Annotated in this window: 54 protein-coding genes (1 of these 54 running past the window's edge); 52 read left to right on the forward strand and 2 right to left on the reverse strand. The window is 42.6% G+C overall.

What is annotated here, in order from left to right; genetic code table 11:
• The 48 genes from flgM to argH form a co-directional block, all read left to right on the forward strand.
• A partial coding sequence (gene flgM / locus BN1234_RS14895) for a flagellar biosynthesis anti-sigma factor FlgM (protein WP_054957457.1) occupies positions 1-197 on the forward strand: 197 nt, incomplete at its 5' end.
• 11 nt (positions 198-208) lie between these two features.
• Entirely contained in the window at positions 209-712 is a 504-nt protein-coding gene (locus BN1234_RS14900) for a flagellar protein FlgN (RefSeq protein WP_054957458.1), read from the forward strand.
• A gap of 16 nt (positions 713-728) precedes the next feature.
• The gene (gene flgK / locus BN1234_RS14905; protein ID WP_054957459.1) at positions 729-2,321 is read left to right on the forward strand and encodes a flagellar hook-associated protein FlgK; all 1,593 of its coding nucleotides are present in this window, start codon (positions 729-731) and stop codon (positions 2,319-2,321) included.
• Between the two features lie 20 nt (positions 2,322-2,341).
• Positions 2,342-3,256 carry a flagellar hook-associated protein FlgL gene (gene flgL, locus BN1234_RS14910; RefSeq protein ID WP_054957460.1) on the forward strand — a complete coding sequence of 305 codons (915 nt, stop codon included), beginning with the start codon at positions 2,342-2,344 and terminating at the stop codon, positions 3,254-3,256.
• An 18-nt stretch (positions 3,257-3,274) separates the two neighbouring features.
• Positions 3,275-3,838, forward strand: coding sequence for a DUF6470 family protein (locus BN1234_RS14915; RefSeq protein WP_054957461.1), 564 nt, complete (start codon positions 3,275-3,277; stop codon positions 3,836-3,838).
• 88 nt (positions 3,839-3,926) lie between these two features.
• On the forward strand, positions 3,927-4,388 hold the full coding sequence (gene fliW / locus BN1234_RS14920) for a flagellar assembly protein FliW (RefSeq protein ID WP_054957462.1): 462 nt from the start codon (positions 3,927-3,929) through the stop codon (positions 4,386-4,388).
• A gap of 1 nt (position 4,389) precedes the next feature.
• Positions 4,390-4,629 (forward strand): carbon storage regulator CsrA, encoded by a 240-nt coding sequence (gene csrA, locus BN1234_RS14925; RefSeq protein ID WP_054957463.1) that lies wholly within the window; start codon positions 4,390-4,392, stop codon positions 4,627-4,629.
• Between the two features lie 142 nt (positions 4,630-4,771).
• The gene (gene hag / locus BN1234_RS14930; protein ID WP_054957464.1) at positions 4,772-5,587 is read left to right on the forward strand and encodes a flagellin Hag; all 816 of its coding nucleotides are present in this window, start codon (positions 4,772-4,774) and stop codon (positions 5,585-5,587) included.
• Positions 5,588-5,806: 219 nt separating this feature from the next.
• Positions 5,807-8,938, forward strand: coding sequence for a glycosyltransferase (locus BN1234_RS14935; protein ID WP_054957465.1), 3,132 nt, complete (start codon positions 5,807-5,809; stop codon positions 8,936-8,938).
• Complete coding sequence (locus tag BN1234_RS14940; protein WP_054957466.1) at positions 8,914-9,984, forward strand: pyridoxal phosphate-dependent aminotransferase; 1,071 nt, start codon at positions 8,914-8,916, stop codon at positions 9,982-9,984. Before BN1234_RS14935 ends, BN1234_RS14940 begins: the two co-directional genes overlap by 25 nt.
• An 18-nt stretch (positions 9,985-10,002) precedes the next feature.
• Entirely contained in the window at positions 10,003-10,698 is a 696-nt protein-coding gene (locus BN1234_RS14945; RefSeq protein WP_054957467.1) for a phosphocholine cytidylyltransferase family protein, read from the forward strand.
• Complete coding sequence (locus BN1234_RS14950) at positions 10,661-11,557, forward strand: LicD family protein (protein WP_082423228.1); 897 nt, start codon at positions 10,661-10,663, stop codon at positions 11,555-11,557. The genes BN1234_RS14945 and BN1234_RS14950 overlap by 38 nt, the downstream gene beginning before the upstream one ends.
• Before the next feature lie 20 nt (positions 11,558-11,577).
• Positions 11,578-12,372 (forward strand): class I SAM-dependent methyltransferase, encoded by a 795-nt coding sequence (locus BN1234_RS14955; RefSeq protein ID WP_054957469.1) that lies wholly within the window; start codon positions 11,578-11,580, stop codon positions 12,370-12,372.
• Between the two features lie 52 nt (positions 12,373-12,424).
• On the forward strand, positions 12,425-13,213 hold the full coding sequence (locus BN1234_RS14960; protein WP_054957470.1) for a GNAT family N-acetyltransferase: 789 nt from the start codon (positions 12,425-12,427) through the stop codon (positions 13,211-13,213).
• A gap of 146 nt (positions 13,214-13,359) precedes the next feature.
• Positions 13,360-13,752, forward strand: coding sequence for a flagellar protein FlaG (locus tag BN1234_RS14965; protein WP_054957471.1), 393 nt, complete (start codon positions 13,360-13,362; stop codon positions 13,750-13,752).
• Between the two features lie 16 nt (positions 13,753-13,768).
• Positions 13,769-15,250, forward strand: coding sequence for a flagellar filament capping protein FliD (fliD, locus tag BN1234_RS14970; RefSeq protein ID WP_245640191.1), 1,482 nt, complete (start codon positions 13,769-13,771; stop codon positions 15,248-15,250).
• A 19-nt stretch (positions 15,251-15,269) separates the two neighbouring features.
• A complete protein-coding gene (gene fliS, locus BN1234_RS14975) occupies positions 15,270-15,668 on the forward strand; it encodes a flagellar export chaperone FliS (RefSeq protein WP_054957472.1) in 399 nt (132 codons plus the stop codon).
• Positions 15,652-15,996 carry a hypothetical protein gene (locus BN1234_RS14980; protein ID WP_054957473.1) on the forward strand — a complete coding sequence of 115 codons (345 nt, stop codon included), beginning with the start codon at positions 15,652-15,654 and terminating at the stop codon, positions 15,994-15,996. Before fliS ends, BN1234_RS14980 begins: the two co-directional genes overlap by 17 nt.
• A gap of 414 nt (positions 15,997-16,410) precedes the next feature.
• Positions 16,411-16,815, forward strand: a complete 405-nt coding sequence (locus BN1234_RS23100) for a VanZ family protein (protein WP_054957474.1) — start codon at positions 16,411-16,413, stop codon at positions 16,813-16,815.
• A gap of 256 nt (positions 16,816-17,071) precedes the next feature.
• Positions 17,072-17,866 carry a tyrosine-protein phosphatase gene (locus BN1234_RS14990; RefSeq protein WP_054957475.1) on the forward strand — a complete coding sequence of 265 codons (795 nt, stop codon included), beginning with the start codon at positions 17,072-17,074 and terminating at the stop codon, positions 17,864-17,866.
• A gap of 96 nt (positions 17,867-17,962) precedes the next feature.
• Complete coding sequence (locus tag BN1234_RS14995) at positions 17,963-20,026, forward strand: S-layer homology domain-containing protein (RefSeq protein WP_054957476.1); 2,064 nt, start codon at positions 17,963-17,965, stop codon at positions 20,024-20,026.
• Between the two features lie 136 nt (positions 20,027-20,162).
• Positions 20,163-20,927, forward strand: coding sequence for a YveK family protein (locus BN1234_RS15000; RefSeq protein ID WP_054957477.1), 765 nt, complete (start codon positions 20,163-20,165; stop codon positions 20,925-20,927).
• On the forward strand, positions 20,908-21,594 hold the full coding sequence (locus tag BN1234_RS15005; RefSeq protein WP_054957478.1) for a CpsD/CapB family tyrosine-protein kinase: 687 nt from the start codon (positions 20,908-20,910) through the stop codon (positions 21,592-21,594). Before BN1234_RS15000 ends, BN1234_RS15005 begins: the two co-directional genes overlap by 20 nt.
• 66 nt (positions 21,595-21,660) lie before the next feature.
• Entirely contained in the window at positions 21,661-23,484 is a 1,824-nt protein-coding gene (locus BN1234_RS15010; RefSeq protein ID WP_054957479.1) for a polysaccharide biosynthesis protein, read from the forward strand.
• A gap of 51 nt (positions 23,485-23,535) precedes the next feature.
• On the forward strand, positions 23,536-24,459 hold the full coding sequence (locus tag BN1234_RS15015; RefSeq protein ID WP_054957480.1) for a stalk domain-containing protein: 924 nt from the start codon (positions 23,536-23,538) through the stop codon (positions 24,457-24,459).
• Between the two features lie 122 nt (positions 24,460-24,581).
• On the forward strand, positions 24,582-25,712 hold the full coding sequence (locus BN1234_RS15020) for a DegT/DnrJ/EryC1/StrS family aminotransferase (protein ID WP_370734048.1): 1,131 nt from the start codon (positions 24,582-24,584) through the stop codon (positions 25,710-25,712).
• On the forward strand, positions 25,712-26,353 hold the full coding sequence (locus tag BN1234_RS15025; RefSeq protein ID WP_054957481.1) for a sugar transferase: 642 nt from the start codon (positions 25,712-25,714) through the stop codon (positions 26,351-26,353). The genes BN1234_RS15020 and BN1234_RS15025 overlap by 1 nt, the downstream gene beginning before the upstream one ends.
• Positions 26,350-26,973, forward strand: a complete 624-nt coding sequence (locus tag BN1234_RS15030) for an acetyltransferase (RefSeq protein WP_054957482.1) — start codon at positions 26,350-26,352, stop codon at positions 26,971-26,973. Before BN1234_RS15025 ends, BN1234_RS15030 begins: the two co-directional genes overlap by 4 nt.
• Positions 26,970-28,262 carry a glycosyltransferase family 4 protein gene (locus BN1234_RS15035; RefSeq protein ID WP_054957483.1) on the forward strand — a complete coding sequence of 431 codons (1,293 nt, stop codon included), beginning with the start codon at positions 26,970-26,972 and terminating at the stop codon, positions 28,260-28,262. Before BN1234_RS15030 ends, BN1234_RS15035 begins: the two co-directional genes overlap by 4 nt.
• Positions 28,237-29,556, forward strand: a complete 1,320-nt coding sequence (locus BN1234_RS15040) for a nucleotide sugar dehydrogenase (RefSeq protein ID WP_054957484.1) — start codon at positions 28,237-28,239, stop codon at positions 29,554-29,556. The genes BN1234_RS15035 and BN1234_RS15040 overlap by 26 nt, the downstream gene beginning before the upstream one ends.
• A 20-nt stretch (positions 29,557-29,576) precedes the next feature.
• The gene (locus tag BN1234_RS15045) at positions 29,577-30,704 is read left to right on the forward strand and encodes a glycosyltransferase family 4 protein (protein WP_054957485.1); all 1,128 of its coding nucleotides are present in this window, start codon (positions 29,577-29,579) and stop codon (positions 30,702-30,704) included.
• Positions 30,705-30,818: 114 nt separating this feature from the next.
• On the forward strand, positions 30,819-32,015 hold the full coding sequence (locus BN1234_RS15050; protein WP_054957486.1) for an O-antigen ligase family protein: 1,197 nt from the start codon (positions 30,819-30,821) through the stop codon (positions 32,013-32,015).
• Positions 32,016-32,108: 93 nt separating this feature from the next.
• Positions 32,109-33,326: an MATE family efflux transporter gene (locus BN1234_RS15055; protein ID WP_054957487.1), complete on the forward strand. Its 1,218-nt coding sequence runs from the start codon at positions 32,109-32,111 to the stop codon at positions 33,324-33,326.
• Between the two features lie 174 nt (positions 33,327-33,500).
• On the forward strand, positions 33,501-34,289 hold the full coding sequence (locus BN1234_RS15060) for a hypothetical protein (RefSeq protein ID WP_054957488.1): 789 nt from the start codon (positions 33,501-33,503) through the stop codon (positions 34,287-34,289).
• A 112-nt stretch (positions 34,290-34,401) separates the two neighbouring features.
• The gene (locus tag BN1234_RS15065; protein WP_054957489.1) at positions 34,402-34,815 is read left to right on the forward strand and encodes a hypothetical protein; all 414 of its coding nucleotides are present in this window, start codon (positions 34,402-34,404) and stop codon (positions 34,813-34,815) included.
• Positions 34,816-35,045: 230 nt separating this feature from the next.
• Positions 35,046-35,243 (forward strand): cold shock domain-containing protein, encoded by a 198-nt coding sequence (locus BN1234_RS15070; RefSeq protein ID WP_009594275.1) that lies wholly within the window; start codon positions 35,046-35,048, stop codon positions 35,241-35,243.
• A gap of 265 nt (positions 35,244-35,508) precedes the next feature.
• On the forward strand, positions 35,509-36,066 hold the full coding sequence (gene hpf / locus BN1234_RS15075) for a ribosome hibernation-promoting factor, HPF/YfiA family (RefSeq protein ID WP_054957490.1): 558 nt from the start codon (positions 35,509-35,511) through the stop codon (positions 36,064-36,066).
• A 325-nt stretch (positions 36,067-36,391) separates the two neighbouring features.
• Entirely contained in the window at positions 36,392-38,899 is a 2,508-nt protein-coding gene (secA, locus tag BN1234_RS15080) for a preprotein translocase subunit SecA (RefSeq protein WP_054957491.1), read from the forward strand.
• A gap of 333 nt (positions 38,900-39,232) precedes the next feature.
• Positions 39,233-40,343 (forward strand): peptide chain release factor 2 gene (gene prfB, locus BN1234_RS15085; RefSeq protein ID WP_156337230.1). Its coding sequence is split into 2 segments (ribosomal slippage): positions 39,233-39,304 and positions 39,306-40,343, totalling 1,110 coding nucleotides; the frame shifts between segments, so codons are not numbered across the junction.
• 23 nt (positions 40,344-40,366) lie between these two features.
• Complete coding sequence (locus tag BN1234_RS15090; protein WP_054957493.1) at positions 40,367-41,251, forward strand: YitT family protein; 885 nt, start codon at positions 40,367-40,369, stop codon at positions 41,249-41,251.
• A 162-nt stretch (positions 41,252-41,413) separates the two neighbouring features.
• On the forward strand, positions 41,414-41,983 hold the full coding sequence (locus BN1234_RS15095) for a GNAT family N-acetyltransferase (RefSeq protein ID WP_054957494.1): 570 nt from the start codon (positions 41,414-41,416) through the stop codon (positions 41,981-41,983).
• A gap of 350 nt (positions 41,984-42,333) precedes the next feature.
• Positions 42,334-43,389 carry an N-acetyl-gamma-glutamyl-phosphate reductase gene (gene argC / locus BN1234_RS15100; RefSeq protein WP_054957495.1) on the forward strand — a complete coding sequence of 352 codons (1,056 nt, stop codon included), beginning with the start codon at positions 42,334-42,336 and terminating at the stop codon, positions 43,387-43,389.
• A gap of 15 nt (positions 43,390-43,404) precedes the next feature.
• On the forward strand, positions 43,405-44,631 hold the full coding sequence (gene argJ / locus BN1234_RS15105; protein ID WP_054957496.1) for a bifunctional glutamate N-acetyltransferase/amino-acid acetyltransferase ArgJ: 1,227 nt from the start codon (positions 43,405-43,407) through the stop codon (positions 44,629-44,631).
• A 59-nt stretch (positions 44,632-44,690) separates the two neighbouring features.
• Entirely contained in the window at positions 44,691-45,509 is an 819-nt protein-coding gene (argB, locus tag BN1234_RS15110; RefSeq protein WP_054957518.1) for an acetylglutamate kinase, read from the forward strand.
• A 102-nt stretch (positions 45,510-45,611) separates the two neighbouring features.
• Positions 45,612-46,844 carry an acetylornithine transaminase gene (argD, locus tag BN1234_RS15115; RefSeq protein ID WP_054957497.1) on the forward strand — a complete coding sequence of 411 codons (1,233 nt, stop codon included), beginning with the start codon at positions 45,612-45,614 and terminating at the stop codon, positions 46,842-46,844.
• Between the two features lie 68 nt (positions 46,845-46,912).
• On the forward strand, positions 46,913-47,869 hold the full coding sequence (argF, locus tag BN1234_RS15120; RefSeq protein ID WP_054957498.1) for an ornithine carbamoyltransferase: 957 nt from the start codon (positions 46,913-46,915) through the stop codon (positions 47,867-47,869).
• A gap of 243 nt (positions 47,870-48,112) precedes the next feature.
• A complete protein-coding gene (locus BN1234_RS15125; protein ID WP_054957499.1) occupies positions 48,113-49,348 on the forward strand; it encodes an argininosuccinate synthase in 1,236 nt (411 codons plus the stop codon).
• Between the two features lie 142 nt (positions 49,349-49,490).
• A complete protein-coding gene (gene argH, locus BN1234_RS15130) occupies positions 49,491-50,909 on the forward strand; it encodes an argininosuccinate lyase (RefSeq protein WP_054957500.1) in 1,419 nt (472 codons plus the stop codon).
• A gap of 94 nt (positions 50,910-51,003) precedes the next feature.
• On the opposite strand, the gene BN1234_RS15135 is transcribed toward argH, so the two are convergent.
• Entirely contained in the window at positions 51,004-51,780 is a 777-nt protein-coding gene (locus BN1234_RS15135; RefSeq protein WP_054957501.1) for an alpha/beta hydrolase, read from the reverse strand.
• Positions 51,781-52,027: 247 nt separating this feature from the next.
• Here BN1234_RS15135 and BN1234_RS15140 point away from each other — a divergent pair, with 247 nt between their 5' ends.
• From BN1234_RS15140 to BN1234_RS15155, 4 genes are read left to right on the forward strand one after another with little or no spacing between them, the layout of a single operon-like run.
• Positions 52,028-52,597 (forward strand): type IV pilus modification PilV family protein, encoded by a 570-nt coding sequence (locus tag BN1234_RS15140; RefSeq protein ID WP_054957502.1) that lies wholly within the window; start codon positions 52,028-52,030, stop codon positions 52,595-52,597.
• The gene (locus BN1234_RS15145; protein WP_054957503.1) at positions 52,581-53,138 is read left to right on the forward strand and encodes a PilW family protein; all 558 of its coding nucleotides are present in this window, start codon (positions 52,581-52,583) and stop codon (positions 53,136-53,138) included. The genes BN1234_RS15140 and BN1234_RS15145 overlap by 17 nt, the downstream gene beginning before the upstream one ends.
• Positions 53,139-53,151: 13 nt before the next feature.
• A complete protein-coding gene (locus BN1234_RS15150; protein WP_054957504.1) occupies positions 53,152-54,873 on the forward strand; it encodes a hypothetical protein in 1,722 nt (573 codons plus the stop codon).
• A gap of 48 nt (positions 54,874-54,921) precedes the next feature.
• Positions 54,922-55,902 (forward strand): phosphotransferase enzyme family protein, encoded by a 981-nt coding sequence (locus tag BN1234_RS15155; protein WP_054957505.1) that lies wholly within the window; start codon positions 54,922-54,924, stop codon positions 55,900-55,902.
• Between the two features lie 93 nt (positions 55,903-55,995).
• On the opposite strand, the gene BN1234_RS15160 is transcribed toward BN1234_RS15155, so the two are convergent.
• Positions 55,996-57,671, reverse strand: partial view of a choice-of-anchor A family protein gene (locus tag BN1234_RS15160; RefSeq protein ID WP_054957506.1) — the final stretch only. 2,788 nt of this gene lie beyond the right edge of the window; the window shows 1,676 of its 4,464 coding nt (coding positions 2,789-4,464); its start codon lies beyond the right edge, outside the window; the stop codon is at positions 55,996-55,998.

A 57,671-nucleotide genomic window follows, 5' to 3' on the forward strand; every position in this document is an offset into this window, starting at 1 on the left:
CCCGCCGCAAGGACGAGGTATCCATCTCGACAGAAGCGATGGAGATGCTTCATGCTCAGGAGCGTGCCAACGATCCTGCCCGTGTGCAGAAGATACAATCCCTGAAGGAGCAGGTTGCTTCAGGAACGTATCAGGTAAGTGCCGATAAACTTGCAGAGAAGCTGCTGCCTCATTTCAAGCAGTTTCCTGAGAACTAAGGATGTCAGATATGACAGTACAGACATTAATAGATATTTTGCAGCGGCTCGAGCTGGTGTATAACGACATGCTGGCTTTGGCTGAGGACAAGCGGCAAGCCATCATGAGCAATGATGTGGATGCTGTGGTTCAGTTACTGAACCGGGAGTCCAAGGGAATGAAGTCAATCGAGCAGCTGGAGCGGGAACGCGTCGAAGCGGCGTATGCTTTTTTGCAGAGCAGAGGGGTTAAGTCACAGCTGGAGTTAACGCTGACGGAGCTTGCGCGGCTCGTATTCGATCCCGAGGAGAAGGCAGGGCTGCTAGAAGTCCAATCCCGGTTATCCCGTACACTGCAGGAGCTGAAGGTGAAGAACGACCTGAATCAGCAGCTGCTGGTTCAATCGCTGGATTTCATCGATTTCTCTCTCGACATGCTGACCGGAAAGTCATCACAGGACGAAGCTACCTACCATCACCCGTCTGACAGAGGCGGAAGCACAGGACGACCGGGCCTGTTCGATACCCGAGCGTAAACAGGAGGATATTGCAATGCGATCTACTTTTCACTCATTAGAAACGGCCAAGCGAAGCCTGTTTACCCAAACAGCTGCACTCGGAACGACAGGTCATAATATAGCGAATGCGAATACAGAGGGATATTCCCGTCAAGTCGTGAAGATGCAGGCATCAATTCCCATTGAAGCCTATGGTCTCAACCGATCAACCGCAGCGGGCCAGTTGGGTACGGGTGTTGAGTTTAACAGCATCGAGCGTGTTCGAGAGATGTTCTTAGATGACCAGTTCCGGGGAGAGAACAGCGCATTTGGTAGCTGGAATATTCAATACGATACGTTAGACAAGCTAGAAGCGATTATGGCAGAACCTTCGGAGACGGGTATTCGTAAGGTCATGGATAAGTTTTGGAATTCCTTTTCAGAGCTGTCCAAGAACCCGGAAGACCCGACAGCACGTAAAATTGTAAAACAGACAGCCGAGTCTTTGACCGATGCGCTTAATCATATGAGCAGACAGCTTGATAATCTGTCGAATGATTTAAATACGAATATAGATGTGAAGGCGAAGGAAGCCCAGAGTTATCTGACAATCATAGCCGATCTAAACGGTTCGATTGCCCGCATAGAGAGCCTTGGTGACAAAGCTAACGACCTTCGGGATCAACGTGACCTAATGGTAGATAAGCTGTCGAAGATTGTGAATATTACCGTGACGAACTCGGAACAGGGATACAATATTTCCCTAGGTGGACAGGTTCTCGTACAGGGGGCTGCAGTATCTGCTAATGTGGACGGTGCATTTTTAAATACAGCATTCGCAAGTGGTGATCTTAAAGGCGGAGAAGTTCACGGGATGATTGTGTCCAGAGACCAATTCGTGGAGAATTACCGTAATCAGTTGAATACCATGGCCAATACGCTGGTGAACGGTGAAGTGAAAATTACTTTACCGGCAGGAGCCATGCCGCCAGAAGGTACCGTTTTAACCTCGGATGCCAAGGTCTTGGTTAATGGACAAGTAAGTGTCGTAACCGCAGGTCAGCCTATTCCCAAGGGAGCTGTCCTTCAAGAGGATGTCCCGACGATTGTACAAGGCTTTAATGGGCTGCACGAGCTTGGTTATTCTATGGATGGAACCACGGATAAAGGAGTACCTTTCTTTACTGCAGCAGACGGTGGGACTACGATCACGGCAGGTAACATCCGGTTAAACCAGGAGATTGCGGCTAACCCCGATAAAATTGCAACCTCAATGCGTCTTGCGGGCGATGGTAATTCAGTCATTAAAGGTAATAATGATCTTGCAAAAATGCTGGCCAATTTGAAAGGTTTGTCTTTTACCATACCTGGGGGAACGAATCGTTCAACCGTTGATGGTTTGTTCAGCTCCATGATCGGGCAGCTGGGCGTTCAGGCACAGGAAGCATCCCGTCAGACGGAAAACTCTATGTTTCTGGTTCAACAGGTGGACAGCAGAAGGCAATCGGTTAGTGGCGTTTCATTGGATGAAGAAATGTCGAATATGATCAAATTTCAGCATGCTTATAGTGCCTCCTCACGTTTCTTAACGACATTTGACCAGCTGCTGGATAAGCTGATTAATTCCACTGGTGTGGTAGGCCGCTAAACAGGAAGGGGTACAATAGTATGTTAAGAGTCACATCCAATATGATGAACAGCCAGATGATGCTGAATCTAAACCGGAATGCCCAGAAGATGAACAATACACAGCTCCAATTGGCAACAGGAAAGAAGATAAATAAACCTTCTGATGATCCGGTAGGCATTACTTATGCGCTGCGCTACCGTGCGGAACTGGCTTCCAATGAGCAGTATCAGAAGAATGTAGACAGCGCGATTTCCTGGCTGGAATTTAATGATACTGTGCTGGATCAGGCAGGTAGTGTTCTTCAGAAGGTTAGGGAACTAAGTGTTCAGGCAGCGACGGGTTCCAACCCGCAATCTGCATTGGATAGTATCAAGGAAGAAATGAGTCAACTGAAAGAGCAGTTGGTTGATATAGCAAACAGTACGCTCAATGGAAAATATGTCTTTAATGGACAAGAGTATGATAAGAAGCCATATGACTTCGCTTCTAATATAAACGGTATATTAGATCCAAGTGTCTATAATGGATCTACAGATTCAGGTTCTATTCAGTACACTGTTGGGGATGGGGTGCAGCTCTCCATCAATGTGACGGGTAATGATGTGTTTGGCTCGGGGCAGGATAGTGTGTTCATGCTTATGGATCGCCTCAATGATGCGCTATCTAAAGGAGAATATGGTAAAATATCTGACGAACTGGGGAATATTGATTCCCGTATGGATCAAATCTTAAGCACACGTGCGGAAGTTGGAGCGAAAACGAATCGGATTGAGCTTTTGCAAGGCCGACTGGGAGACCTTGAAGTCAATTTAACAGAGCTGCAAGCAAAGACGGAAGATGCGAATTATGCGGAATTGATTATGCTGTCTAAGATACAAGAGAACATTTACAATGCTTCTCTTTCGGCCGGTGCGAGAATCATTCAACCTTCCCTGGTTGATTTTCTGAGATAATCACAGGAGGGGACGCCATTGCAGCCGGTTCTTCAAATTCAACAGACGCCCGGACTTATAGGACTGGATATTCAACGTGGACAATTTTCTATCCGTCAGCCGAAAGCGGATATGAGTATCCAGACAACACCTGGGGAGTGGGAAATCCAGCAGTACCGTCCAGAACTGTCCGTAGATCAGTCCAAGGCATGGGCTGCCTATCATGGCGGCAATCCGTTAGAGATGAATCAGCGGATTTACTCGGGAATTGAGCAGATATTTCTACAGGGAATCGCTCACCGGGTGGAGCTAGGTAATCGAATGGCTGCGATCCATCAACCAGGCAATACGATAGCGAACATCTGGGGTGGAGACTGGCAGACGCCCGGCATGCCGGAGTTCAGAGGCCCTGCGTCGATGGACAACGTGGATATTCGTATCGATACCCGGCCCCCGGATATTACTTATCATAAAGGGACTACTGACATTCAGGTGGAAGTGAATCGTCCAGAGACACTCTATCAGATGGGTGACGTCCGTGTTAATATGAGACAGTATCCATCTGTTTCGTTTACATCGCCTGAATTTGATATCCAATTATAAATTATTCTGAAAGCTGTAGATGACTTGAAATGCGTCTATAGCTTTCTTTTTCATTCAAAGATCATACGATTAAGGAGTGACAAAACATATGATTATTGAAACTTCAGCATGGGGTAGTATTGAAGTCACGGAAGAACAAATCTATCAGTTCCCAAAGGGAATTCCAGGGTTCGAACAGGAAACTAGCTTCGCCCTTCTTTCAATGGAGGGGGGACCTTTTGCCTACCTCCAATCCTTAAAAGAGAAAGAACTGGCCTTTGTTCTGGCAGATCCTTTTGTGTTTTATCCAGAGTATGAATTTGAACTGCCGGATAGCGAGAGTACTGAACTCGCGTTGAAAGAAGGACATGTTTATGTCCGAAATATCGTGACTTTAAAGGACCCTATTGAGCAGTCGAGCATAAATCTCTTGGCACCGATTGTTATGAATACCGAGAAAAAGATTGGTAAGCAGGTAGTGCTTCATCATTCCTCGTACCGGACAAGTCACCGTTTATGGAATGATTCTGCCACGGAATCAATCGATACTGATGGAAAGGGCGGTGCTTAGAATGCTTGTTCTATCTCGTAAAGTCGGAGAATCTATCGTGATTCAGGATCAGATTGAGGTCACCGTACTCGGTGTTGAGGGTGATAACGTGCGAGTTGGCATTTCGGCTCCCAAAGATGTTGATATATTTCGGAAAGAAGTTTACCTGGCTATCCAGCAGTCCAACCGGGAATCTGCTGCACCAACCCAAGCAAATCTTAATGCATTAATGAAACGAATGGACGACTCAAACAAAAAATAAAAAAATCTCTAAACTGCTATTAAAAGATTCCTCATCCTGACGATATATATAGTAGAGCTACTGAGGGGCGGCCGACCCTGCCGGTAGCGACCAATAAACCACATGGACGTGGGATCACTTATTTCAGGGAGGAAATATTATTATGATTATCAATCACAATATTGCTGCAATGAATACACACCGTCAACTGGGTACTAACACTGCTAACACAAACAAATCCATCGAGAAATTGTCTTCTGGCCTTCGAATCAACCGTGCTGGTGATGACGCAGCTGGCCTGGCAATCTCCGAGAAAATGCGCGGTCAGATCCGCGGTCTGGATATGGCTTCCAAGAATGCTCAAGACGGTATCTCTTTGATCCAAACAGCTGAAGGTGCTTTGAACGAAACTCACAGCATCCTGCAGCGTATCCGTGAGTTGGCTGTTCAGTCTGCTAACGATACAAACACTAATGATGATCGTGCTGAGCTTCAACAAGAAGTTACCGAGTTGACTAAAGAGATTACTCGTATCTCTACTGACACTGAGTTTAACACTAAGAAACTCCTAGACGGAGCAGGTGTTAGTAATGCAGTATTCCAAATCGGTGCAAATACAAGCCAATCTATTACACTGTCCATCGGTAATATGGGAGCGGCTTCCTTAGGTATTAGCTCTCTTGCTATCGGAACTCAAACAGGGGCTAATGCAGCTTTGTCTGTTCTTGATAATGCAATTAAGAAAGTATCTTCAGAACGTGCTAAGCTTGGTGCGAACCAAAACCGTTTGGAACATACCATCAATAACCTGGGTACTACTTCTGAGAACCTTTCTGCAGCAGAATCCCGTATTCGTGATGTAGACATGGCGAAAGAAATGATGAATCAAACGAAGAACAACATTCTTGCTCAAGCAGCACAAGCTATGTTGGCTCAAGCAAACCAACAGCCACAAGCAGTGCTTCAATTGCTTCGTTAATAGAAAGACAAAAGACAAAGAAGACTGCCGAGAATCATTTAGGCGGTCTTTTTTGTCTTTTTATGATGAAATTGATGGATTGGGTAAATGTGTACAATCAAAAAAACGGTGTTCATTCACCTTTTTTTGTATATTTATCTAAAATCTAATCAAGGATTACATTTCTACCGATATAATATGTAAACACTATGACCAAGTAACATGAAAGGATATATAACAATGGATAAATCCATTTCTTTATGTATGATCGTTAGAAACGAAGAAGATTATTTGGAGAGATGCTTAGAAAGTGTTAAGGATAAAGTTAATCAAATAGTAATTATTGATACAGGATCAACAGATTCAACCATAGAAATTGCTCAGGAATATACCAATGAAATTTACTCTTTTGAATGGTGTGATGATTTTGCCGCAGCAAGGAATGAGTCGTTAAAATATGCTAAGTCGGATTATATCTTGGTACTTGACGCGGATGAATATTTAGAAGAAAATGCGGATCTGCAAGAGGAGCTCAGTTCGGGGTACGATTATTATTTCATTAATATACACAATATCCTCTCTTACGGTAGGGCAATAAATCATACAGCAATCCGATTATTTGCTAATTTTAAGGGGTTTTTATATCGAAACCGCCTTCATGAACACTTGAATACTATGGATGAAGGAATGAAATATACAAGCGGTTATGGAAATTTCATCATTAACCATTCAGGCTATATGGAAGATATGATGAATAATCGGGCTAAAAATCAACGTAATTTACCATTGATGCTCCAAGAGGTTAAGGAAAATCCTACCGCATATAATTTATTCAACATGGGAAGGACGTATATGGCCATTGGTGAGCATGAAAAAGCCATTGAGTATCTAAAAAAATCCTATCCGTTAAGTAAGCAACTGGTTATTGTTCCTGAATTGATAAGTACTTTGTGCTTCTGTCTGAATGAATTAAAACGATATGAAGAAGCTTTACAAATTCTAAGAGACGCAGTGGAACTATATCCTGATACAACTGACCTTAGATACTTACAAGGGAGCATATATTTTGAAGCGGGTTATGTAAAAGATGCAGAAACTTCCTTCTTAGAATGTTTGAGGCTTGGTGATCAGGGAGTAACTGTTACTGAAGGTAACGGAAGTTATATGGCTCATTATAGATTAGCTGAAATCTATGAAACGAATTACCAAATCTCCAAAAGCTACGAGCACATAATAGAGGCACTAAAAATAAAAAAAACATTTGCAGCAGCAATTAAAAAATATTTCCAATTAGTCACTAAAGCTAATATTCCAGTGGACGATGTTTATCAGAATATTGAACTAATTTATAGAACTTCGAATATTGAAGAACTGAAATTATTACTTGAGGTTTTGTATTCGCTAAGGCATTCACTTCTGAATAAGTACTTGAGTGAATTTAATATTCGGGTTGAGGACAATGTTAGTGCAGTGGGAGCCCAATATGAGCGGAGTTATGATAAAGCAAGAGATCAATGGTTGAGCATGAAAGAAGTTCCTAAGCAAAATGGAGAAGATATTTTACTACTGTCAATTCTAATGCGCGATTCTGATTTATATCAAAAAGCGTTGCCCCTTCTTAATTTAAGCAAGAAGGAAAGTAGAACGATTAATTGCATTGTACAAGTTGAAGAAATCCGTGATGGACAGTTAAATACATCATTAGAACAGATGCTTGAAAGATTGATTATTCGACTACTAGCACTTCAAGAATATGAAGTGTTCCAGCGTATCCTAGAATATGTATGGAAGGGTTCTCTGGATGTAAAAATTCGTGTTAGCGGCATATTAGCTGATTACGGTTTTTATGAAGTTTCTATCGATTTGTTAATAAAGCTGTTTGAGTTGTATCCGAATGATAAGAGAATTATTACTTTACTGGGTGATATATGTTTTTATATGAATTATCTTGAGGACGCTCAATTATTTTATACAAAGCTGCTAGATCAAAGTCCTGAATACAGTACTTATGAGAGATGTTATGATCTTTTTCATAAGTTAAATGAAGGGGAAAGCGCACAGAACATAAAGTTCGTTATGAAGAATCTTTATCCTTTAAGTAATTGGGCTAATCCACAGAATAGTTCATCACAAGATATATATGAGACTCAAGAGGTCTTGGCTGAAGCTAAGTCAATGGTCACAAATCATGAGAATACACATTTAGAGATTGCTTTCATGCCTTATAAAGCCTCGATGTGGGATTCGCTTGAAAGTATATATCGAGAAGCTGAGAAAGATCCGGATTGTTCATGCTACGTAGTGCCCATTCCATACTACGAAAAGAATGCTCAAGGGGAAATTATTAAGTTTTGTTATGAAGGAAATGAATTTCCTGATGATATAAATATTACTCCGTTCGAAATTTATGATTTTGAAGATAGAAGGCCGGATATTATCTACATTCACAATCCTTATGATAAATACAATACTCTTACAATGGTTAACCCTCGTTTCTTTTCGGATAATCTTGCGAAGTATACGGACATGCTGGTATATGTACCCTATTATGTCGCCGGAAGTTCCGATGTACCGTATGTTTTGGTCACACCAGCTTTTGAAAATGTAACGAAGATAGTTACACAGTCCAAAAGCACCAAGGATGCGTATATTGAAGCTGGTTTGAATGCCAATAAACTTTTGGATATAGGATCTCCAAAGGTTGATGCAATGTTAACTGCAGTGAATGAAGGAAGAGAAATATCACCTTATTGGAGATTTATAACCCAGAACAAAAAAGTTTTCTTATTTAATACCGGGATTGCAGATCTGCTTTCTTTTGAGACTTGGTTTGAGCAATTGGAACAGATTATTAATTATTTCATGAATCATTCTAGGTATGCTTTAATTTGGCGGCCGCATCCACTTACAGATATCACTATAAAGACGATGCGTCCTCATTTGTTAGAGAGATTCGAAATATTGAAGAACAAACTAAAGCAGGCCGTAAATATTATCATTGATTTAAACAGTGACATATACCCTGCGGTTACGATCTCAGACGGAATTATTAGTGATTACAGCTCAGTTATGCTGCAGTGTATTATAACTGGAAAACCCGTTCTGGGATTACTGAGCGAAAAGATGACAAGAGAAGACCGGTACTATTATGCTGACTACTTGGGCTGTTATTTTATTGATCAGGATATGAGTTTGAATGAATTTACAGCAATGGTAGAGAACCATGAGGACTATAAGAAAGTAGAGCGCATGAATAAATTTATAAAAAGCATGAGTAATCCTGATGGTTCGTGCGGACAGAAGATTCACCATAACATTAAGAATGAAGTAGTGAGAGGTGAAAATAGTTGTATTACGTTAACCCAAATATAAAAGATTTATATAGAACGTCCTATAGTGAGAGCCGCAAAGACTATATTCGATTGGATATGAATGAGAATCCTGAGGGGCTCCCTGCTCCATTTTTTGAACAGGTAATGAAGTATATAACACCAGAATATGTTGCGATGTATCCAGAGATGTCCAAAGTAATTCAGAAATTAGCAGGATATTTGCAATGTATGCCGTCTAATATCTGTTTAACCAACGGTTCTGACGATGCTATGCGTCTGTTATTTGAAGTTTATGGAGAACTAGGGAAGAAAGTGGTTTCAGTAAACCCGAGTTTTGAAATGTATTCCGTATATATGAATATGTATGGCATGGAACATTCACCGATTAACTACGATGCCGATTTTAAAGTGCGCTTAGATGAAGTTTTAGATGCTATAGACCCGGATACCGGAATCGTAGTACTGTTAAACCCCAACAGCCCTATTGGGGCATCTTGGAGAGAGAATGAAGTTGAGAAAATTATTGAAAAGGCGAAGATAAACAATGCAATCGTAGTAATCGATGAAGCATATTATTACTTTTCGCCCCAAACCTATATGAATGTTACGAGCAAATACGATCATGTAATGGTGTTCAGGACATTCTCTAAATTGCTCTCTATTGCTGGTGCAAGAATTGGTTATATCGTATCCAATGACCAAATTATCAGTGAAATTAAAAAGGCTTGTTCCACATACCCGGTAAACTGTTTTGCTATTAAATTCGCTGAAGAAATATTGGATCATCCTGAAATTATAGAAGAACTGATGGACAAGGAAAAGCAAGGAAGAGAATACTTGTTGGAGCACCTTCAACAAAACAAATATGAATATCACTTTAATAATGGTAATTACGTGCTTATTAGACCTAAGAAAACCCCACAACATATTTTTGCCGAACTAAAGCGAAATAACATCTTAATTAAAACCTATAAAGCTCCTATATTGGCTGATTGGATCCGAGTGACTACAGCAAGTGTTAAGGTTATGCGAGTATTTTGGGAACAGTTTAAATTAGCAGATCAAGATCAGTCCATACGATTTTGAGGGGAAAGGTGGAGTTCCATGAAAGCTATATTATTGGCAGCAGGAAGAGGAACAAGAATCTCTAGAATGATCGAAGAAATTCCTAAATCAGTATTGCCGGTGGATGGAATACCCTTGATTCGAAGAAGTGTAATAATGCTGCTTGAGAGAAATATTAAACCGGTTATATGCGTGGGATATCGGGAAACTAAAATATATGAAGCGTTAGATGGATTGGATGTTACGTACTATTACAACCCATTTTATAATGTTACCAATAGTATAGCTTCGTTTTGGTTTGCTAGAAAAGAGTTGACTGAAGATACGATTATTATGAACGGCGATGTTTTTTTTGATGAAAATATTCTGGATTTGATCATAGACACAGATAAAGATTGTTCGTTACTAGTGGATACAAGCAGAACGTTAGAAGGGGACTTTTTTCTCAAGTTAGAGAACGGTTATATAAGGAAGTTTGGCAAGGACCTGCCTATTCAAGAAAGAAGCTGCGAGTATGTTGGTATTGGAAAGGTTAAAGAGAAATTCCTGGGGGATTTTAAAAATAAATTAGAGCAGCTTATTGGAAGCCAACAGCATCAATTATGGTGGGAAAATATATTGTATTCACTCATTGAAGAGAAAAATATTGAGACGATCGATATCAGCGGAATGTTTTGGTCAGAGATTGATTATTTCGATGATTATGAAAGAATCATTAATCATATCAATTTGTAATAATGTAGGTGCATGTATGGAACATAATACAGAATATATAAAACTTAATGATGACTATTTAAGGAAATTACAATTGGAAATGTTGACCCTACTAATCGAAGTGGATAGATTATGCAGAGAACATAATATTCAGTATTTTTTATCCTATGGCACACTCATAGGCGCTGTTAGGCATAAAGGATTTATTCCTTGGGATGATGATATAGATATCGAAATGTGTAGGGAAGATTACGAAAAATTTTGCAGTATTTGTGAGAATGAATTAGATACATCAAAGTTCTTCTTACAAAATCAACAGACGGATAAAAACTATAATTGGGTTTATGGAAAGCTAAAATTGCAAAACACCTCATTTATTCGCTCTGGGCAGGAACATTTAAAGCAAAAAGACGGAATATTCATAGATATCTTTCCTTTAGATAATATCTCCAGCAATAGATTTAGACAAAAAGTATCTCTTAAGGCTTGTAAAATATGCAGAAGGCTCTTGTGGGCTTCTGTAGGCAGAAAAATGGTAAGAAATAAATTTAGTAGAGCTGCATACACAGCACTTTCCTGTATTCCCAAAAAGGTAGTTACATCTATCTTTGATGTCTTTGCTAAGTCGGATAAAAAAACTCCTTATCTAGCTGCACATAATTACTTTTCCGGATATATATTCAAACGGGAGTGGTTTTCCGAGGCAGTAACGGTGGAATTTGAAGGACATAGATTCTATGCACCGATAGGTTATCACGAAATACTTTCTTCTATTTATGGAGATTATATGCAGTTGCCCCCGGTCAAACAACGTTATGGTCATACCTATGTATCATATATAAGATTTCTGGATGGACTGGAATTAAAGGTAATTAGATGATTAGAAAAGGAGAAGGAAATTTGAATAGAATATATACCAAAAATGTATCTATAGATTCTGAAAGTCTAAAAAGTTTTTATAGAAAACGGGCAGTGGATAAGATTTTTATTGATATAGATGCACCAGTAGTTTTATGCGGCGACAAAGATAAGAATAAAATTGAGGTTTGGACTAATTTTGAACTGGAGCATCGTTTCCCGTATTTATGCTTAGATAGCAGCAGTAATGTATTAGAAGTCGGCTGTGGGACTGGGCGGATAACTAAGTATATTACTTCGGTTGCGGGAACATATCTTGGTGTGGATTACGTAAAGGAATTCATAGATATTATAAAATCGCGTGTAGATATCGTAAAAAATAAAAACACCTTATTTATTCATTCATCTATACAAGATTTAGTAAACAATTCTGCCATTTTGTCAGAAGAAACTAAGTTCAATCGCTTCGTTATTTCGGGCGGAGTGCTGATGTACATCAACGATGATGAAGTAATGCAGGTGCTCAGTAAACTGATAGAAAAATTCGATGAAGATTGTATCATCTATTTATCAGAGCCAATTGCGTTCGGAAAAAGGTTGACTCTAGATAAATTCTATTCGGAAGACCTTGAGAATGAATACAGCGCGATTTACAGAACCGAGGAAGAATACCAAAAAGTATTTAATGTGTTTTATGAAGCGGGATTTACTTTGGAAGTCAATGAAGAGTTTTTTTATGATGATATTAAAGCACAGAAGGAAACGAAGCAGTGGATGTTTGTTTTACGAAGAAGCAAAGAAAATAAAAATAAGTTCTCGAATATTACCCCCTATTGATATTAGGTTATTCAAGTGAAAATATCGCTCTAGAAAAGAGGGGGAGCAAATTATGTTGAAGCAGTGTGATGAATCATGGATAACAAGGATCTTAGAATACATCGGCAGAGACTATTCAAAATGTTTGTACCTATATATAAATCTTAATAAATACGGATTAAATACTGAAAACTTCAATGTGTGGATTAGCTTAGATGATGTTGGAGATATAAGAGGGTTAATGGCGAAGTATTATACGGGCACTCACTTTTTTTCTAAAGATACTGACTTTATTGTTGATGATTATATGGATTTTGTTCATGAAAATAAACCCGCGATTATAACAGGTACAGGTCAAATTATTCAAAACATACAGGGGGGATTTCCAAGTTATACTGCTGATTATGGAAGTGTTGGTCAAATTAAAAATGTCTCGAAGTTCAATGCAAGCCAAGTAGAGATCGCGTCAATTGATGACATGCATGAGATTGCCAAATTATTAATTGGAGACAAAGGCCTAGGTGGACATTATGATTCTTCATTGCTGGAACATCAATTAAAAGAACGCTATATTGAAGGCTTTGGTAGAAACTATGTGATTAAAAAGGATAATGAAATCGTATCTCATTGTGCAACTTATGCTCAAACTAATCAGCTTGCAGTCACATCAGGCGTGTTTACAAAAACTGAGGAAAGAGGAATGGGCTACGCATATCAAATTTACTGTAAGCTCTGTTATGATCTCTTATCGGAGGGCAAAGAGGTGTACGCTTTTTTTTATACGGATCAAGCTCATAGGATGCATGATAAGGTCGGTTTTAAAGTTGTATCAAGTTGGGCTAAGCTAGTGTTGCAGAAATAAATAAGAAAGAATTAACCCATCTATAATAAACCACTTTTTTCATGATCTAACATAGGGGAAAATTCCGATTTTTTATCCTCTTAACATCAAGTGAGCAAAATCCGATATACATTATAAATAGTTTATATGCCATCGGAGGTTGTCCAATGAATCTTCAAATTTCAGTAACGGCAAATACGGTGAGCAGCGCTAAAGTCGAAGGAAATCAAGTCAGTGAATATATGGCTGCTAACAAAGATGCAAGTTTGATTAACTCTATTAAGAAAAGCACTGAGATTGCTAAACTTGAGCGTCAAGGTATTCAAATTCCTACAGGAGATGAGCATCTTATTCGTTTAATAGAGAAGGCCACCAAGGCTCTCCAAGGACCGGAGACAACACTAGAAATTAGTATTCATGAAAAAACACACCAAATAATGGTGAAAGTGTTGAACAAGGAGAATGGAGAACTGATTCGTGAAATACCACCTGAAAAGACGTTGGATCTGGTAGCCAATATGATGGAGATAGCAGGAATTTTAGTTGATCAGAAGGTTTAAGGGGGGGAACAAAAGAATGCAAATGCGAATTAGTGGTTTTTCAGGTATGGATATTGACAGTATGGTAAAGCAACTGATTACTGCAAAGCGTGCTCCTTTGGATAAGCTTACACAGCAGAAAACCATTATAGAATGGAGACGTGAGAGTTATCGAGAAATGAATAGCAAGATGATAGACTTTAAAACAAAAACATCTTCTTTTAAGTATTCATCAGCGATGAACTCTAACAAAGCCATGGTGTCAGGAAATACAACCGCAATAAAGGCAGAGGCTACTGCATCTGCTTCGAATATTTCAATGGGTGTAGAAGTGTTTAAGTTGGCACAAAAATCACGCATTGAGACGACTTCCCCACTAACTATAAAAGGAAATTCTGATGTTCCAGTTAGTGCTTCACTAAAAACAACGCTTGGTGAATTGTCGAAGAGTGATGGAAGCGAAGAGTATACCTTAAGTATCAATGGTATTAAGGAGCCTTTGGTATTTAAGTCTACCGAAACCATAGAGACGGTACTAAACAGGATTAACTCTAGTGCAAAGGCTAAAGTCAAAGCAACCTTTGATGAAGTAAGTGGAAAATTTGTTGTTTCTGCGAAAGAGTATGGAAACACAAATAAATTAACAGGCGTTGAAGGTTCATTAATAAGTCTTTTTGATCTGAGCGATGTTCAGGATGCAAAGCCAGCTGAGGTTCTGATCACTTCTGGAGGTGTTAAAAAAATCTTCACCCCTGATAGTAATTCATTTCTTATTAATGGAGTCCAACTGACATTCCAGGAAATAAATAAGGATAAACCGGCAACGATCACTACGCAGACCGATCCAGCAAAGGCTCTGGAAACCATTAAGAGCTTTGTTGAATCCTATAATGAGCTGATTAAGACCTTCAGCACCAAGCTGGGTGAAGAAAAGTACCGCAGTTATGCTCCACTTACCGATGAACAGAAGAAAGAAATGAAAGAGAACGACATTAAACTATGGGAAGAAAAGGCTAGAAGCGGCTTGCTGAAGAATGATGAGGTTCTTCGCTCCACATTAAGCGAGATGCGTTCCGCCATTGGAGAAATGGTCGGTGATCTGAGTTCGATCGGGATTACAACAGGCCAGTATTTTGAGAACGGCAAGCTTAACATTAACGAAGAGAAGCTGAAATCCGCTCTGCAAAGTGACCCGCAAAAAGTGTCAAACATCTTCCAGGGTGCAGGTGACGGGGGCAACCACGGAATAATCTCCAGTGTTCAAACCGCTATGAATAACGCTCTTGACAAGCTTGTGGACAAAGCAGGAACTTCAAAATTTTTGGCTGATTCCAACAGTACATTTAAGGAAGAGAGTGTCATCGGCCGGCAGCTAAAGGATTATAATAAACGGATCGGCACCATGGAGGCACGTCTCCAAGACCTCGAAATCCGTTACTACAAACAGTTCTCTGCAATGGAAAGAGCCATGAACCAATACAATTCTCAGTCGTCCAGTCTAGCAGGTTATTTCCAATAGAAAGTGGAGGGTGAGTACGTTGATTACATCTCCTTATGATAAATACAGACAATCGTCAGTCCAAACAGCTAGCCCGGCTCAGCTTGTCCTTATGTTATATGATGGGGCTATACGTTTTGTGAAGATAGGAATAGATGGTATCAGTAACAATGATCTACCCAAGGCAAATCAATATCTCGGTAAGGCCCAGACGATCGTGAGTGAGTTGATGTCTACCTTGAATCACTCATATGATATTTCTAAAAATTTGTTTGCGATGTATGAATATATAAACTATCTACTCATCCAGGCAAATATTAAGAAGTCGAAGGAACCTGCTGAGGAAGCTCTGGGATATTTGACCGATCTTTACGAAACATGGATTCAAGCTAGTAAACTGGCTGTCTCTGGAGGAACTGCTGGTGTCCAGCATGGATGAGAAGATTCAAAATTTAGAGAGGCTCACGAATGACTTCATTCAGCGAATCAATTCTTTAGAATACGAGCAGGTTGAGGAGTTTGTTGAGAATCGTGAGTCCATTACGGAGAGTATTCTTTCAGAATTAAGTCATTCAACATTGACCGAAGCACAGAAACATCGACTGAAGATGTTGCTTCAGTATGATTCTATGATCTTAGGTAAAATGCAGTCTTTAAAAGAAGAAGCTCGAGAATGGACCATTCGACAAAATCAAATTAAAGCCCAGCATAGTGCATATGAGTCGGCCTATACAACGGATAGCATCCTTATGGATAAACGAAAATGATTTCAAAATTAGAATAAAAAAGCCTTAATGGTAAGCAGGTATATAGGGACTTGCCCCAAAAGTGAGATAAATTTAAAAACCTTCAAGAGAATGTAACCATGTTGTAAGATATGGAGACAACCTTGGAGGTGTTTTTACAATGGCAACAAGAGTTAGCTATCCACTAGAAGTGAGGATGAAAGCCGTCGAAATGAGATGAAGACGATCTACCGCTGGATTTATTCAAATCGTCTAGCACAAGGGAAAGCTCACTCTTGAGTCACAATGGAAAACGGCGTAAACTATGGAGAACCGTGGATGTTTTTTCTGATTGGCCTATTCGCCTGAGAACCAATGAGATACGTTAACGTGAGATCTTTAATCTCTGGGAGTCGGATACCGTCGTAATGATTCGTTTAATTAGAAAGGTAATAGATGAGAAAATTAATAATTACTTTATGGTGTGTAGCATTATTCATTGGAACTTGTACCGAGAGTGTGCCGCTATTATTCACTGACTTCCATATTCATTTGAATTTAAATAGTCAACCTACCTGGTCAGATCTTTGGCGTGTTGGTGCCTTCGACTCTAATGCATACATTATTCAGAAGATAGGGCACTTCTTTGGTTTCTTTATTCTATCTCTATTGATGACAAACTTCGGACAAAATAAAAAGGGGTTAATATGGGCGATTGGATATGGAGTATTAACCGAGATACTACAGCCGATTTTCCACCGAGATGCTCGAATACTCGATATGCTTATTGATACAGCAGGAGCTTTAATAGCCTATTATATATGTCTAATTTTCAAAGCAATTCAGAAGAAAGGGACATAGTATAGCAATCATACAATTTGTATGATTGCTATTTTTTTTTGTGATTGTAATCTGTAACAAATAAATACATGATATGCAATACGCACTGTTGAAAAAAAGTAGCAATATATAGCAAAATCCCAATTCTTTTATCCTTTATTAAACTTGTGTATGATTATAGCGATTAAAGGAATATTGGGATAAAAAAAGAAATATTTTGTCATTATGATTGAATATATTAAATTTTGTTTACAAGATTAAAGGGGGGTTCTCGACAATGATTGATATACATAGCCATATACTCCCTTACATGGACGATGGAGCGAAGGATTGGGACATGGCGATAGCTATGGCGAAGCAAGCTCATGCTGATGGGATCCGGTGCATTGCAGCGACACCTCATCATAGGAATGGTCGTTATATTAACGATCCTTCTAAAGTGCTTGAAATGGTAGAAATTTTAAATTCTAAGTTACAAGAATTACATCTGGATATTAAAGTGTTCCCGGGGCAGGAGGTTAGAGTCCATGATGATCTTTTACGTCATTGGGAGAAAGGTGAGATACTTTCACTTTACGGTTCCAGATATGTACTACTAGAGTTACCTTCATCTCATATTCCTGCAACGGTGGAAGACATTGTTTATGAATTATCCTTGATGGACATTCGAGTGATTATTGCCCATCCAGAACGTAATGCAGATATTGCTCGTAATCCAGATCGGCTGCTTCACCTCGTAGAGCTTGGGGCGTTGGCTCAATTGACAGCTCAGTCGGTTACAGGAGAGAAGGGCGGAAAGCTTCAGAGGCTCTCACTGGACTTGTGTAAAAGAAATCTCATACATTTCATAGCAACAGATGCTCATGATCCGGTGCGTCGTCCATTTCAGTTAACAAGCAGTTATCAAGTGATCGAGAAGAAGCTTGGTCCTGAGATAGTGAGTTACTTTAAGAGCAATTCTAAGAGAGTGGTGGACAATTTAGAGATTCCAATATTCGACATGACTACACATAAAGTCCACGGAAATGTATTCGCAAAGGTTCTATCGGGAATGTTTCGAGTGACCAAGTGAATCTATGATTTATTTACGACTTGGATAGAGTGGCATAAGCCGCGACTAACTAAGTTGTGAACAAATAAATAAAGAACATAACAGAGGTGAAGATAATTGTCATTCAGAAAAAAAGTAACCGCTTCCACTCTCGCGGTCAGCATGGCTGCAGTAACTCTAGCGGGTATACCACTTAGTAATGAAGGACTGGCTAAACATCTTGGGATTACATCGGTTTCAGCTGCTAATTCGAATGTTGATAAGGTCAAAGACAAACTGAAGAGAATAAATGCGGCATTAAGTCCAGCAGATAAAACTAGGCTCCAGGCTCTTCGTTCAGAAATCAACACTAAGATCGGTTGGGACGCTTTCGAAGAGAGCGCTGCTCCAATACTTACTCAGACTAGGAAAGCAGGCGTTTCTAATGAGACGGTATTTAGTTTGTTTAATGCTGTGACCGATTTGGCTAATGATCCTGCATACGAGAAATTGGTGGAAATTCGGAATAAAGAAGAATATATTGAAGCCGCCAAAAAGCTCGGAGAAGCTGGGGGAGTAGCTAACTTAACAGTGGATGACTTGGCAGAATTTTTGGTTGGTGACCAAGGCGTCGAATCAAAGATTGTAGAAATTCTGAAGAATAAGACTATGAAAGAATTGAACGACATTTTTAATAATAGTGAGGCGCGTAATGCTCTAATCAGGGACGCTTACCGCAGTGTGCTGAATGAAACTGTGGGTGATCAATCCGTAGGATCTGTTCTTAATAAGCTTGGAATTACCGACAATCTGGTTGCAAGCACTGTATCGAGTCTACAGAACCGATTGGATCCTGCAATTGTAAAGGAAGCAGCACTAGCACTTAGTTTAGCTTATATTAAAGCCGAGAATATCAAATTACCTGATCCAGAGGATGATGACGATGGTGATGGAGGTGTAGTAACTCCCCAACCTCCAGTTAATGGCGGAGGCGGAGCCGGCGATGGTGGGGGAGCGCCAGGTGGAGCGGTAACAACTCCTACTGGTTCTTTACAAAAATTGTTGAAATTAGATGCTTTTGAATTGGTTGAGATCGTAAACGGCAAAGCAACATTGAAGTTAGATGAGGCCTATATGCTGAAATTGGTCGAAGCAATCAAGGCAGCAGCGGCTAATGAGAAAGGTGAAATCACACTTTTCATTGATCATGGTGCAGTTAATGCTTCTTCCATAGAGGCACCAGTATCTAAGACAATTATTGAAGCAGCGAAATCAGCAGGGATCGATAATATTGCTCTGACCGTAAACGGACTCACGTTTACTCTGCCAATCAGTCAATTTAATGATTCAATTAAATTGTCCATTAACATGAAAGATGACAAAGTTATTTCTGAGATTAGCAAGCTTCAATTAGCTTCAGATGTATACGAATTCCTGTTTGAAGTTGGCGGTAAACAAGTGAACTCCTTCCGTAAACCGATAACAATTCGTCTTCCACTGCGTGATGTGAACGTAGATAAAGAACTTTTAAGTGTTGTTAAGGAAGTCCAAGGATCCCTCCAAATCCACGGCGGTGTGTTGGATGGCAAATTTATTGTAGAGAATCGTGACACACTTTCCACTTATGCAGTAGTAGAGAACAAAGTGAACTTCACAGATATCGGTATCGTACAAAAATGGGCTGGACGTCAAATTCAAGTTGTAGCTGCTAAGGGTGCTATAGAAGGTAAAGCGGCAGGTGTGTTTGCACCGAAAGATTCTGTGACACGCGCTGAGTTTGCTAAAATGCTGGTTCGTGCTCTTAACCTGGAGAACAGCTATGCAGTAGAATCCTTTACTGATGTAAATAACACAGATTGGTTTGCACCATATGTAGCGGCTGCAACTGAACAAGGTATCATCTATGGTCGTACATCATCTAAATTTGCACCACATGAGAAGATTAGTCGCGCTGAAATGGCTACGATGATTTCTCGTGCGCTAAAAGTTACACAGAATATTACAGATGAGAATAACTCGGATAGTATCTTGAAGCAGTTTGCTGATACAGATAAAATCGGAAAAGCCTACAGACAGGCCGTAGCCTTTGCTGCTTCTAAAGGGCTTGTAGTAGGAAGCAATGGCAAGTTTAACCCGAAGGATAACGCTACACGTGCAGAAGCAGCTGTAATGATCTATCGTACAATGAATTACAAAAAGTAGTGAACTTAAGAAAGCCTTCCTCTCATGAAGATGGGAGGGGGGTGTTCTTTTATAACTTGTGAAGACCATTTTTTGGTAATTGAGTCAGAGTTAAAAAGTATCACGCAATTATAGATACCGCTGGAGGGAAACCTACGTGTCACGTGAATTGGATTTGAGAGATATTTTTCGGATTATTCGGAAGAGGATATGGTTGATAGCACTTATTGTTGTATTGGTTTGTTCATTTGTAGGGGTTTACAGCATTTTTGTTAAGAAGCCCGTATTTGAGGCTTCCACGAAAATCGTTGTAAATCAGACGCCTACAAATTCTACAGTGAATCAATTGGACCTCAATCAGATTAACACTAATATTCAACTTATTAATACCTACAAAGAAGTAATCAAAACTCCAGCAATCCTTGATCAAGTTGTGAATAGTTATCCTGAGTTTCAGTTAACTACTGAAGATTTATCTAAGATGGTGAACGTAAACTCTGTAAATAACACACAGGTGATGACTGTAGTTGTTCGGAATACTTCGTATGTAAAAGCAGCGGAGATAGCAAATGCGATTTCGAAAGTATTTCAGAAAGAAATCCCGTCCATATTTAATGTACAGAATGTATCGATATTAAATGAAGCGAAGACAGAACCGTTAGTCAGACCGCAACCCGTAGAACCCAATATTATTCTCAATTTAATGATCGGGTTTGTTGTTTCTTTAATGCTCGGTGTGGGATTAACCTTCGTACTAGAGTATCTTGACGATACGATTAAGACAGAAGAGGATGTTAAGGAGTTTTTGGAGATACCAACGCTTGCGATGATTACACGGGTAAATCAAAATGATCGAGGGCCTTCGCGATCTATATCAACATCCAGGAAAGGTGGAAAAGAACATGTCAGCATTGCAGAATAAAAAACGCCACCTTATTGTCTTATCCAATCCTCGTTCACCTATAACAGAGGCGTATCGATCATTACGTACCAACATAGACTTCTCATCAGTGGATGAAAGAACGCAAGTGATCATGGTAACCTCAACTGGGCCAGAGGAAGGGAAATCAACGGTCGTAGCCAATTTAGCAGTAACCTATGCGCAAGGCGAGCGCAAAGTGTTATTAATTGATGCGGATATGAGAAAGCCGACAGTGCACCGTACGTTCCAGTTGACCAACAAAATGGGATTGTCATCGATTTTATCCCGGCAGTGCAACCTGGAAGAAGTGATTCAAGAATCAGAAGTACCTAATCTGTATGTGATGACAGCGGGACCTATTCCGCCTAACCCTGCCGAGATGCTGAATTCTAAGAGAATGACAAATCTGATGCAGTTGCTGCGAGAACAATTTGACATGATTCTTATCGATACGCCTCCAGTGCTTGCGGTTACTGATGCACAATTGCTCGCTTCAAATAGTGATGGTGTCTTAATGGTTATTAATTCAGGTAAGGTTAAGAAGGATGTCGCATTGAAGGCGAAAGAAAATCTATTACGGGTTAATGCCCGTATCCTTGGTGTAGTGTTGAATAATGTCAAACGTAAAACAAGTGAAGAATACTATTACTACTATTATGGAAACTAACGCTAACCTAATTCTTAATTGGTATGAATATCACATAAACTATTAATTTCGGAGGGCACCGAATTAATGAAAATTCGCAAAGGGATTGTGGCGTTGTTTGTTATTGATATCGTAATCGTATGGTTCAGCATAGTGACTTCCTACTGGTTCCGATTCTATGATGGTTTCCCACTGGGGTATAAACTGCAAATGATTCAATACGCAGCGATTTCAACGATTGGATTCGGGATTAGTCTTAACTATTTCCGTCTCTATCGTAGAGCTTGGGAGTATGCAAGTGTCGAGGAACTCTTGTCAATTTTCAAAGCTATAGTTATCGGTGGCGCCTTATCTACTGTCGTAGCATTATTAGTTTTACCTGAACGAGTCCCATTCTCGATTGTGATTCGTTCATTGGAGACGATTCTACTTCTTGTAGGTGGCTATCGTTTTCTTACTCGACTATTAGGAATCAGAACGTACAATAAGGTAACGGATCCGATTCCTAAGAATGTATTAATTGTAGGGGCAGGTAACTGTGGAACATTGATTGCGAGGGAGATCAGAAACTCGACATCAGGTATGAAAATTGTTGGTTTCATCGATGATGATTTGGAAAAGTACAAGCTGCATGTTTTGGGTATACCCGTGTTAGGAACACGGGATGTTATTCCAAGTATCGTTGCAGAGAAAGACATACAAGAGATCGTGATTGCCATACCTTCGGCAAGCAGACAACAAATTTCAGAAATCGTGACAATCTGTAAGAATACAGATGTTAAATTAAAAATGATGCCGCGATTAAATGATCTGATATCCGGCAAAGTCTCTTTGAATAAGATTAGAGAGGTTAGCGTTGAAGACTTGCTTGGTAGAGATCCAATTGTAACCGACATCGATGAGATTATGAGTTATGTGCAGAATAAGATCGTTCTGGTAACGGGTGCAGGAGGATCTATCGGCTCTGAGCTTTGCCGCCAAATATCCAACTTTGAACCTAATAAGCTGTTATTGCTCGGTCATGGAGAGAACAGTATTTATAATATTGAGATGGAACTGAGAAGGAAATTTCCTGCCCTTACACTTGAGACGATCATTGCAGATATACAGGATCGGGACAGAATGCAGAGCGTATTTCAGGAGACTCGCCCGCAAGTTGTATTTCATGCTGCAGCACATAAGCATGTTCCTTTAATGGAGAGAAACCCGTCTGAAGCCGTGAAGAATAATGTGTTCGGAACACAAAATGTGGCGGATTGTGCTGATCAGTATGGCGCAGAGCGCTTTGTGCTCATATCTTCTGATAAAGCGGTTAATCCGACAAGTGTGATGGGTGCAACGAAGCGAATTGCAGAAATGTACATTCAGAGTATTAATGCATCGAGCCGTACGAAGTTTGTAGCTGTTCGATTTGGCAATGTGTTAGGCAGCCGAGGAAGTGTCATCCCACATTTTAAACAGCAGATTATAGAAGGAGGACCTGTGACGGTAACCCATCCAGAAATGGTTCGATATTTCATGACGATCCCGGAGGCAGTTCAGTTAGTGCTGCAAGCAGGATCTCTTGCAGCTGGCGGTGAGATTTTTGTTCTGGATATGGGACAGCCTGTCAAGATTCTTAATCTGGCTGAAGATTTAATTCGATTGTCTGGTTATGAACCTTATCATGATATCGATATTAAGTTTACAGGTATTAGAGAAGGTGAGAAGCTCTTCGAAGAGTTATTGACGGATGAAGAGAATGTCACGGCCACCCAGCATAACCGTATTTTTATAGGAAAGCCATGCGACCTGAATCGCAATTATCTGGAGTTGGAGATTAAACGTCTGCAAAAGGTGATCGCTGAAGGTTCAAGTTCAGTTAAAGATGTAATTGATCAGATTGTTCCAATGTATGAAGTTGTTTCATAAGATTAACAATTTAGATCTAACCCAAAATAATCGAATGTGAGGATTCTAACTATGATGAAGAGGTACTCTGCAATTGTTATGATTGTAGCCATGCTCCTAAGTATCACACCTATAAAAACTGTGGAAGCGGCTAACAACGTGAAAATGAAATCCATGGATGTTGAGTTTAATTTTGACGGGACTGAACTACAGCCTCCTGCTGGTCAATTTGCCTTTATATATAAGGGTACGACTTATGTTCCATTACGGTTCGTTTCTTATGCGTTACAGAAAAATGTTCAGTGGGATGGAAAAGCCTCAAAAGTAACCGTAAGCGAGCCGACCTCCAGTCAGTTGGTATCTATTAAGGAAAAACTGATGAATTCATCAGCTTCTGCCAATGCTAACTTCTTGGGAAAAGTCTTTGCAATGACACCTGTGAAAGTGGATTTTATTTTTAATGGTAAGAAGAAGGTGCTGCCTTCCGGTCAGCAAAGCTTTATGTATAAAGGAACCTTATACGTTCCAGTTCGTTTCATGGCGGTATCGTCCGGTTCACAGATAACTTGGGACGGGAAGACCAAGACAGTAAAGGGAATTTCCAATTCAACAGGAACACCGAACTCTTCAGGAACGCCAACCACTCCACCATCATCAGGAGGAGCAGGAAGCAGTACTGATAAGGTATCCTACGAGTCAATTACAAGCAATACCGAAGCGAAGCTAAAATCTCTACAGGCGGAGAATAACTCTACGCTAATGAGCTTGGCGGCAAAATACTTATCAGCCTCAGATGATGCAACGAAGAAGAAGTTGTTAGCTCAAGGACAACAACAATTGGATAGCTTAACGGCGAAGTTTGAGAATATTGTAGGCAATGCAGAAAATCAGCTGAAAGCCAATGGATACAGCACAGAGGTTATTAATGAATACCGTAAAACTTTCAATGATGAGATTGAAGCTGGAAAGAAATTGGCGAACGAGCTTGCTGGATAAGCAAGCTCCTTACATAAAAGGGATGAGATTTAGTTAACGGATGCTTTGTCTTTGTTAAATCAATTGGAGCCTAATCCGGATCAAATACTTACTAACTCTTAAAGAGAAAGGAAGAACTGTGGATGGAGCTAACAAAGATTAAAGAGAAGATATTCCTTTCTTCGCCACATATGAGTGATGAAGGATATGAAATGGAATATATTAAGGAAGCTTTTGATACGAACTGGATTGCTCCACTTGGTGAAAATGTAAATGGATTTGAAAGAGAATTAGCTGCTAAGGTGGGTTCTAAAGCAGCAGCCGCACTTTCTTCCGGAACAGCTGCTATTCATTTGGCATTGAAAGCTGCCGGAGTAGGAGAGGGAGATATCGTCTTTTGTCCAACACTTACTTTTTCAGCTACAGCCAATCCTATAATCTATCAGAATGCTATTCCTGTTTTTATAGACAGTAACTATGAAACTTGGAATATGTGTCCCGAGGCATTAGAAGAAGCCTTTATTAAGTATCCGGAAGTGAAAGCAGTCTTGGTTGTTCACTTATATGGTCTGTCAGCAGATATGGATAAAATCATGGAGATCTGCAGGAAACATAATGTTGCAGTAATTGAAGACGCGGCAGAATCATTAGGAACTTATTATAAAGGGCAGCACACAGGAACTATTGGTGACTACGGTGTTTTCTCTTTTAATGGAAACAAGATAATCACCACTTCAGGCGGCGGGATGCTTGTCTCTAAGAATGAGGAACGCATTAATAAGGCGAGATTCTGGGCTACGCAGTCAAGAGATCAAGCTAGGCATTATCAGCATAGTGAGTTGGGATTCAACTATCGTATGAGTAACGTTGTTGCGGGTATAGGCAGAGGGCAACTCAAAATATTAGATCAAAGGGTAGAGAAGAAGAAATATATACATGAGTTTTATAAGAGAGAGTTAGAAGGACTTGAGGGCGTTGAATTGATGCCAAGCAATGAGTGGAATGAACCGAACTATTGGTTGAGCTCCATGATGTTGAGAGGGAAAGTTAGGCCATTAGACATTATAGAAGCTCTTGAAAGAGAGAATATTGAATCAAGACCTGTTTGGAAGCCGATGCATATGCAGCCGTTTTTTGAACGCTTTGATTATATAGGGAATGGTGTATCAAATAAATTATTTGAGAATGGTATTTGTCTTCCTTCGGATACAAAAATGACGGATCTCGATTTAGAGAGGGTTGTCAAGGTCATAAAGGGGCTGTGGACGAATTGATGGGGAAGTCAAAAGGCAATATATACAGAAGGTTTGTAAAAAGACCTATGGATATTGTGCTCTCGCTGATAGCTATAACCCTATTAAGTCCGGTGTTCTTTATAGTAGCCGTACTTGTGAGGGTGAAGTTAGGAAGCCCGGTGTTATTTAAGCAAAGTAGACCTGGTCTTAATGAAAAGATATTTATGATGTATAAGTTCAGAACGATGACTGATGAGAGAGATGTAAATGGAGAATTACTTCCTGATAACGTAAGGCTAACAAAATTCGGTAAGTTTTTAAGGTCGACATCGCTTGATGAATTACCAGAACTCCTGAATATTTTGAAGGGTGATATGTCGATTGTAGGTCCTAGACCTTTGCTGGTGCAATACTTACCGTTGTATAACGAATACCAGAAAAGGCGACATGAAGAAAGACCAGGATTGTCCGGCCTGGCACAGGTGAATGGAAGAAATGCAATCAGTTGGGAAGAAAAGTTCATTCTAGATGTTGAATATGTTGATAACGTAAGCTTCATTAATGACTGGAAGATCATCCTCTTAACTATAAAAAAAGTGTTCCAGAGAGAAGGGATCAACTCAGCAGTTGCAGCAACAGTAGAACCCTTTAATGGAACACAAGGAGAGATGCAGCTATGAAGAGTAAGAAACTTCTCATTATAGGGGCGGGCGGTCACGGAAGAGTCATTGCTGATATTGCTTTAAACATGGGGAAATGGCAGAGTATTGCCTTTCTAGATGATAGTAACACTACAACCTTCATGGGATTAGAGGTTATAGGTTCAACCCATAATATATCCGAATATATCAATGAATACGAAATCATTGTAGGTATTGGCGATAATGGCAAACGAAAAGAGATACATGAAATTATCGAATCATTAGGAGCCAAAATTCCAGTCATCATTCACCCGAATGCGGTAATTGGATCTCAAGTGGAAATAGGAATGGGAACCGTTATTATGGCAGGCGTAACTATCAACTGTTGTTCTGTAATAGGTAAAGGATGCATCATTAATACGGGTTCAACAGTAGATCATGATAATCATATCGAAGATTTTGTTCATATTTCACCGGGAGTACATTTAGCTGGATCAGTTAATATTGAGAGAGGCTCTTGGTTAGGAATTGGGAGTATTGTAAGTAATAACATTAGCATTACTACTGATTGTAAACTTGGTGCCGGTTCTGTAGTTGTTAAGGATATAACCGAACCGGGAAAGTATGTTGGAGTTCCGGTTAGGAGAATAAAATTATGAAAAAGAAAATTTGGATTTGGAATCACTATGCTACAAACATGTATAAAGACAAAGCGGGAAGACATTATTGGTTTGCAGAAAACTTAGTTAAACAAGGTTATAATCCAGCGATTTTTTGTGCATCTACAGTTCATAATTCAAATGAGAATATAGATACTGGTAGTAATACGTATGCTTCAGATGTCACTAATGAAATCCCCTTTGTATTTGTGAAAACACCTAAATATATTGGTAATGGGCGACAACGGATCCAAAACATGTTTTCCTTTTATAAAAATCTTTTTTCTGTATCGAAGGAGTATGCTGAACAGTATGGGAAGCCAAATGTGATATTAGCTTCAAGTGTTCATCCCCTTACATTGCTTGCCGGAATTAAGATAGCAAGAAAATTTGGAATACCATGTATTTGTGAAGTGAGAGATTTATGGCCAGAAAGTATCGTAGCGTACGGTGCTTTAAAAAGAAATAGTCTTATTGCCAAAATGCTATATCAAGGTGAAAAATGGATATATAAAAAAGCGGATTCTATTATTATGACATGGGAGGGTGGCTTTGAATATATAACCGATCAAGGATGGGACGATATTATAAAGTTAAATAAGGTCAATCATATAAGTAATGGAGTAGATATTAACACTTTTGACAAAAACAGTGAATATTATAAAATTACTGACTCAGATTTAGATTGCAAAGACTATAAAAATGTTGTTTATGCAGGTTCTATTAGGAAAGTTAATAACCTCGGAATGCTATTAGACGCTGCTAAAATAATTCAAAATCAAGGAAAAAAAGATATTAGATTTCTAATATTTGGTTCTGGCGATGAAAGTGAAGCACTTAAAAAGCGATGTGAAAATGAAAATATAAATAACGTTTTATTTAAAGGACGAGTTGAAAAGCAATACGTACCGTCAGTGCTTAAAAAGTCTTGCATAAATATACTTCATAATTCAAGTACTTCACTTGATAAGTATGGCCAAAGCCAAAATAAATTTTTTGAGTATTTAGCAGCTGGGAGGTGTATTGTTCAAACATACACGACTGGCTATAGTATTTGTGAAAAATTCAATTGTGGAATTAGTGCTCCTGTACAAAATGCAGAGGAGATTGCAAAGGCAATAATTGTAGCCTGTAGTGACGAAGAAAAAAATGTTTTGATGGGGAAAAATGCTCGTGAAGCTGCCTATCAATTTGACTTTAATAGATTAACAGAAAAATTGATTAATATTATTGAAGAAGTAAATGGAGGAGAGGAACGCTCAAATGAGTTTATACGAAAAAATAGTTAATAAAGAGGAAAAAGTTGCGGTTGTTGGGTTAGGTTATGTAGGTATGCCAATTGCGGTCGCATTTGCAAATAAGGTTAATGTTATAGGATTTGATCTTAATACTAATAAAATTGAACAGTACAAGAATGGAATAGATCCTACTAACGAAGTTGGTGATGAGGTTATTAGGCAGACAACCGTTGAATTCACATCTGATTCAACTAAGCTACAAGAGGCAAAATTTCATATTATAGCTGTTCCTACACCAGTAAATGCTGATAAAACGCCTGATTTAAGTCCCATAGAAAGTGTGAGCATAACAATAGGGAAAAATCTTACAAGAGGTTCGATTGTAGTATATGAGTCCACAGTGTATCCAGGGGTTACTGAAGACATATGTATTCCTATTTTAGAAAGAGAGTCCGGTCTTAAGTGTGGTGTGGATTTTAAAGTAGGGTATTCTCCAGAGCGTATTAATCCTGGTGATAAAGTACATAGGTTAGAGAATATCATAAAGATTGTTTCGGGGATGGATTATGAGTCTTTAGAGGAAATTGCTAAGGTTTACGAGCTTGTGGTAGAGGCTGGAGTACATCGTGCGGGTTCTATTAAAGTGGCTGAAGCGGCCAAGGTAGTTGAGAATAGTCAACGTGATATAAATATTGCATTTATGAATGAGCTAGCTATCGTTTTTGATCGTATGGCTATAGATACTCAAGAAGTTATAGAAGCAATGAATACGAAATGGAATGCCTTGAAATTCTACCCGGGATTAGTGGGAGGACATTGTATTGGAGTAGATCCTTACTATTTTATATACGAAGCAGAAAGACTTGGTTATCACTCGCAGATTATTTTATCAGGTCGACAAATAAATGACGGTATGGGTTCATTTGTTGCGGATGTAATAATAAAAAAAATAATTCATGCTAATAAAGTAGTTAAACAATCCAAGGTAGTCATCCTTGGTATTACATTTAAAGAGAACTGCCCTGATACTAGAAATTCTAAAGTTGAGGATATTATTAAGCGGCTAAATGAATATGAAATAGATCCAGTCATTGTTGACCCTTATGCTGATCCCGCAGAAGCAAATCTAGAATATGGAGTAGATTTACTTCCTTTTGATATGATAAATGATGCTGATTGTGTTGTATTTGCCGTTGGTCATGATTATTTTAAAGACTTGACTATTGTACAAATTGATAGAATGTTTAGGGATTTACCGAACAATGAAAAAGTAATTATTGATGTTAAGAGTATTTTGAATAAAACAGAATTGCAAGAAAAAAACTATTCATATTGGCGTCTGTAATTCCAAATAGGGGGATTAGGATGAAGGTACTACATATTAACTCTTATTTTAATGGAAGTGCATTTTATAAAAATTTGTATGAAAAGCAAGTTGAAAAAGGAATTGACTTAAAAGTATATGTACCCGTGAATTATTCTACGAATGTATCTAGTCTAAATCTAGGTGAATATACAACTATTAGTGCTAATCACGGAAAAAATGATAGATATATATTTCGAATGAAGCATTCAAAAATATATAAGGATTTAATACGAAATTTAGATGTAGATAATTATGAATTAATTCATGCACATTCTTTATTCTCCAATGGATTTATTGCTAAAAAAATCTATGAAGATTATAAAATACCATATATTGTTGCGGTTAGAAATACGGATATATATACTTTTTTTAAATATATGGTTCATTTGAGAAAAACGGGTATCGATATTTTGAAAAAAGCTGAAAAAGTCATATTTCTTTCTAAAGGATATCGAAACTATATTATGAATAATTATATTCCAGATGAACTCAAAGAACAGATCGAAAGTAAGTCTATTGTTGTTCCAAATGGAATTGAAAATTTCTGGTTTAATAACCAAGCAAAAAGAAAAAGAGATTTTAATAATAAAATAAAATTAATTTACGTTGGAAAGATTAATAAGAACAAAAATATTTCCGCAACTATCAAAGCAATCGAGATTTTAAAAAGAAAAGGTTTTGAAGTTCGGTTTACAATTGTTGGAGATGTTGAGGATGAAACAATTTATAATGAAATTAAAGACTTACCTTTTGTAAAGTATTTAGGATCTATGTCAAAAGAAGGGTTGTTAGAAATATATCGAGATAACGATATTTTTGTTATGCCGTCAATACATGAAACGTTTGGTTTGGTATATGCAGAATCAATAAGTCAGGGAGTGCCTGTAATTTATACCAAGGGACAAGGGTTTGATGGTCAATTTGAAGAAGGTATGGTTGGTTATTCAGTAAACTCTAGTTCTTCAGAACAAATAGCTCAGAAGATTATTTCAATTATAAAAAAATATGATGTAATCTCTAAGAACTGTTTGAATTTATCACATAAATTTAAATGGGAATTTATTGAGCAGGAATATAATAATATTTACTCAAATGTTATTAACAATCAAAACTATATTAGAAAATAATGTGGATCTTCTATCTATGGCTGTTCCTTTAATCGTTTTAATAGCGAGATTAGAAAGGAGGGGATTACCATTTCTAAGATTAAAATAATATTTTCTGTGGAGTTTTTTTATGTGATGTTCTTATTTTCGGGAACATTTAAAGAGAGTTTTAACATTCCGATCGACTTGGCAGCCTTCTTTTTAATACTGACTCTAATAGTAGTAATAAAAGACTACATTAAACAACCAGTTATTAAAACGACTTGGATTGCGCCTATTGTTCTTTCGGGATCTTTACTATGGTTAATGTTATTAAGTATTTTAATTACTGGTGTCACGGACAGCTCTTTAGAGAAAATCGTTAAATTTGTAGCTTTAACCACACCTGCATATTTATTACCATTATTGTTCGTAAGGAACAGGGATTCAATTAGAAGAGTATTGTTATCCATATCTATTCTATCTGTAATCTTGTCTTTGTTTTCATTGCCGGCGATTCTCGCAAAGGGTAGCGGATTTGTTGGATTTAACAACGGAAACTATCAGGGATTAGCCAGAACTACCGGTATAGGGTTTATCACGCTTGCTTATTTTTATTTCACGGCGAGCAAGAAAGGAAAGTATTTGATATTATCTTTTCTTTTTTTAGTTGCATTAACTCTAGTTTCTACGGGCAGCCGAATGCCGTTATTGGCGATTCTAGTTATTGGTCTATACGCCATGAAAAAATCCTTTGTGATTAAGGATAATACTGTATTAATAAAGAAAAAATCAATTTCTGGATTGGTTCTTGTCGCTGCGTTGACTATTGCATTGCCTTTCCTATACTCAAAAGGTTATTTTCATACAATTGTCTATCGCTTTCAAGTTTTATTTGAGAGTGACGGTGGAGCATCAGCGATCGGCAGAGTTAGTCGTATGCAATCAGCAATAAAAATGTTTGAAGATAACCCGTTTTTCGGTGGTGGTATTGGTAGTTTTGGTAGATATTATTATGGCACCGATGGGGTATATGCCCATAATATCTTTTTAGAGTTTTTATCTGAGTTGGGGTTATTAGGTGTAATTTGGCTAGTTTTATTTTTTGTATTTGTTATTTATCGTTCGATTATCTTGTACAAAAAGAAGAATCATAGCTTAGATGGATTGCAGATTGTTTTATTATCGGGTTTTCTATTTTTCTTGATGAACGCTATGGTAAGTGGAGATTTAAACGCAAATAGAGCTTTATTCTCCTTTGCGGCATTGCTTGCTACTTCCCCATTCATAATTGAAAAACATCGAAGTGAAACAATTTATTATGATAATACTGCGCGCAGCTTTCTTTGTTAATGGATCCTATCTAGCGAAGGAAAAGAGATTCCTTCATTTAATTCTTTAGAGTAGTGATTCAATGTTGTTTTATATTTTAAGGAGTATTCCTCTATGAAAAAAAAGATGATTTATGATTCTATACTGAATATAATTGCAACGTCACTACCATTAATAATTCTTCAATTAATAATATTGCCTATTATAGGAACAATTTTAGGGAATTCTAAATATGGTTTAATGGTAACACTGGTCAGTTTAACAACACTAATAAGCCTTCCCCTTGGCAATGTTCTAAATAATGTGAGATTGCTTGAGAATGAGAACTACCAAAAGAATGGTCTCAGTGGTGATTTTAATGTATTACTAGTTAATAGTATTATTATAAATTCAATTTTAGTTATTGTTGGAACATTATATTATGAAGATCATCCTTCTTTTATGAATATAATACTAATTTTAGGGATTTCTTGTTTAAGTTTAGTAAGGGAATACCTTATCGTAAGCTTTAGATTGTCTCTAAATTACAAAGGAATTTTGGTAAACAATATTATTCTAGGTATAGGTTATTTATTTGGTTTTCTTTTTTTCTATATGTTTGGTTACTGGCAATTGATTTATATAGTAGGAACCTTTTTTAGCCTTTTGTATATTATTAAGAAATCAAACTTATTAAAGGAAGGTTTTGCTACTACGATCCTATTTAAAAAGACGTCATACAAAGCTGTGGTTTTATTTTCTTCGACTTTTATGAAAACTGTTCTTTCATATGCTGATAAACTTATATTATTTCCATTACTCGGTCCCACTGCTGTATCTGTTTATTATTCTGCGACAGTTCTTAGTAAACTAATTACAAGGGTAATAACTCCTGTAACTAGTGTAATGTTAAGTTATCTTGCTAAAATGCAAGAATTTAAAATGAAACATCTGGTCATCCTTATGAGTTTAATGACTGGTATAGGAATTGTGGGTTATTTTATTATAATGGCAATCAGTGAACCGATGTTATATTTACTGTATCCGCAATGGGCAACTGAATCAGCGCAGTTAATATCTGTTACAGCTGCAACTACTGTAGTTGATTTGATAAGCTCTATAATTAACCCGATTATATTAAGGTTTAAGAATATTAATTGGCAATTAGGAATTAGTGGGTCTAACTTAATTATTACCGTTTTAGCTGTATTTATATTTTATCATTTGTACGGATTACTAGGCTTTTGTATAGGTATGTTGATATCAAATATAATAAAACTAATAATGATGATCTTCATATTGCTTTTAAATAACGGGAAAGTTAAGAAAAATGAATCGATGATTTATGAATAGTATTCTTATAATTTAGTTTAAAAAAAGATTACTAACCTTGGCATATGGATTATATAATCAGGTGAATTACTGTTGATACATAATCATAGATACTAGACGGTGTTTGGGATTCTAAATTCACCCTTCCAAAAAACGGGTATAGTAAGGTAACAAAAAAATTCTGCGAGGTACACTATGGAACAAGTCAAAGAAAGACGTAAAAGAAGAAAAAAGTCGAAAAAGCCCTTATGGATTACATTAATTGTTCTTTTAGTTCTTGGTGGTGCCGGTTGGGGTGGCTTCTATTATCTAACTCATAAGGATATTGCGGCCGAGGATATTGGAGTAGATCAAGACTTCTTTGACTTTTCTGAATTTGATCTGGAGTTTAATCCAGATTTGATTCCTGACGTGGAACCCACTACTGATGGAAAAGAGGTACCGTCTGGTAAAGAGGGGGATCCAACAGGTAAAGAGGCAGATAAGCAGCCTGGTCAACAACCAAAAGACCAACCAAAAGACCCTAAGGATTCATCTATCACAGAAAAAACGCCAACTGCTTCTCAGAAGCCTCAAAAGCCAGGGAAAGAGAATGTAGATCAGACTAAGCCTGCTAAGCCTGCTGAGCCTGCTAAGCCAATAGACAAGAAGCAGGAGATCGAGAATAAATATTCAGGTGTGTTTGAAAGATTGGAGTCTGTAGCTCTCTCTAAGCTGGATACTTTAGCAGAGAAAGCACTTAAGGACTACCGCGCAGGTCGTTCTTTGGTGGATATTTCATCCACATATATGAGCGCAGCCAATAAGCTGCAGGATAAAGTCGATGGAGCCTTTTATATTCAGTTGGATCGGTTGAAGGCAGATCTCAAGGCGAATGGTTTAGATAATGAGTTAGCTAAAAAAGCTGAATCCTCCTATAAAGCAGCTATTGCTTCTAAAAAGAATGAAATGATGGAGAAGGTTACTAAAATCTCAGGGAAATAAGATCATCCTGAAGGCCTGGCATGAGATGGCTAGGCCTTTTTGTGCTAGGGAAGCTTTCTTCTAATCTCTTTAGTTCTATAATAGTACGGATCAACATTGAGAGGTGAGAAGCATGGATTATAAAGACTTGCCCGAACGGCTGGATGAGAGATTCTTGAAGGGGTGCTTTCAGGAATTATTAACTCGAATCGTGAACTCTCAAATTGAAGAAATAGAGGCCTTAATACAATTGAAGGAACTGACCATACGGCAGTGGTATACATTTGAATTGTTGAATTCTGAAATTAGAGCACATATCGACAAGTGGCTCATTCAGATATGGCATCCACTCTCTGAGGAAAAAGCGAATTTAATTACATTTATAGTTATTAATCTTGGTTTGATCTGTACTTATGAACACTTACTGGAAGAGTATAAGCATTTACAATCTGAGAGTTATCAAACCATCATTAAAGAGATGATTAGCGAATTGAAGGGGAATGTGGAAGACCCTTACCAAGCTTTACGTGAATATATAATAATATGATTTAGTAAGATAAATGATTAATTTATGTTACTAGTTGTAATTATTTTTCGGTTTATGGTTCAAATCTCTCAAGTATGGGTAATACCTCATGACAGCCTTTTCATTTTCCGCAAAACTCCTACTTTTGTCTCGATTGACAATGGATAAGTTTGGGTGTTATAGTCGGAAATGTGGACAAATGGTGTCATACCACATACTATTATATTTGATGATGAAGGGAATGTTAGTGCATGCAAGGTAAAGTTAAATGGTTCAACGCAGAGAAGGGTTATGGCTTCATCGAGACTGAGGATGGCGGCGACGTATTCGTACATTTCTCCGCAATTCAATCCGAAGGCTTCAAGACTCTGGAAGAAGGACAATCCGTAGAGTTCGAAATCGTTGAAGGTGCCCGCGGACCGCAAGCAGCTAACGTAATCAAATTATAATCATCCCGGCTCAGCCGACCTACATATATGGTTAGATGGTTAACAATTTAAAGATACGGGTAGCGAGAGACTCCGGTGAAAACCGGGGTCTTTTTTTTGTTTTTTTCTAAAAAAGTTAGTCCATTTTTCCCACTTTTTATATCGAAAATCCATTTCTGTAATATTCCTCACTAAAGCGCCTACATGCTTGCTAACTTACACAAAATCGTCTTTTTACACAGCCCTTACAAAGTGTTATAATGAAGGTGCAAAGGAGGAGTGCCCTATGCAATTCAGCATTCGAGGTCAACAAATTGAAGTGACCGAGGCTTTGAAAGACTACGTTGACAAGAAGCTCAGCAGACTTGAGAAGTATTTTGAAGCACCCCCCACCTCAGAAGGCTACGTAACATTAAGTGTTATCCGAGGCTTGCATACGGTGGAAGTGACGATCCCACTACAAGGAGTAGTGCTTCGCGCGGAAGACAGAAGCGATGATATGTATGCTTCGATTGATGCTGTTGTGGACAAGTTAGAACGTCAGATCCGCAAGCATAAGACGAAGCTTAATCGCAAGTTCCGCCAGGTTGGCAGTCATAAGACTGTGTTTGTAGAGGAAGGTACCCCAACAGGTGCTGCATCCGGCGAACAGTACGATGAAGATGATTTGGAAGTTGTACGTACTAAGCGTTTCGCTATGAAACCTATGGACGTGGAAGAGGCCATTTTGCAAATGAATATGGTCGGTCATGATTTCTTCGTATTTACTAACATTGAATCTCAAGAAGTGAATGTAGTTTACAAGCGTGATGACGGAAAGTATGGCTTGATTGAACGGGATTAGGCTCCCGAAGCTTTTGCACAAAAAGAATGCTGTACACGCAAGATCCGGATTTACGGCTTAACCTGAAATGTTGAAGACGAGCCTTCACCCGTGAACAGCGGGGGAAGGCTCTTATATATATAAGAAGAGATGCCTCAATGTGTTGCGGCATCCCCTACAAACTGTTACAATTTATGCAAACACACTGTCAGAGGAATTAATTTCTTCTTGCTCGGCAAGAATGAAAGTTTTTCATTTGATTTCAATGAATCGATTTCATCATTTCAACCCTTTGGCATTTAATGAAGTTGATTCTATCATCTGTTTTGCACGAAAGGGGTTAACCATGCTAGGACTTGTCAAAAAGATCTTCGGCGACACCAACGAGCGCGATGTCAAACGTCTGATGAAGACGGTCGATGTAATTAACAAATTAGAACCACAATTCGAGGCGCTCTCGGATGAACAGCTGAAGGCGAAAACCGAAGAATTCCGTGCGCGGATCGAAAAAGGTGAAACGCTGGATGAAATACTTCCTGAAGCGTTTGCGACAGTTCGTGAAACCTCCAAACGGACACTCGGCAAGCGTCACTATGACGTGCAGCTGGTAGGAGGGATGGCCCTCCATGAAGGCAGAATTGCAGAGATGAAGACGGGTGAAGGTAAGACGCTTGTAGGAACCCTGCCTGTTTATTTAAACGCGCTTCTTGGCAAGGGTGTTCATGTCGTTACGGTCAATGACTATTTGGCAACACGTGACAGCGAAGAAATGGCGCAAATATATAATTTCCTGGGCATGACCGTTGGAGTTAACTTGAGCGGTATGGACCATGCACATAAGCAGGAAGCATATGCATGTGATATCACGTACGGAACGAACAACGAGTTCGGCTTCGATTACCTGCGTGATAATATGGTGCTGTATAAAGAGCAAATGGTACAGCGTCCGCTTTATTTTTGTATCATTGACGAGGTGGATTCGATCCTGGTCGATGAAGCTCGTACACCACTCATTATTTCGGGACAAGCCCAGAAATCCACGGAGCTGTATTATTTAGCTGACCGTTTCGTTAAGCGTCTGGTACCGGAAGAAGATTTCACGGTAGATATTAAGGTCAAAGCCGTTTCTCTGACCGAGAAGGGTGTAGCTAAGGCAGAACGCGCCTTCGGAATTGATAACCTGTATGACCATAATCATGTTACGCTCAATCACCATGTGGTTCAAGCACTGAAAGCGAACGTGATCATGCGTCGTGACGTTGATTATGTGGTAACGGAAGACGAAGTTGTGATCGTTGACGAATTTACAGGTCGTCTGATGGCCGGACGCCGTTACAGCGATGGCCTGCACCAAGCGATTGAGGCAAAGGAAGGCATCGAGGTACAGAATGAGAGCATGACACTTGCGACCATTACGTTCCAGAACTACTTCCGTATGTACCGCAAGCTGGCTGGCATGACAGGTACGGCGAAGACGGAAGAAGAGGAATTCAAGAAAATCTATGGTCTTGAAGTGCTTCAGGTTCCTACGAACAAGCCGAATCAGCGGATCGATATGCCGGATGTCGTCTACAAGAGCGAAGAGGGTAAATTTAAAGCTGTTGTGGAAGAGATTGTAGCACGTCACAAGAAGAATCAGCCGGTTCTGGTTGGTACCGTATCAATCGAGAACTCGGAGCGCTTGTCAGACATGCTGAAGCGCAAAGGCGTGCAGCACAAGGTTCTGAATGCCAAGTACCATGCTGAAGAGGCGGAGATCATCTCCCGCGCTGGTCAGCCAGGTTCCGTAACGATTGCTACGAACATGGCAGGACGCGGTACTGACATCCTGCTTGGCGAAGGTGTACAAGAGATCGGCGGGCTCCATATCATCGGTACAGAGCGCCACGAATCACGCCGGATTGATAATCAGCTTCGCGGTCGTGCCGGCCGTCAGGGTGACCCGGGTTCAACCCAGTTCTACCTGTCTCTTGGAGACGAGCTGATGAAGCGTTTTGGTACAGACAATGTAATGAATATGATGGAACGCCTCGGCTTCGAGGAAGACCAGCCAATTGAGAGCAAGATGATTACCCGTGCTGTAGAATCTGCGCAGAAGCGTGTTGAAGGCAATAACTTTGATGTGCGTAAAGTCGTTCTTCAATATGATGACGTAATGAACCAGCAGCGTGAGATTATTTATAAGCAGCGCCGCGAAATTCTGGAATCCGAAGATATCAAGCAGATCGTTCTTGATATGATCAAGCCAGTCATTGAGCGTGTCGTTGCGGCACACTGCAGTGATGATATTCCAGAGAACTGGGAGCTGCAGGAGGTTGCGGATTACGTCAACACCAAGCTTCTTGATGAAGGGGCTGTAACGCGCGACGAGCTGTGGGGCAAGGAAGCTGACGAAATTACCGAACACCTCTTTGAGCGTGTATTGCAGAAGTACAAGGAGCGCGAGGAATCCATCGGCGAAGAGCTGGTGCGTGAGTTCGAGAAGGTTATCGTGCTGCGTTCCGTTGACAGTAAATGGATGGATCATATCGATGCGATGGATCAGCTTCGCCAGGGTATTCATCTCCGTGCTTACGGCGGTACCGATCCGCTTCGTGAATATCAGTTTGAAGGCTTCGAAATGTTCCATGCGATGATCGCTTCGATCCAGGAAGAAGTAGCAAACTATATTATGAAGGCACATATCGAGACCAACCAGGAGCGCCAGGCTGTTGTAGAAGAGAGCAAGGTATCTACGAATGGTGAGCCTGCAGAGAAGCGTCCTGTTCAGGTTGACCAGCAGATCGGACGCAACGATCCTTGTCCTTGCGGCAGCGGCAAGAAGTACAAGCATTGCCACGGACAGAACGCTTAATATACAGATGAATAGTCCTACCGTATTGCTGTAAGAGCGATACATTCACAGACTCCCTTGAGAGAGTAACGGGGGAACATCGGGATGGCTTCTAATAGTCCCCCGGTGTTCCTTCTGTGCACCCTTAAGGGAGTTGTTGTGAAGAAACAGGCAAATACGTGTTACGATAGGGCGCTTCAGATGAATGCGACTTAAACAGCGGGTGGATCCCCGAATCCATCCCCTTCTTTATTTTAATTGTGAAAATTTTTGCCAATATGCCCTTGAGAACCTCATTTTAGGTATGATGGGTATAATGAACATATATGTAGGGAAAAGAAAGGAAGAGGTATCATGATCGATCCAAGTGTGAAGCAGGACCTGCGCGAAATCAGCAGGAAATTAACCAATCTTAGGGGGTCTCTTTGACTTAGATCTTAAGCATGAGCAGATTGCGAACTTCGAAGAGAAGATGTCTGCTCCGGATTTTTGGGATGATAACGAAAAAGCGCAAAGTCTCATTGCAGAGATGAATGCAGTGAAATCGGGCGTTGATCAATATGAGAAGCTGCAGCAGGATTTTGACGATGCGGTCGTGATGATTGAGCTTGCGGATGAAGAGGGAGATGAGTCCCTTGGTGATGAGATGGGCGAGTCCATCCGTGATATCGCAAAACGTGTGGAAGAATTCGAGCTGCAGCAGCTCCTCAACCAGCCGTATGACAAACTTAATGCGATTCTGGAGCTTCATCCGGGTGCTGGCGGAACCGAGTCCCAGGACTGGGGGCAAATGCTGCTTCGGATGTACACCCGCTGGGCTGAGAAGCGCGGCTTTAAGGTCGAGACACTTGACTATCTGCCAGGGGATGAAGCAGGGATCAAGAGCGTGACACTGCTTATTAAAGGATTCAATGCTTACGGTTATTTAAAAGCAGAGAAAGGCGTGCACCGACTTGTTCGTATCTCACCTTTTGATTCGTCAGGTCGTCGTCACACGTCCTTCGTATCCTGCGATGTCGTTCCGGAAATTACGGATGATGTGGATGTAGAAATTCGTACAGAAGATCTGAAGATTGATACCTACCGTGCCAGCGGCGCGGGCGGACAGCATATTAATACCACGGATTCTGCGGTGCGGATTACGCACATTCCAACAGGTGTGGTCGTTACCTGCCAGAATGAGCGCTCCCAGATTAAGAACCGTGAGCAGGCGATGACTATGCTTCGTTCGAAACTCTATGAGCGCAAGATTGAGGAGCAGCAGAAGGAGCTGGATGAAATTCGCGGTGAGCAATCCGATATTGCCTGGGGCAGCCAGATTCGTTCTTATGTTTTTCATCCGTACAGCATGGTCAAAGACCACCGGACCCAGGTGGAGACGGGTAACGTCGGTGCCGTTATGGACGGGGATATAGACGGATTCATCGATGGATACCTGCGCAGCCAGATGAAGCAGGATGCCTAAGCAAGAGGAGAATATAAACTAGCATGAGCCAAACACCAAATACCAAACGAAGAGAACCGCTCATCCCGGTGAACGGACCTGTCCGCAGACTGGTCGATATGCTGTTTATCATCGTGGGTTCATTTCTTATGGCAATATCATTTAATATGTTTTTCGTTCCGAACCAGATCGCATCCGGAGGAGTGTCAGGGATATCCGTATTAGTGGAGTCATGGCTCGGGATTGAGCCCGCTTATACACAGTGGATGCTGAACATTCCGTTGTTTGTATTTGGGTTCCTGCTCCTTGGACGGAATTATGGAATAAGATCTTTGCTGGGCAGCATCATTCTGCCGTTGTTCGTATACTTAACGAGCGACTGGATCGTTCCGACCACGAACATGCTTCTCGCCGCGATCTTTGGAGGCATTGGCGTAGGTGTCGGAATGGGGATTGTGTATCGGGGACGAGGCTCCACAGGGGGACTTACGATCCTGGCCCAGATAGTACAAAAATACAGCGGACTGAGCTTTTCCTTATGTGTCGTGCTGCTTGATGCACTGGTGATCACCTCGGCTGCATTGGTGCTGACATTAGAGCAGGCGCTTTATGCGCTGATCGGACTGTACGTTACAGGCAAGGTGATTGACGCGATCGAGCTTGGCTTTAATTTTACAAAGGTGGCTTATATCATCTCGGATGAAACCGAGTCGATCTCGAATGCCATTCTGAAAGACCTGGATCGTGGTCTGACCAAATTGAACGGTCAAGGCGGTTATACCGGAGAAGATCGTACAGTGCTCATGGTGGTTGTAGGCAATAGCGAAATCCAGCGATTAAAGGCCGTGGTGCAGAACGTCGATCCAAAAGCTTTTGTCATCATTAGCAACGCGCATGAGGTGCTTGGCGAGGGCTTCCAGAAGGCCTAAAGCGTCGGCTTCAAATACGAAAATATTCATAGAACATTTACAGAAAAACGGGCCGGACAAGGATTTATCCTTGTCTGGTTTTTTTTATATCTACTTATGGAATTCCTCTTTTATTTTTGCTAGTTACAGCTATAATGAGAACTAATCTATGGGGGTGTGAGTATGGGAGTGGAGGAAATATACGGAGATTTGCCTGTGCTGGAAACGGAACGGCTCATTCTGAGGAAGATCACCATGGATGATGCCGAGGACATGTTCCTTTATGCGTCGGATGATGAAGTATCCAGATTCGTGCCTTGGGAGACACACCGAACCATTGAAAATACTCTCGGCTACATTAGCTTCGTAGTGGAGAGATATGAGAACAAGACAATAGCGCCATGGGGGATCGAGTACAAGGAAAATGGCCGGATGATTGGAACCGTAGACTTTGTATTCTGGAAGCCCGAGCATCAGGTGGCGGAGCTGGGTTATGTTCTTGGTAAGGATTACTGGGGAAAAGGGATCATTACCGAAGCGGCAGCCGAATTATTACGCTTTGCCTTCACCAAAATGGACCTCGTGCGAATCCAAGCAAGATGCATAGCAGATAACACAGGCTCTTCAAGAGTGATGGAAAAGATCGGCATGACATACGAGGGCACCCAGCGCAAAGCCGAGAAGGTGAAGGGAACCCACCGAGACTTCAAATGGTACGCCATCCTGAAAGAGGATTACGAGCAGCGATTTTAGGATGAATGTAGCTGAACGCTGCATTGATTAAGCTGAGTACCTGCTACAACGGAGAAGACGGAATTATTCTGAAGAAGCGAAGCGGCGCCTTTGTCCCCGGATTTCAACATATGATATAAATTCAAAGGAAATCCGGGGGCAAGAGCGATCGTAAGAATAATCCGTATTCGTAGTGATGCAACACTAATGCAACACTAATGCAACACTGAGGCTGCCTTGACGATGAGCCCATTTTTATATGAATAGCAAGATTTGTATTGTATTAATATGAATACGGACGTATAATAATACATATTTATGAGACGGATAAGAAAATCATACCAGCACAGGTGGGAGAGAGGGATCGATCGATGACAGAACAGAAGAAATTAAGAGCCGCGATTGTCGGTTCAACCGGCTATGGAGGGGTGGAGCTAATCCGATTGCTTGCGCATCACCCGCAAGTGGAGATTACATCGGTGATCTCCTCATCCAGTGCAGGCGTACCCATTTCGGACGGATTCCCGCATTTGACCGGCATCGTAGAGCGGAACCTGGACGGTGTTGTACCCGCTGAAATCGCGGAACGGGCAGATGTCGTGTTTACGGCCACACCATCAGGCGTAAGCGGCAAGTTGGTGCCGCAGCTGCTCGAGGCAGGCTTGAAGGTCATCGATCTATCCGGCGATTTTCGAATCAAGGACGGCAGCGTGTATGAAGAATGGTATAAGCACGAAGCTCCGGACCAAGACGTACTTGCACAGGCCGTATACGGCTTATGCGAAGTATTTGGTGAAGAAGCAGCAGACGTGAACTTCATTTCCAACCCGGGCTGCTATCCTACAGCTACACTGCTTGGCCTGATCCCGGCGATCAGCGCCGGCTGGATTGATCCGGCGAGCTTGATTATCGATGCCAAGTCGGGCGTATCCGGAGCGGGCCGCGGCGTGAATCAGGGATTTCACTATCCGGAAATCAACGAGAATTTTAGAGCATACAAGATCAATAAACATCAGCATATTCCCGAGATTGAGCAGGTACTGAGTGAAGTTGCGGGCGAGAAAGTGACCGTGACCTTCACAACCCACCTCGCTCCCATGACAAGAGGAATCATGAGTACGATGTACGCCTCCCTACTGGGCGCATATACTGAGGAGGATTTTGTGGAGCTGTATCGTCAGTATTACAAAGGCCGCCGGTTTGTACGTATTCGGGATCGCGGTATCTGGCCAGCGACCAAAGAAGTAAGCGGCTCGAACTTTTGCGATATCGGCTTTGCGGTGGATTCCCGGACGGGAAGAGTTACCTTTGTTTCCGTAATAGATAATGTGGTGAAGGGCGCTGCAGGTCAGGCGATCCAAAACCTGAATTTAATGATGGGATGGGAGGAGAGTCTCGGACTTACGTTTACACCTGTGTATCCGTAAGAATGGGAGAGCCATATGGAAGAACATTTATATACCATCGTAGACGGGGGAACCATTGTTTCACCGAAGGGGTTTCAGGCAGGAGGCCTGCACTGCGGGCTGAAGAAGACGGATCGCAACGATCTGGGCGTCATTGTATGTGATGTGCCTGCGGTTGCCGCGGCTGTCTATACAACGAATGTATTCCAGGCAGCGCCGCTGAAGGTAACGCGGGAGAGCCTCCATAACGGGAAGCTTCGGGCTGTGGTTGTGAACAGCGGGAACGCCAATGCATGTACAGGCAAACAAGGAGAAGCGGATGCATATACGATGCGTTCGCAGACGGCGGCTCAGTTCGGCATTGCAGAAGAGGATGTAGCCGTGGCTTCCACAGGCGTTATTGGCGAGCTGCTCAAAATGGACCGGGTACAGTCCGGAATCGCCGGACTCCCATCCCGGATTAATGGAGAGAAGGCGGGTGCGGAATCGTTTAGCCAGGCAATTTTGACAACAGACCTCGTTAAAAAAGAAGCCTGCGTCACCGTTAACGTAGACGGCCATGAGGTTACGATTGCAGGTGCTGCCAAAGGCTCGGGGATGATTCATCCGAATATGGCGACCATGCTGGGGTTCATGACAACCGATGCGGTCATCGGGCAGGAAGCGCTGCAGGTTCTGCTGCGGGGCACGACCGATCTGACGTTCAACATGATTACAGTCGATGGGGATACAAGCACGAATGATATGCTGATCGCTATGGCTAGCGGACTTGCTGGTAATGAGGAGCTGACGCCAGCGCATCCGGACTGGAAGGCTTTTGCGGAAGGATTTGAGTATGTGTGCCGTATGCTTGCCATTGCAATTGCAAGAGACGGCGAGGGAGCAGCGCACTTGATTGAGGTCCATGTTCAAGGCGCGGAATGTAATGACGATGCACAGGCGATCGCGAAGACAATTATCGGATCCAGCCTGGTGAAGTCGGCGGTATTCGGCGCAGATGCGAACTGGGGGCGGATTATTGCAGCCGTCGGTCGTGCAGGCCGTCCGGTGAACCCGGACACGGTGGATATTTCGATTGGGCCGATTCAGGTGCTGGAGCAGTCCAGCCCGGTAGCTTTTGACGAGGATGCGGCGCTTGCATACCTGCAGGGCGATACCGTACACATTGATGTAAATCTGCATAACGGCACAGGCAGTGCGACAGCATGGGGCTGTGATTTGACATATGATTACGTTCGAATTAATGCGGCTTACCGGACATAAGCTTTTGCGGGTGAGAGCCTGGATATAGGAGGGGAACGGATTTGGAGAGTATCGCGGATATGATTAAGAAGCAGCCGCAAGGCAAGGCGCCTGTTAGTAATTTTGTGATGAAATGTGGAGGAAGTACACTGGCTGCGCTGCCTGAAGTATTTTTTGAAGACTTAAAGAAGCTCCAGGAGCAGGGTGTCACCCCTGTTATCGTGCACGGTGGAGGTCCTGCAATTTCGGGTAATCTGGAGAAGCTCGGGATTGAGACGGAGTTCGTGAACGGTCTGCGCAAGACGACTGAAGAGGTGCTTGACGTGGTGGAGATGGTGCTGGCGGGAAGCATTAATAAGCAGATCGTGCGCCGTATCCAAAGTGTTGGCGGAAAAGCGCTTGGATTATCCGGTTCAGACGGCGGTCTCATTCAGGCTAAGCCTGTGACGAACAGTGCGGAAGTCGGCTATGTTGGTGATGTCACCGAGGTTGAAGCCTCTATTATCAAGGGTGTGCAGGAAATGGGGTATATGCCTGTCATTGCACCGATCGGCGTCGATGCAGCAGGCCAGCGTTATAACATCAATGCTGACACGGCTGCGGGTGCGGTTGCTTCTCATCTCGGCGTAAGTCAGATGGTTGTCGTTACGGATGTGCCCGGCATTATGAAGGGGAGCGGAAGTGAGAAGAAAGTCCTTCCAACCATCACCGTCCAGGAAATTGAAGACATGATCGGAACAGGTGAAATTTACGGCGGTATGATTCCGAAGGTGAGGGCGGCGATCAGCTGCATTCACGGCAAGGTTCGCGAGGTTGTGATCGTGGACGGCAGTGAGCCAGGTGTACTGAGCCGTGTGTTATCAGGGGAGAAGATTGGAACGCGTATTGTACGGATGTAGTCAGTTTTTTTGCTCTCATATATAACGACTTGAAGGGTTTTATGCTACCTGCGGCCGGAGCCATCCGGCCGTCATACGTTAAGGGATAGGAGTGTGGCAGGAATGGTCAAGAGTAATGAGGTAATCGCTGGAGGAATGAACTCGAAAGAGGGGGCAGAAAGCTCTCTGTTTCCTACCTATGCAAGATACCCGATCAGCTTGGTCAAAGGGGAAGGAAGCTGGCTCTGGGACGATAAGGGCAACAAATACCTGGACTTTATGTGCGGAATTGCGGTAACGAACCTGGGGCATGCACCTGTAAAGGTCAAGGAAAAGCTCAAGGCACAGCTGGATGAGCTGTGGCATGTATCGAACCTGTTTCAGATTCCCGGCCAGGAAAAGGCTGCGTCCCTGTTAACGGAGAATACTTGCGCGGATGCGGTATTTTTCTGTAACAGCGGGGCTGAAGCGAATGAGGCTGCAATCAAGCTGGCACGTCGTTATCATCAAAAAGTAAAAGGGTCGAACCGCTATGAAATCATCACCTTCACCCAATCCTTCCACGGCCGGACCCTGGCAACGCTGACCGCTACCGGTCAGGATAAAGTAAAAGAAGGCTTCCTTCCGCTTCCTGCCGGCTTCAAAAGCGTACCATTGCATGATCTTCCGGCCCTTGAAGCTGCGATTGGCGAGAATACGGCTGCCATTATGATGGAGATGGTGCAGGCGGAAGGCGGTATCTATCCCGTGGAGCCTGAGTTTATGAAGGCTGTCAGCGAGCTCTGCAGCAAGCACGGGCTGCTGCTCATCGTTGATGAAGTGCAGACAGGCATGGGCCGTACAGGCAAGCTGTTCGCGCATGAGCATTACGGCATTGAGCCGGATATTTTTACAGTAGCAAAAGGGCTTGGATCTGGCTTTCCTGTGGGAGCCATGCTCGGCAAGGGCTATCTGCGTGATGCCTTTACAGCTGGAAGCCATGGCTCTACCTTCGGCGGGACACCGCTTGCTACGGCTGCTGTGACGGCAACAATCGAGACGATTCTTGAAGAACAGGCGCCGCAGCGGGCTGCAGAGTCGGGACTATATTTAATGGAGCGCCTGAAGGCGGAGCTTGAAGGTCACTCTTTTGTAAAGGGAGTTCGCGGGCTGGGACTGCTTGTCGGAATTGAATGCGAAGCACCGGTTGGTGACATTGTGCTGGCAGGTCAGAAAAATGGGCTGCTGTTCATAACGGCAGGTCCGAATGTAATTCGCCTTCTTCCGAATCTCCTGGTGACGAAGGAAGAGATCGATCAGGCCGTGAGCATCCTGGTGAAGCTGATTCATGAGCATTCCGCTGTTGAGCAAGTGTAGAGTATATGAAACGGATTCAAACGTGATACAATAAATAAATCAAGGATTTGGTAAGGAGGATGCAGCTTATGACCCCTAACGGACATGTGCAGGAGATGACGTTTAAAGGACGCGACATGATCGAGCTTGATGATTATACGCCGGAGGAGATTCAGTTTTTGCTGGACTCGGCTATCGAGATCAAGCGCAAGCAGAAGAACGGCGAGGTATATCAGCCGCTTAAAGGCAAGACGATTGGACTTATTTTTGAAAAATCATCCACACGGACGAGATTGTCCTTTGAAGCTGGAATGTTCCAGCTGGGCGGACATGCGCTCTTCTTGAGCAAGAACGACATCCAGCTCGGACGCGGCGAGCCGATCAGTGATATGGCACAGGTAATGTCCCGTTATCTGGATGGAATCATGATCCGTACCTTTGGTCACGACAATGTAATTAACCTTGCCCGTTATGCATCGATTCCTGTCATTAACGGACTTAGCGATATGGCACATCCGTGCCAGGTACTGGCTGATCTTCAGACGATTCTTGAACATAAAGGCAAGCTGAAAGGGCTTAAGATGGCATTCGTCGGGGATGGCAATAACATGGCGAATTCCCTGCTGATTGGCGGAGCCAAGATGGGCATGCATGTTGCTGTGGCAAGCCCGGATGGCTATGAACCGGATGAGCGGATTGTTCAGCTGAGCCGTGAAATTGCCCGTGAGACCGGAGCGGAGATTACGGTTACGCAGGACCCGCAGGAAGCGGTCAAGGGTGCGGACGTCATTTATACGGACGTATGGGCGAGCATGGGCTTTGAAGAGGAGCAGAAGCAGCGGGAGGTTGCTTTTGCAGCGTATCAGGTGGATGAGAAGCTGGTACAGGCAGCGAAGCCGGATTACCTGTTCCTGCATTGCCTGCCGGCCCACCGCGGCGAAGAAGTGAGCGAAGGCGTCATTGACGGCGCGAACTCGGTTATTTTTGATCAGGCAGAGAATCGTCTGCATGCCCAAAAGGCTTTGATGGTCGCCCTCATGGGTTAAAAGTATAGGAGAAATACTATATATTTGAGCTAGAGAAGTAGAATCGGCTCCAACGGAGAAGGCGGAATTGTTCTGGAGAAACGATAGTGGTCGCCTTTGTTCACAGATTTCTACATAGAATAAACATAGTTCAAGAAATCTGGGGACAAGAGCGATCGTAAGAACAATCCGCAATCGAAGTGATGCTAAAACTAAGACTCTATCATTCAAATATATATCGAAAAGAAAGGAAGAGGGTAAACCATGGCTAAACAAAAAATAGTACTCGCATATTCCGGCGGACTGGATACATCGATTATCCTGAAATGGCTGAAAGAGACCTACGACGCGGAGATCATTGCATTCACTGCGGATATTGGACAGAAGGAAGAGCTGGACGGCCTGGAGGAAAAAGCTCTGGCTACCGGCGCTTCCAAAGTATATATTGACGACCTCCGTGCAGAATTCGCTGAGGACTTCATCTATCCGATGTTCCAGGCTGGTGCCATGTATGAAGGGCAGTACCTGCTCGGCACAAGCATTGCACGTCCGCTGATCGCGAAGCGTATGGTCGAGATTGCCCGCGCTGAAGGCGCTACAGCGATTGCACACGGCGCGACAGGTAAAGGAAACGACCAGGTTCGCTTTGAGCTGGGTGTGGCAGGTCTCGCACCTGACATTGACGTGATTGCACCTTGGCGTCTGGAAGAGTTCCGTAATGCATTCCCGGGCCGTGCGGAGATGATCGCTTATGCAGAAGCGCATGGTATTCCGGTTACCGCATCTGCTGCGAAGTCCTACTCGATGGACCGCAACCTGTTACATATCAGTTATGAGAGCGGCGTACTTGAAGATCCTTGGTTCGATGCAAGTGCTCCGGAGAGCAAGGACATGTACCTGCTCAGCGTATCTCCTGAGGATGCTCCGAATGAGCCGGAATACCTCGAGCTTGAGTTCGAGAAGGGGAACTGTGTGGCGCTGAACGGTGAGAAGCTTAGCCCGCTTGCGGCGATGGAGAAGTTGAACGAGCTCGGCGGCAAGCATGGTATCGGCCGTGTTGATATGGTGGAGAATCGTTTCGTAGGCATGAAGAGCCGTGGTGTATATGAGACGCCGGGCGGAACCATTCTGTTCACAGCTCACCGCAAAATGGAGTCCATCACGATGGACCGTGAAGTAATGAATCTGCGTGACAGCCTGATTACCCGTTACAGTACACTCGTGTACAACGGTTTCTGGTTTGCTCCTGAGCGCTTGGCACTGCAGGCACTAGTAACCGAAAGCCAGAAGAACGTGACAGGTACGGTTCGCGTGAAGCTGTATAAAGGCAATGTCATTAGTGCTGGTGTAAAAAGCCCAGTCAGCCTGTACAACCCGGACATTGCAACGATGGAAGCGGATCCTACCCAAGCGTACGATCAAGGCGATGCAACCGGATTTATCCGCTTGAACGCACTGCGTTTGAAAGTGGCTGCCGGTGTGAACCAGAACAACCAGTAATCATTTATTTGTTTTCTATATATAAACAGGCGAAGGCCGTTTCATGTCCAGGTGAAGCTGGAGGCATATCCTTAACCGGATAGGCTTTCAGCTGCCGCTGGCGGGAGACGGCCCTCTGCCTTACACGAGAGGAGCGGGAGTTGTGAGTAAGTTATGGGGAGGCCGTTTTACGAAGCAGACCAACGCGTTGGTAGAACAGTATACGGCATCGATCGGCTTCGATAAGCAGCTGGCGGAAGAGGATATTCAGGGAAGTCTCGCGCATGTGACGATGCTGGGCAAGTGCGGCATTGTGCCGCAGGAGGATGTCGAGACCATTAAATCCGGACTGAACAAGGTGCTGGAGCGGATTCGTAAAGGCGAGATCGAGTTCTCGGTTTCTGATGAGGACATTCATATGAACATCGAGAAGAACCTGATCGAGGAAGTGGGAGCTGTAGGCGGCAAGCTGCATACCGGACGCAGCCGGAACGATCAGGTAGCAACGGATATGCACCTGTATCTGCGCAACCGCGTTGTTGAACTGACCGGTATGCTGCATGAGCTGCAATCCGCATTGATTGGCCAGGCGAAGGATAACCTGGATACGATTATTCCGGGCTACACCCATCTGCAGCGGGCGCAGCCTATTCTGTTCGCGCATCATCTGATGGCTTATGTGTCCATGTTCCAGCGTGATATTGGACGGCTGATTGACAGCTATAAGCGTATTAATGTTCTGCCGCTTGGCGCAGGTGCGCTCGCAGGGACAACATTCCCGATCGACCGTCACTTCGTTGCGGAGCAGCTTGGATTTGACGGAGTGTATGAGAACAGCCTGGATGCTGTAAGTGACCGCGATTTCATTATCGAATTCCTGTCTAATGCATCCATGATTATGATGCATCTCTCCCGTCTGAGTGAGGAACTGGTCCTCTGGAGCAGCACCGAGTTTAACTTCATCGAGCTGGACGATGCGTTCTGCACAGGCAGCAGCATTATGCCGCAGAAGAAGAACCCGGATGTGCCTGAGCTTGTCCGCGGTAAAACAGGCCGTGTCTACGGCAATCTGATGGGTCTGCTGACCGTGCTGAAGTCCCTGCCGCTTGCGTATAACAAGGATATGCAGGAGGACAAGGAAGGCATGTTCGATACGGTTGCAACGCTTGAAGGAGCCCTGCAGCTGTTCGCTCCAATGATCGCTACGATGAAGGTGAACAAAGGCCGGATGCGTGAAGCCGTGAACACAGACTTCTCCAACGCGACAGATATCGCTGACTTCCTCGTCGGCAAGGGTCTTCCTTTCCGCCAGGCACATGAAGTCATCGGCAAAACCGTACTCTACTGCATCCAGAACAACAAGTTCCTGCTGGATCTTACGCTCGAAGAGTTCAAGCAGTTCTCGGAGCTGTTTGACGACAGCATCTATCAGGTGCTGCAGCCGGAGACAGTCGTAAATGCCCGTAACGTATACGGCGGTACGGCTTCACCACAGGTGAAGGCAGCAATTGACCGTGCGGAGCAAGCGCTGGCTGTATCCGCTGAATGGATTGAGGCGCATGCCGCAGAAGCGGACAAATAAATATATTTATGCAAAAAGACTGCCGGGGAAGCCGAAAATGAGGCTTCCTGCGGGCAGTCTTTTTTTGATGCTATAAAGCTTATAGGGAACGATCTTACACCAGCGGCAAAGGCAGCCACTTCAGCACATCCTGGATTCGGTCGTCCCAGTACTGCCAGTCATGCGCCCCTGGCCCTTCAGTATAAGTAAGGTCCAGAGAGGTTTCACGGCAGGCCTTCAGGAAGGTCTGATTATCTTCATACAGGAAGTCTTCCGTACCGCAGCACTGGAACAGCTTCGGCTTCGATCCTTCAATTTGATCGATATTTTTGAGAAGTTCAAGCAAATCATTCTCCGTCCCCGAGATCGGTTTATCCCCAAAGATCAGATATCTATCCCGCGCGATGTCCTCCCGAACAAACCGTCCTGCCACATGAAGTGCCCCGGACATGCTTGCTGCAGCGGCGAACATTTCTGGTTTTCGTAGGGCAAGCTTAAAGGCCCCATATCCGCCCATCGACAGACCCGCAACGTAATTGTCCTCACGTTTGTCTGAGAGAGGGAAGAAGGAACGGGCGAGTGCCGGCAGCTCTTCGCTGATAAAGGTCCAATACTTTCCGCCGTACTCCATGTCTGTATAGAAGCTGCGATGGACCTGCGGCATAACCACAGCAATGCCCAGTGAGGCGACATAACGCTCGATGGAGGTTCGGCGCAGCCAGATCGAATCGTCATCGGATAAGCCGTGGAGTAGGTAAAGGGTAGGATGTTTATGACTGCCTGAACGGCTGTCCATGCCAATCTGGGAGGTCGTATTTTGCGGAAGAATAACGGTCATGGTGGTGCTGAGTCCAAGTGCGTCTGAATAAAAACGACAATTCATAAGAGCCATATGAATAATCTCCTCTCGTTGTTAAAAGCCGATTCTATAAATCTGGCAGATATGGCTGCCGATCCGGTCAGCCGGACTTCCTATATTTCCGATGATAGCACAACGCATGGTCAATATATATTATAAAATGTCGACTGACCGCCCAATCCGGCATTGATGGTTATAAGACCTCGGAATATAATGGAAATAGGAAAAACCGATCAGTTATTCGCAAATGTGAATTCCGGGAAAAGGAGGCGATATGGGCATGAAGAAAGGCTTTAGAGAAGAGCATGGTTTCACCTTGTTAGAGGTGCTGGCGGCTATAATTATTTTGTCGATTGTTTCCCTGGTACTAACGTCTTACTTCACGAATGCCATGTCCTACTCCAAATCGAACCAGAATAAGACGGTTATGGCGAATCTCGCACGGAACGCATTATTTTATATGGAGAAACAGGATTTTAAGAAGATGAAGGAGCTGTTTGATGCCGATAAGAGCCAGCAGCCCGATCTTGCAGGAAGCCTGTGCAAGGATGTAACCGGGTGCCTGTATAAGGACAAGTTCTTGAATCCGGACGTTCTTCCGGAAATCCTTAATCCGGTGATCAATGATGTTCAATATGAGCTTGAAATCGTCTATCAGGCAGATCTGCACCAGACGATGCTTGCGGGCGGGGACCCGGCTGATGGAAGTCCGGGAGCAGATGGAGAGAAGAGACAGATGGCTCAATATCTCCTGCCTGTGAAAGTGGTCGTTAAAGGGCCTGGTGGAGCCAGAGGACAAGCCCATGAGACGGTGGTGGAGGGATATATTACTGATGAAAAAATTCGCTAACCGCTTCAGATCGGAGTCCGGATTTACACTGGTTGAGCTCATCGCTGCGCTGATGATTTTTTCTCTCGTTGTTATCCTAATCTCTTCAGTTACCATCTTCGGGTTCAAGAATTATAACAAAATATCGATGGAGAATTCGCTCCGGGAAGAGGCTGATATCGTCATGTCTTCGATTATGACCGAGCTTTACAGCTTTGGACCGGAATATATAGAGAATATAGAAGCCGCAGGCAGCGGAATGAGTGGCATTGTGCTTATCCGGGGGGAAGGGAAGGAGACCGTTCGCCGGTCGATTAAGATCCTGGATGGCAGGCTGGTTATTGGAGATGTCGGCGCACCTCCTGCCGAGAACGATCCGCGAACCGCAGCAGATTTTGACTTGAGCGGCTCCACCATTCAGTCCAAAACAGCGGACGGGAGATTTTGTGAAGGGGAGAGGTTTTGCAGCAGCGGGCTCATTGATATTTCTCTTCAGCTTCAGCAGCAGGGCAGCGATGGCAGTCTCTATGAGCTGGCGCTTGAAAGCAAATTTGGATTTTAGGAGGACGTGAATCATGCCGGATAAGAAAGACGCCGTGCGGGTAACGAATGAACAGGGTTCTGCGTTGGTGCTGGTCATGTTTATTGCCCTCCTGCTTACGATCTTGGGCACAGCGGTGCTTAGTGCTGCCATAGGAGGGGCTCAGCGGACGGAAACAAGAAAGAATGATGTACAGAGTCTGCATCTCGCCGAGAAAGCACTGGAGGAGACGATTGCTTATATTACGGCAGAGCTCGAATCCAAGGTGAAGCTGAGCAATGACTCGAACAGGGGGGATTTGCACAGGGCTATCGACAGCTACTTGAGAAGCCTGGACGGGAGCATTGGAGCAGAGCTTTCGACAAGCACAGAACTGGAACAAGCCAATGGAAGAATTACGGGCATTGAATATAAACCGGCTGGAGATTCGGTAAGCTATACGCTGATCCTTACAGCGGAGGCGGATGTGAATGGGGTTCAGCGTGAGCTGACTCAGGAGGTGGTGTTCGACACCTATCCGGATTTTTTGAAGTACGTCCTAGGCTCAGAGGGAAATCTGACGATCAACGGTTCACCTGAAGTTCGGGGGAATATCTACGCCGGTAAAAAACTATATATCAGTGATACGGCCCTTTATGATTATAAATCCAATAATCTATCGCTCCCGTCGTCTCCATTCGAATTAACAGCCGCCGGCGGAAAGACAGGCAGCGGGGAAGCGCATGTTCAATCACTGGATGAGGTCATCTATTCGCGAAGCGACAGGACGGGATCCAGGAGTGCAGCAGAAATGCTAAAGGAGCCGGATCCGTGGCCCGGTATTCTTCCGATGGATAAGCTGATCATTAAGAATCACCGGAAGTTTGTTCAAATGAATGTGGAAGAGTCTTTTCTGGATAAAGTGATGGAGGCCATTGGAGAGGGAAGGGCAGGGGTAGACCGGAATCATGTTCGGGGCAAGATCAGAGATCAGGGATTAGCGGATTACCTTGGCAACTATTTTACGAAGGTTGAGCTGCCTCTGGTGAAGCCGGTTCAACCGCTTGTGCCGGAGGATTCCGAAGAGCCTGAAGATATAGAGCTATGGAGAAGTTACTATGAGGAGCTGAACAGCTACAACGAGAAAATTGACCAGATTACCAATCCGGATGAAACCCTCGTGATAAAAGGCGATTTGACCATCGATGGTATAGAAATGAAGAAGATTGAGTATATGGGTGGACCTGGTGAGAGACCATGGTATATCGTTGATGGCAATTTAAAAATGGATAACTACAACGAGGAACTGATGAAGGTCGCTGCCAATCTCCTCGTGACAGGCAGTCTGGAGATCAGGGGCGATGTGCAGCTGGATTCAACCATGTTCGTGCTGGGTCGGACCACGGTCGAGGATGCTTCGATTCGTGGAGCAGGAGCGGTTGTTATCTCGAAGGGACCAGTCTTGGTAAACCGGTTTGATGCATTCCAAAATACTACGGAGACGCTTAACGCTTTTTTCTATACGGATGCTACAGCGGAGTTGTACGGTGTGGGTTCGATCTTTTCGCTGAACGGCGGATTTTTCGCAAAGGGTGACTTGACCGTAAACGCAGTGAGAGGCGAGGCAAAGGATGGAGGCAGTGTGATCCAGGTGAATGACAACGGGTTAATCCGTTTTACCGCGAATTATGATGAACAGGTATATGTAACTCATGCAGCGGGTCTTCCCAGAGTTAATAATATCAGTGTCCAGGTTGGCCATGTTAAGCTGAAATAATCTCTTCCTCTCCATATTCATATCAAAAGTGAAAGGAACCTTACCGATATGATGGATCAAACGCTCATCACGATATTGAACAGCTATGGTATCGAACAGCCTGTGATTACCTTTCTAAGGCATAATGAGAATCGGACGTATAGAGTGGAGGATTCGGTGAAGGGACAAGTCTTTTTACTGCGAATTCATCAACCGCTTAAGCCGAGCATGAGCGGGCTTCAGCATACGTATGATGGAATGTTAGGCGAGCTGGAAATGCTGGAGAAGCTGGCGGAAGCAGGTATCCTTCGGGCCCAGAAACCTCTTCGTAACCGCGGCGGTGATTTAATTACAGTGATAGAGCAGGACGGAGAGGAGCTGAACTGCTCTGTGATGACATGGCTGGAAGGAAGAGATCTGCAGAAGAAAGACCTCAGTGACCCGGTAGTTGCTTCGCGCTTGGGAGCACAAATTGCCAAGCTTCATGCATTCCTCCGTCAATACCGTCTTGCGAACCCTGATCAGCGGCCTAGTCAAGGGATAGAGTATAACAACCAGCTTGTTGCTGCAATCAGACAAGGATTAGAATTGGGGCTGTTTACTTCTGAAGATGTTCAAGTGATTGAAGACAGTATCCAACGGATTAACGCTCGTCTTGAAGAGCAGGAGAATAAGGCTGAAGCTTGGGGTTTGGTTCACGGTGACTTGAATTTAGGCAACGTCATTCTGATGGATGATGGAGCCATGAGCATTATCGATTTTGGATTCTTTGGACCGGGGTATTATTTAATTGATGTCGCGATGGGAGCGATGATGGTTCCGGCTGAACAGCGGGAAGTATTTCTTGAAGGATATTACGGCGAAGCGGGCATGCCTGAGAAGGATATCGTTCTGCTGGAAGGCTTTATGTTAACTGCCATTATTGGATACTATGCATTCCAGATGGGGAATGAATCGGTGCATCCCTGGATGCGCGAGCGAATGCCGATGCTGTGTGAGAAGCACTGTCTCCCTTTTTTAGCAGGTGAACGGATTTGGTTAAACGTATAAAATATTGAACATAAGAACACCCCAACCGCTGTATATTTGCAGCAGTTAGGGTGTTTTTTAGCTTAGCATCATCATGGGAACCGGGGTTTTACCCTAGTATTTATCTTTACTATAAGTGCCTGATACCTTGATTGTCGCTTGAGCTTTAATTTTTACCGTCTTGCCGTTGATCTCGTACATATAAGTTACAGATACTTGAGACGTACCTTTCTTCCTTCCTGTAATGACGCCATGCTCATCAATAGAAACGGTGGACTCATCTGAACTCTTCCAGTTCAGTTGGCCTTTCAGCTCGTATTTGTTGAAATCACTTGGGATTACAGAGAGATTATTAAACAAGTCCTCTGTCCCGTTAATACTAACCGTCGCATCATCTAACCGAAGGCCGGTAAGGGCAGGAACAACTACGATATCATGTATATCCTCTATATTATTAGAAGTCCAAGGAGTGGTCACTTTAACCGTCACCTTATGAAGATCCGTTTTCTTCAAGCCGGTTATCTGGGCAGATTGGCCGTCTGAAGCGGGAGTCAGCTTCACATAGGAGGCACCATCGCCTAAAATTGACCACTGAAAGCCAGTTTCTTCAACCCCGGCAGGATTGGTAATCAAGTTAAGCGTGACACTTCCCCCTACATAGACCCGATTAGGACCTTCAATAATAATCTCATCCAGCTTCTCCGAGATCGTGATCGTATGCTCAGCGGACAAGACTCCATCCGGGAATTGATCTGTCAGAACCGTGGCGATCAGGGTAACGGTCCCTTTCTTCAGGGCAGTTATCTTTACAATGTTTAAGCCTGCTGCGTCCTGACGGAGTCTCACCATGTCGGATACATCATGTCCGTTCACCGGCTTAACACTCCACCGGTAACCGGTAACCTGTTCGCCTGTTGTTGTATACCGCGCTTCGAGCTGGAGTTCATCTTGTACTTTGGCAGTGTCTGGGCCTGAAATCGTTAACCCCCGGTTGATTACCTCGACCTCCACTATCTTATAAATGCCGCTGCCGTCTGTTGCGGACACCTTGATTTGGGCCTTGCCTTCCTGCAGGCCATGAATGATTCCCTCGCCAGATACAGACACCGTATTCGGTTTAAGAGATTCCCATGTAAGAAGCTTATTATCTGCATCTTCGGGAAGCACGGTAGGAATAAGCTGCTGCTCCGTTCCAACCAGAATCTTCGCTCCATTTAGGTCAATCTGTGATACCTTCACTACCGATGTAAAGGACAGGGTAGGGAAATCCACGGTTATGCGATTAAGCGGTTCGGGTGTTATGCCGAGATCGCCTTCAAAAGGGCGCAAAGACAAATAGTTGCCCCCTGTGGTCATTTTGTCAGCAATTATAGAACCAAATATGTTGCCCTCAAGACTGTAGTGAGCTTTAGGAGCTAGAACAGTACCTAAAACGCTGATACCTGAATTTAATACATCTGTTGCCTCATAATAATTATAGAGTACATGGCCAGCGTCAACGCCTCTAAGTGTTAATCCATTATGCATTTCAACCTGTGATCCATCAATGTTCACAATGACTGTAGAGCCTGAAGGAGCATGGATGGTGAAATTCCTTGAATTCGCTAACTTACTTCCTGCAATATGGAATACATTGAGTTTAGGATTAGTTCCAGTAAGTGTAATCAGTGATCCATTATTACTAATGACTGGATCAGCAGTGGCAGGAAGCTGAGCGATTGAAGCTGAGGTTCTTAGTAAGTGATTTTTTATGCTGTTAAAATCAATGGGATTATCCTTCACAAGTATTT

Source organism: Paenibacillus dakarensis (assembly GCF_001373415.1).
Classification (GTDB): Bacteria; Bacillota; Bacilli; order Paenibacillales; family Paenibacillaceae; genus Paenibacillus_AQ; species Paenibacillus_AQ dakarensis.

Bases quoted from the DNA above. Each gene is read 5' to 3' on its own strand.
- BN1234_RS14900 (WP_054957458.1), top strand. From the start codon at position 209: ATGACAGTACAGACATTAATAGATATTTTGCAGCGGCTCGAGCTGGTG.
- flgK (WP_054957459.1), top strand. From the start codon at position 729: ATGCGATCTACTTTTCACTCATTAGAAACGGCCAAGCGAAGCCTGTTT.
- flgL (WP_054957460.1), top strand. From the start codon at position 2,342: ATGTTAAGAGTCACATCCAATATGATGAACAGCCAGATGATGCTGAAT.
- fliW (WP_054957462.1), top strand. From the start codon at position 3,927: ATGATTATTGAAACTTCAGCATGGGGTAGTATTGAAGTCACGGAAGAA.
- csrA (WP_054957463.1), top strand. From the start codon at position 4,390: ATGCTTGTTCTATCTCGTAAAGTCGGAGAATCTATCGTGATTCAGGAT.
- hag (WP_054957464.1), top strand. From the start codon at position 4,772: ATGATTATCAATCACAATATTGCTGCAATGAATACACACCGTCAACTG.
- BN1234_RS14935 (WP_054957465.1), top strand. From the start codon at position 5,807: ATGGATAAATCCATTTCTTTATGTATGATCGTTAGAAACGAAGAAGAT.
- BN1234_RS14945 (WP_054957467.1), top strand. From the start codon at position 10,003: ATGAAAGCTATATTATTGGCAGCAGGAAGAGGAACAAGAATCTCTAGA.
- BN1234_RS14950 (WP_082423228.1), top strand. From the start codon at position 10,661: ATGATTATGAAAGAATCATTAATCATATCAATTTGTAATAATGTAGGT.
- BN1234_RS14960 (WP_054957470.1), top strand. From the start codon at position 12,425: ATGTTGAAGCAGTGTGATGAATCATGGATAACAAGGATCTTAGAATAC.
- BN1234_RS14965 (WP_054957471.1), top strand. From the start codon at position 13,360: ATGAATCTTCAAATTTCAGTAACGGCAAATACGGTGAGCAGCGCTAAA.
- fliD (WP_245640191.1), top strand. From the start codon at position 13,769: ATGCAAATGCGAATTAGTGGTTTTTCAGGTATGGATATTGACAGTATG.
- BN1234_RS23100 (WP_054957474.1), top strand. From the start codon at position 16,411: ATGAGAAAATTAATAATTACTTTATGGTGTGTAGCATTATTCATTGGA.
- BN1234_RS14990 (WP_054957475.1), top strand. From the start codon at position 17,072: ATGATTGATATACATAGCCATATACTCCCTTACATGGACGATGGAGCG.
- BN1234_RS15005 (WP_054957478.1), top strand. From the start codon at position 20,908: ATGTCAGCATTGCAGAATAAAAAACGCCACCTTATTGTCTTATCCAAT.
- BN1234_RS15010 (WP_054957479.1), top strand. From the start codon at position 21,661: ATGAAAATTCGCAAAGGGATTGTGGCGTTGTTTGTTATTGATATCGTA.
- BN1234_RS15015 (WP_054957480.1), top strand. From the start codon at position 23,536: ATGATGAAGAGGTACTCTGCAATTGTTATGATTGTAGCCATGCTCCTA.
- BN1234_RS15020 (WP_370734048.1), top strand. From the start codon at position 24,582: ATGGAGCTAACAAAGATTAAAGAGAAGATATTCCTTTCTTCGCCACAT.
- BN1234_RS15025 (WP_054957481.1), top strand. From the start codon at position 25,712: ATGGGGAAGTCAAAAGGCAATATATACAGAAGGTTTGTAAAAAGACCT.
- BN1234_RS15030 (WP_054957482.1), top strand. From the start codon at position 26,350: ATGAAGAGTAAGAAACTTCTCATTATAGGGGCGGGCGGTCACGGAAGA.
- BN1234_RS15035 (WP_054957483.1), top strand. From the start codon at position 26,970: ATGAAAAAGAAAATTTGGATTTGGAATCACTATGCTACAAACATGTAT.
- BN1234_RS15040 (WP_054957484.1), top strand. From the start codon at position 28,237: ATGAGTTTATACGAAAAAATAGTTAATAAAGAGGAAAAAGTTGCGGTT.
- BN1234_RS15045 (WP_054957485.1), top strand. From the start codon at position 29,577: ATGAAGGTACTACATATTAACTCTTATTTTAATGGAAGTGCATTTTAT.
- BN1234_RS15050 (WP_054957486.1), top strand. From the start codon at position 30,819: ATGTTCTTATTTTCGGGAACATTTAAAGAGAGTTTTAACATTCCGATC.
- BN1234_RS15055 (WP_054957487.1), top strand. From the start codon at position 32,109: ATGAAAAAAAAGATGATTTATGATTCTATACTGAATATAATTGCAACG.
- BN1234_RS15060 (WP_054957488.1), top strand. From the start codon at position 33,501: ATGGAACAAGTCAAAGAAAGACGTAAAAGAAGAAAAAAGTCGAAAAAG.
- BN1234_RS15065 (WP_054957489.1), top strand. From the start codon at position 34,402: ATGGATTATAAAGACTTGCCCGAACGGCTGGATGAGAGATTCTTGAAG.
- BN1234_RS15070 (WP_009594275.1), top strand. From the start codon at position 35,046: ATGCAAGGTAAAGTTAAATGGTTCAACGCAGAGAAGGGTTATGGCTTC.
- hpf (WP_054957490.1), top strand. From the start codon at position 35,509: ATGCAATTCAGCATTCGAGGTCAACAAATTGAAGTGACCGAGGCTTTG.
- secA (WP_054957491.1), top strand. From the start codon at position 36,392: ATGCTAGGACTTGTCAAAAAGATCTTCGGCGACACCAACGAGCGCGAT.
- BN1234_RS15090 (WP_054957493.1), top strand. From the start codon at position 40,367: ATGAGCCAAACACCAAATACCAAACGAAGAGAACCGCTCATCCCGGTG.
- BN1234_RS15095 (WP_054957494.1), top strand. From the start codon at position 41,414: ATGGGAGTGGAGGAAATATACGGAGATTTGCCTGTGCTGGAAACGGAA.
- argC (WP_054957495.1), top strand. From the start codon at position 42,334: ATGACAGAACAGAAGAAATTAAGAGCCGCGATTGTCGGTTCAACCGGC.
- argJ (WP_054957496.1), top strand. From the start codon at position 43,405: ATGGAAGAACATTTATATACCATCGTAGACGGGGGAACCATTGTTTCA.
- argB (WP_054957518.1), top strand. From the start codon at position 44,691: ATGATTAAGAAGCAGCCGCAAGGCAAGGCGCCTGTTAGTAATTTTGTG.
- argD (WP_054957497.1), top strand. From the start codon at position 45,612: ATGGTCAAGAGTAATGAGGTAATCGCTGGAGGAATGAACTCGAAAGAG.
- argF (WP_054957498.1), top strand. From the start codon at position 46,913: ATGACCCCTAACGGACATGTGCAGGAGATGACGTTTAAAGGACGCGAC.
- BN1234_RS15125 (WP_054957499.1), top strand. From the start codon at position 48,113: ATGGCTAAACAAAAAATAGTACTCGCATATTCCGGCGGACTGGATACA.
- BN1234_RS15135 (WP_054957501.1), bottom strand. From the start codon at position 51,780: ATGGCTCTTATGAATTGTCGTTTTTATTCAGACGCACTTGGACTCAGC.
- BN1234_RS15140 (WP_054957502.1), top strand. From the start codon at position 52,028: ATGAAGAAAGGCTTTAGAGAAGAGCATGGTTTCACCTTGTTAGAGGTG.
- BN1234_RS15145 (WP_054957503.1), top strand. From the start codon at position 52,581: ATGAAAAAATTCGCTAACCGCTTCAGATCGGAGTCCGGATTTACACTG.
- BN1234_RS15150 (WP_054957504.1), top strand. From the start codon at position 53,152: ATGCCGGATAAGAAAGACGCCGTGCGGGTAACGAATGAACAGGGTTCT.
- BN1234_RS15155 (WP_054957505.1), top strand. From the start codon at position 54,922: ATGATGGATCAAACGCTCATCACGATATTGAACAGCTATGGTATCGAA.